The 57671-nt window shown below is 72.6% G+C and carries 50 protein-coding genes and 1 pseudogene (1 of these 51 running past the window's edge); 43 read left to right on the top strand and 8 right to left on the bottom strand.

Annotation, left to right across the window (positions count from 1 at the left end; all coding sequences use genetic code 11):
- Positions 1-241 carry the 5' end (the start) of a bifunctional DNA primase/polymerase gene (locus ABZW10_RS25025; protein ID WP_355369645.1) on the bottom strand. The gene continues 440 nt to the left of window position 1, outside the view, so only the first 241 of its 681 coding nucleotides appear in the window; it begins with the start codon at positions 239-241; its stop codon lies off the left edge, out of view.
- Positions 242-818: 577 nt separating this feature from the next.
- Between ABZW10_RS25025 and ABZW10_RS25020 the strand changes: the two genes are divergently transcribed.
- From ABZW10_RS25020 to ftsH, 7 genes are all read left to right on the top strand, one after another.
- The gene (locus ABZW10_RS25020; RefSeq protein WP_355369643.1) at positions 819-2273 is read left to right on the top strand and encodes a hypothetical protein; all 1455 of its coding nucleotides are present in this window, start codon (positions 819-821) and stop codon (positions 2271-2273) included.
- A gap of 224 nt (positions 2274-2497) precedes the next feature.
- Positions 2498-3877 carry an ammonium transporter gene (locus ABZW10_RS25015; RefSeq protein WP_355369641.1) on the top strand — a complete coding sequence of 460 codons (1380 nt, stop codon included), beginning with the start codon at positions 2498-2500 and terminating at the stop codon, positions 3875-3877.
- Entirely contained in the window at positions 3874-4212 is a 339-nt protein-coding gene (locus ABZW10_RS25010) for a P-II family nitrogen regulator (RefSeq protein ID WP_355369639.1), read from the top strand. Before ABZW10_RS25015 ends, ABZW10_RS25010 begins: the two co-directional genes overlap by 4 nt.
- A gap of 12 nt (positions 4213-4224) precedes the next feature.
- Positions 4225-6753, top strand: a complete 2529-nt coding sequence (locus ABZW10_RS25005) for a [protein-PII] uridylyltransferase (protein WP_355369637.1) — start codon at positions 4225-4227, stop codon at positions 6751-6753.
- A 156-nt stretch (positions 6754-6909) separates the two neighbouring features.
- Complete coding sequence (gene ffh / locus ABZW10_RS25000; RefSeq protein WP_355369721.1) at positions 6910-8475, top strand: signal recognition particle protein; 1566 nt, start codon at positions 6910-6912, stop codon at positions 8473-8475.
- A gap of 127 nt (positions 8476-8602) precedes the next feature.
- Positions 8603-9142, top strand: a complete 540-nt coding sequence (locus tag ABZW10_RS24995; protein ID WP_355369635.1) for a GNAT family protein — start codon at positions 8603-8605, stop codon at positions 9140-9142.
- A gap of 67 nt (positions 9143-9209) precedes the next feature.
- Positions 9210-11129, top strand: coding sequence for an ATP-dependent zinc metalloprotease FtsH (gene ftsH, locus ABZW10_RS24990; RefSeq protein WP_355369633.1), 1920 nt, complete (start codon positions 9210-9212; stop codon positions 11127-11129).
- A gap of 165 nt (positions 11130-11294) precedes the next feature.
- Here ftsH and ABZW10_RS24985 read toward each other — a convergent pair whose 3' ends face one another.
- On the bottom strand, positions 11295-12131 hold the full coding sequence (locus ABZW10_RS24985) for an SAM-dependent methyltransferase (protein ID WP_355369631.1): 837 nt from the start codon (positions 12129-12131) through the stop codon (positions 11295-11297).
- 198 nt (positions 12132-12329) lie between these two features.
- Here ABZW10_RS24985 and proS point away from each other — a divergent pair, with 198 nt between their 5' ends.
- The 18 genes from proS (at position 12330) to ABZW10_RS24895 (ending at position 28902) form a co-directional block, all read left to right on the top strand.
- Positions 12330-13742 (top strand): proline--tRNA ligase, encoded by a 1413-nt coding sequence (gene proS, locus ABZW10_RS24980; protein WP_355369629.1) that lies wholly within the window; start codon positions 12330-12332, stop codon positions 13740-13742.
- A gap of 448 nt (positions 13743-14190) precedes the next feature.
- Positions 14191-14769 (top strand): hypothetical protein, encoded by a 579-nt coding sequence (locus ABZW10_RS24975; protein WP_355369627.1) that lies wholly within the window; start codon positions 14191-14193, stop codon positions 14767-14769.
- A 418-nt stretch (positions 14770-15187) separates the two neighbouring features.
- On the top strand, positions 15188-15616 hold the full coding sequence (rpsP, locus tag ABZW10_RS24970; RefSeq protein ID WP_344337896.1) for a 30S ribosomal protein S16: 429 nt from the start codon (positions 15188-15190) through the stop codon (positions 15614-15616).
- A gap of 2 nt (positions 15617-15618) precedes the next feature.
- Positions 15619-15858, top strand: a complete 240-nt coding sequence (locus tag ABZW10_RS24965) for an RNA-binding protein (protein ID WP_030056773.1) — start codon at positions 15619-15621, stop codon at positions 15856-15858.
- Positions 15859-16031: 173 nt separating this feature from the next.
- Positions 16032-16679 carry a ribosome maturation factor RimM gene (gene rimM / locus ABZW10_RS24960; RefSeq protein WP_355369625.1) on the top strand — a complete coding sequence of 216 codons (648 nt, stop codon included), beginning with the start codon at positions 16032-16034 and terminating at the stop codon, positions 16677-16679.
- A 74-nt stretch (positions 16680-16753) separates the two neighbouring features.
- On the top strand, positions 16754-17572 hold the full coding sequence (gene trmD, locus ABZW10_RS24955) for a tRNA (guanosine(37)-N1)-methyltransferase TrmD (RefSeq protein WP_355369719.1): 819 nt from the start codon (positions 16754-16756) through the stop codon (positions 17570-17572).
- Between the two features lie 154 nt (positions 17573-17726).
- The gene (gene rplS / locus ABZW10_RS24950; protein WP_063347674.1) at positions 17727-18077 is read left to right on the top strand and encodes a 50S ribosomal protein L19; all 351 of its coding nucleotides are present in this window, start codon (positions 17727-17729) and stop codon (positions 18075-18077) included.
- A gap of 77 nt (positions 18078-18154) precedes the next feature.
- Positions 18155-19072: a signal peptidase I gene (gene lepB, locus ABZW10_RS24945; protein WP_355369623.1), complete on the top strand. Its 918-nt coding sequence runs from the start codon at positions 18155-18157 to the stop codon at positions 19070-19072.
- A gap of 94 nt (positions 19073-19166) precedes the next feature.
- A complete protein-coding gene (gene lepB / locus ABZW10_RS24940; protein ID WP_355369621.1) occupies positions 19167-20054 on the top strand; it encodes a signal peptidase I in 888 nt (295 codons plus the stop codon).
- Positions 20055-20302: 248 nt separating this feature from the next.
- On the top strand, positions 20303-21307 hold the full coding sequence (gene lepB / locus ABZW10_RS24935) for a signal peptidase I (protein WP_355369619.1): 1005 nt from the start codon (positions 20303-20305) through the stop codon (positions 21305-21307).
- Positions 21308-21455: 148 nt separating this feature from the next.
- Positions 21456-22205, top strand: a complete 750-nt coding sequence (gene lepB / locus ABZW10_RS24930) for a signal peptidase I (RefSeq protein ID WP_355369617.1) — start codon at positions 21456-21458, stop codon at positions 22203-22205.
- Positions 22206-22323: 118 nt separating this feature from the next.
- Entirely contained in the window at positions 22324-22797 is a 474-nt protein-coding gene (locus ABZW10_RS24925) for an NUDIX domain-containing protein (RefSeq protein ID WP_355369615.1), read from the top strand.
- A 55-nt stretch (positions 22798-22852) separates the two neighbouring features.
- Positions 22853-23179, top strand: a complete 327-nt coding sequence (locus ABZW10_RS24920) for a DUF2469 domain-containing protein (RefSeq protein WP_030056781.1) — start codon at positions 22853-22855, stop codon at positions 23177-23179.
- Between the two features lie 279 nt (positions 23180-23458).
- Positions 23459-23917, top strand: coding sequence for a YraN family protein (locus tag ABZW10_RS24915; RefSeq protein ID WP_355369717.1), 459 nt, complete (start codon positions 23459-23461; stop codon positions 23915-23917).
- A gap of 1 nt (position 23918) precedes the next feature.
- Positions 23919-25646: a YifB family Mg chelatase-like AAA ATPase gene (locus tag ABZW10_RS24910; RefSeq protein ID WP_355369613.1), complete on the top strand. Its 1728-nt coding sequence runs from the start codon at positions 23919-23921 to the stop codon at positions 25644-25646.
- Between the two features lie 80 nt (positions 25647-25726).
- Entirely contained in the window at positions 25727-26893 is a 1167-nt protein-coding gene (gene dprA / locus ABZW10_RS24905) for a DNA-processing protein DprA (RefSeq protein ID WP_355369715.1), read from the top strand.
- A gap of 369 nt (positions 26894-27262) precedes the next feature.
- Positions 27263-28168, top strand: coding sequence for an RNA polymerase sigma factor WhiG (gene whiG / locus ABZW10_RS24900; protein ID WP_355369713.1), 906 nt, complete (start codon positions 27263-27265; stop codon positions 28166-28168).
- 161 nt (positions 28169-28329) lie between these two features.
- Positions 28330-28902 (top strand): helix-turn-helix domain-containing protein, encoded by a 573-nt coding sequence (locus tag ABZW10_RS24895; protein ID WP_355369711.1) that lies wholly within the window; start codon positions 28330-28332, stop codon positions 28900-28902.
- An 88-nt stretch (positions 28903-28990) separates the two neighbouring features.
- Here ABZW10_RS24895 and ABZW10_RS24890 read toward each other — a convergent pair.
- Positions 28991-29692, bottom strand: a pseudogene (locus ABZW10_RS24890) (M23 family metallopeptidase); the annotation flags it as partial.
- Positions 29693-30208: 516 nt separating this feature from the next.
- On the opposite strand from ABZW10_RS24890, the gene rpsB reads away from it, so the two are divergent.
- The 6 genes from rpsB to rlmN all read left to right on the top strand — a co-directional run bounded on the left by rpsB (position 30209) and on the right by rlmN (position 36315).
- A complete protein-coding gene (gene rpsB, locus ABZW10_RS24885) occupies positions 30209-31093 on the top strand; it encodes a 30S ribosomal protein S2 (protein WP_355369611.1) in 885 nt (294 codons plus the stop codon).
- A 129-nt stretch (positions 31094-31222) separates the two neighbouring features.
- Positions 31223-32062, top strand: coding sequence for a translation elongation factor Ts (gene tsf / locus ABZW10_RS24880; protein WP_355369609.1), 840 nt, complete (start codon positions 31223-31225; stop codon positions 32060-32062).
- Positions 32063-32323: 261 nt separating this feature from the next.
- A complete protein-coding gene (gene pyrH / locus ABZW10_RS24875) occupies positions 32324-33088 on the top strand; it encodes a UMP kinase (protein ID WP_355369607.1) in 765 nt (254 codons plus the stop codon).
- Between the two features lie 97 nt (positions 33089-33185).
- The gene (frr, locus tag ABZW10_RS24870; RefSeq protein ID WP_355369605.1) at positions 33186-33743 is read left to right on the top strand and encodes a ribosome recycling factor; all 558 of its coding nucleotides are present in this window, start codon (positions 33186-33188) and stop codon (positions 33741-33743) included.
- 251 nt (positions 33744-33994) lie between these two features.
- Positions 33995-35137 (top strand): phosphatidate cytidylyltransferase, encoded by a 1143-nt coding sequence (locus ABZW10_RS24865; protein ID WP_355369603.1) that lies wholly within the window; start codon positions 33995-33997, stop codon positions 35135-35137.
- Between the two features lie 77 nt (positions 35138-35214).
- The gene (rlmN, locus tag ABZW10_RS24860) at positions 35215-36315 is read left to right on the top strand and encodes a 23S rRNA (adenine(2503)-C(2))-methyltransferase RlmN (protein ID WP_355369601.1); all 1101 of its coding nucleotides are present in this window, start codon (positions 35215-35217) and stop codon (positions 36313-36315) included.
- Positions 36316-36361: 46 nt separating this feature from the next.
- Here the strand turns inward: rlmN and ABZW10_RS24855 are convergent, their stop codons facing one another.
- From ABZW10_RS24855 to ABZW10_RS24840, 4 genes are all read right to left on the bottom strand, one after another.
- Entirely contained in the window at positions 36362-37513 is a 1152-nt protein-coding gene (locus tag ABZW10_RS24855; protein ID WP_355369599.1) for a hypothetical protein, read from the bottom strand.
- A 10-nt stretch (positions 37514-37523) separates the two neighbouring features.
- Positions 37524-38288, bottom strand: coding sequence for an ABC transporter ATP-binding protein (locus tag ABZW10_RS24850; protein WP_355369597.1), 765 nt, complete (start codon positions 38286-38288; stop codon positions 37524-37526).
- Between the two features lie 238 nt (positions 38289-38526).
- Positions 38527-39921: an aspartate aminotransferase family protein gene (locus ABZW10_RS24845; protein WP_355369595.1), complete on the bottom strand. Its 1395-nt coding sequence runs from the start codon at positions 39919-39921 to the stop codon at positions 38527-38529.
- A complete protein-coding gene (locus ABZW10_RS24840; protein WP_030306695.1) occupies positions 39918-40391 on the bottom strand; it encodes an Lrp/AsnC family transcriptional regulator in 474 nt (157 codons plus the stop codon). Before ABZW10_RS24840 ends, ABZW10_RS24845 begins: the two co-directional genes overlap by 4 nt.
- A gap of 253 nt (positions 40392-40644) precedes the next feature.
- Here ABZW10_RS24840 and ABZW10_RS24835 point away from each other — a divergent pair, with 253 nt between their 5' ends.
- The 3 genes from ABZW10_RS24835 to ABZW10_RS24825 all read left to right on the top strand — a co-directional run bounded on the left by ABZW10_RS24835 (position 40645) and on the right by ABZW10_RS24825 (position 44952).
- The gene (locus tag ABZW10_RS24835; RefSeq protein WP_355369593.1) at positions 40645-42138 is read left to right on the top strand and encodes a gamma-aminobutyraldehyde dehydrogenase; all 1494 of its coding nucleotides are present in this window, start codon (positions 40645-40647) and stop codon (positions 42136-42138) included.
- Positions 42139-42318: 180 nt separating this feature from the next.
- Positions 42319-43677, top strand: coding sequence for an aspartate aminotransferase family protein (locus ABZW10_RS24830; protein WP_355369591.1), 1359 nt, complete (start codon positions 42319-42321; stop codon positions 43675-43677).
- A 132-nt stretch (positions 43678-43809) separates the two neighbouring features.
- Positions 43810-44952, top strand: a complete 1143-nt coding sequence (locus tag ABZW10_RS24825) for a spermidine/putrescine ABC transporter substrate-binding protein (RefSeq protein ID WP_355369710.1) — start codon at positions 43810-43812, stop codon at positions 44950-44952.
- Between the two features lie 39 nt (positions 44953-44991).
- On the opposite strand, the gene ABZW10_RS24820 is transcribed toward ABZW10_RS24825, so the two are convergent.
- Positions 44992-46641, bottom strand: a complete 1650-nt coding sequence (locus ABZW10_RS24820) for a PucR family transcriptional regulator (protein WP_355369589.1) — start codon at positions 46639-46641, stop codon at positions 44992-44994.
- A 354-nt stretch (positions 46642-46995) separates the two neighbouring features.
- Here ABZW10_RS24820 and ABZW10_RS24815 point away from each other — a divergent pair, with 354 nt between their 5' ends.
- The 9 genes from ABZW10_RS24815 (at position 46996) to ABZW10_RS24775 (ending at position 57351) form a co-directional block, all read left to right on the top strand.
- Positions 46996-48507, top strand: coding sequence for a gamma-aminobutyraldehyde dehydrogenase (locus ABZW10_RS24815; protein ID WP_355369587.1), 1512 nt, complete (start codon positions 46996-46998; stop codon positions 48505-48507).
- 51 nt (positions 48508-48558) lie between these two features.
- A complete protein-coding gene (locus ABZW10_RS24810) occupies positions 48559-49815 on the top strand; it encodes a spermidine/putrescine ABC transporter substrate-binding protein (protein ID WP_355369585.1) in 1257 nt (418 codons plus the stop codon).
- 39 nt (positions 49816-49854) lie between these two features.
- Positions 49855-50997, top strand: coding sequence for an ABC transporter ATP-binding protein (locus ABZW10_RS24805; protein WP_355369583.1), 1143 nt, complete (start codon positions 49855-49857; stop codon positions 50995-50997).
- Positions 50994-51923, top strand: coding sequence for an ABC transporter permease (locus ABZW10_RS24800; RefSeq protein WP_355369580.1), 930 nt, complete (start codon positions 50994-50996; stop codon positions 51921-51923). The genes ABZW10_RS24805 and ABZW10_RS24800 overlap by 4 nt, the downstream gene beginning before the upstream one ends.
- Positions 51923-52726, top strand: a complete 804-nt coding sequence (locus tag ABZW10_RS24795) for an ABC transporter permease (protein WP_355369578.1) — start codon at positions 51923-51925, stop codon at positions 52724-52726. The genes ABZW10_RS24800 and ABZW10_RS24795 overlap by 1 nt, the downstream gene beginning before the upstream one ends.
- 80 nt (positions 52727-52806) lie before the next feature.
- The gene (locus tag ABZW10_RS24790) at positions 52807-54201 is read left to right on the top strand and encodes an FAD-dependent oxidoreductase (protein WP_355369576.1); all 1395 of its coding nucleotides are present in this window, start codon (positions 52807-52809) and stop codon (positions 54199-54201) included.
- Positions 54202-54353: 152 nt separating this feature from the next.
- The gene (locus tag ABZW10_RS24785) at positions 54354-54785 is read left to right on the top strand and encodes a hypothetical protein (RefSeq protein ID WP_355369574.1); all 432 of its coding nucleotides are present in this window, start codon (positions 54354-54356) and stop codon (positions 54783-54785) included.
- A 43-nt stretch (positions 54786-54828) separates the two neighbouring features.
- On the top strand, positions 54829-55593 hold the full coding sequence (locus ABZW10_RS24780) for a hypothetical protein (RefSeq protein WP_355369572.1): 765 nt from the start codon (positions 54829-54831) through the stop codon (positions 55591-55593).
- A 234-nt stretch (positions 55594-55827) separates the two neighbouring features.
- Complete coding sequence (locus ABZW10_RS24775) at positions 55828-57351, top strand: CoA-acylating methylmalonate-semialdehyde dehydrogenase (protein ID WP_355369570.1); 1524 nt, start codon at positions 55828-55830, stop codon at positions 57349-57351.
- Positions 57352-57671: the final 320 nt, after the last annotated feature.

Raw genomic sequence — 57671 nt, 5'->3', positions numbered from 1 at the left:
GTCCGGCGCCGGGGACGGGGTGCAGGCCGGGGGCGGCGCAGCGCTGCCTGCCGCAGTGGCAGCGCTCCGGGCTGCCGGCCGGGCCCGCCGTGCGGACCGGCTCGCCGACGAGGACGGCCCAGCCCCACCGGCCGGTGTACTCCGCGGCCGCCTGCCGCGCGGTGGCGCGGGTGCGACGGCGCGCGCCCAGCGGCGCCAGCCGCAGGTGCCCCAGGCGAAGTTCGCCGAACAGCTTGTCCATGCCTCCCCCAACGGTTCTTGTTGCCTATGGTTACGGGACGGTGACTGTGTGTTGCTTTTCCTGTGCGTGGTGCGTGGTGCGGTGGCGGCGTGCGGCGCGCGGTGTGCGCCAGTTGCCCTGGTGCGCCTCGTGCGCCGCCTTGTGGTCGGCGGTGCCGATGCCGGATCGTCTGTGCGCGGGAGGGTCGTCGGTCGGTGCGGGTGCGAAATCCGCCTGTGGCGGCGGCGGTTCGCCTGAAAAGCCGGGTGCCGTCGGGGACTTGGCGGCCTGCATATGCCGGGCCGTCGGGACTTCCTAGTGAACCGTCTGCCGACACGGTTCGGTTCACTCCTGGGGGTGGCGAAAGGTGGCGTTTCGCCAGGGCCGCTCCCCGGGGCGGTGCGCGGGGCGTTACGTTCAGCACACGGACCTCGTCGGGGTGTCCGCTTCCGGCCATGGCGGGCCGGGAGTTGGGGAGCTGACGGTCCGTCCGCGGCGGAAGCGCCGCAGTCCGGTACGACACGTCTGGCAAGAGCCCGCAACCGTCGGGCGGTCACGATCGGGGCCCCGGGGGCCCGGGCGGGATGGGGACGGACCCATGGCAGAGAAGCAACCCAACGAGAAGCTGACCACGTGGTTCGCCCGCAGCGGCTGGTCCAAGGGAGAGTTGGCCCGTCAGGTCAACCGTCGGGCCCGGCAGATCGGGGCCCACCACGTCTCCACGGACACCTCGCGGGTGCGGCGATGGCTCGACGGCGAACAGCCGCGCGAGCCCATTCCGAAGATCATGTCCGAGCTGTTCTCCGAGCGGTTCGGCTCGGTGGTCTCCATCGAGGACCTCGGCCTGCGCGCCGCCGTGCCGGTCTCCACCGTCGGCGGCGGCGTCGACCTGCCGTGGAGCGCGCCGCAGACCGTCCAGCTGATCAGCGACTACTCGCGCAGCGACCTCATGCTCAACCGGCGCGGCTTCCTGGGCACCTCGCTCGCCCTGACCGCCGGTGCCGCGCTGATCGAGCCGATGCAGCGCTGGCTGGCGCCCGGCCCGACCGGCGCGCCCACCCCGATCCTGACCGCGGCCAACGGCGGAGAGCCGTTCACCGGCCGGCTCTCCGAGCCCGAGCTGGAACTGCTGGAGCAGACCACCGTCATGTTCCGGCAGTGGGATGCGCAGAACGGCGGCGGGCTGCGCCGCAAGGCCGTGGTCGGCCAGCTCCACGAGGTCACCGACCTGCTCCAGGAGACCTACCCGGAGCAGACCACCAAGCGGCTGTTCCGGCTCACCGCCGAGCTGGCCCACCTGGCCGGCTGGATGTCCTACGACGTCGGCATGCACCCCAGCGCGCAGAAGTACTACGTGCTGGCGCTGCACGCCGCCAAGGAGGCCGGCGACCGCCCGTTCGGCGCGCTGATCCTCACCGACATGAGCCGGCAGATGATCCACCTCAACCGCGGCGAGGACGCGCTGGAGCTGATCCACCTCGCCCAGTACGGCAGCCGGGACACCGCCACCCCGCGCCAGCAGTCCCTGCTGTACGCGATGGAGGCACGCGCGTACGCCACGATCGGCGAGGTGAACCGGTGCGCCCGGGCGATCCGGCTGGCCGAGGACACCTTCACCGACATCCGCGAGGGCGACGCCGACCCGGACTGGCTGAAGTTCTTCTCACCGGCCGAGCTGAACGCGGAGAACGCGCACTCCTTCCGCGACCTCGCCTACCACTCGGACAACTCCGAGCTGTACGCCTCGATGTCGGCGCCGGTGATGGAGCGCGCGGTCGACCTGTTCCGGCAGGACGGCGACCACGTCCGCTCCTACGCCTTCAACCTGGTCGGCATGGCCAGCGTGCACCTGCTGCAGAACGAGCCGGAGGAGGCGGCGGTCTTCGCCGAGCAGGCGGTGGACATCGCCACCAAGGTCCGCTCCGAGCGGCTCAACTCGCGGGTCCGCAAGACCACCGAGGCCGCCGCCTCCCGGTTCAAGGGCGTGGACGCGGTCAGCCGGCTCAAGGAGCGGGTGGTCCAGGACATCCCCGAGTACGTCTCGGTGGTCTGAGCCGCCACCGCGACACCCCCACCGACCGTGCCGGCCGCCGACGGCACGGTCGGTGTTGCGTTCACGTGGGTGTAACCCCGCGGTCGCCCCCGTCACGGTGGTGAAACACCCGGTCGCATCGGTTGAAACCGGCCTTCGGCACGCTCCTGGACAACGCCGACACCCCGGGCGCACGGAACAGCGACCCGGGCGCGGATCGGCCTTCCAGTCAGGAGGAGACGCCGATGCCGGACGCCTTCAGCGCGGGCGACACCGCCTTCGTACTCGTCAGTGCGGCCCTGGTCATGGTGATGACCCCGGGGCTGGCCTTCTTCTACGGGGGGATGGTCCGGGCCAAGAGCACGCTGAACATGCTGGCGATGAGCTTCCTGTCGCTGGGCATCGTCAGCGTGCTGTGGGTCCTCTACGGCTACTCGCTCGCCTTCGGACCCGACGCGGGCGCCGGCCTGATCGGCAACCTGGACTTCCTGGGGATGCACGGCGTCGGGCTCGCCGACCTCACCGGGACGATCCCGGTGACCGCCTTCTCCGCCTTCCAGCTGATGTTCGCGGTCATCACCCCGGCGCTGATCAGCGGGGCGGTCGCGGACCGCGCGAGATTCACGGCCTGGGGCCTGTTCGTGGCGCTCTGGGTGACCGTGGTCTACTTCCCGGTCGCCCACTGGGTGTTCTTCTTCGACGGCGGCCACGGCGGCTGGCTCGGCGACCGCAACGGCGTGATCGACTTCGCCGGCGGGACGGCCGTCCACATCAACGCCGGGGTCGCGGGCCTGGCGCTGTGCCTGGTGCTCGGCAGGCGGATCGGCTTCCGCAAGGACCCGATGCGCCCGCACTCGCTGCCGCTGGTGATGCTCGGCTCCGGGCTGCTCTGGTTCGGCTGGTTCGGCTTCAACGCCGGCTCGGCGCTGGCCGCCAACGGCGTCGCGGCGACGGCCCTGCTCAACACCCAGGTCGCCGCCGGCGCCGGGCTGGTCGGCTGGCTGGTCCACGAGCGGCTGCGGCACGGCGCGTGCACCACGCTGGGCGCCGCCTCCGGCGCGGTGGCCGGGCTGGTGGCCGTCACCCCGGCCTGCGGCTCGGTCTCCCCGCTCGGCGCGGTGGCGATCGGTCTGGTCGCCGGCGCTGTCTGCGCGGCCGCGATCGGCCTCAAGTACCGCTGGGGCTTCGACGACTCGCTCGACGTGGTCGGTGTGCACGCCGTCGGCGGGGCGATCGGCTCGCTGCTGGTCGGCCTGTTCGCCACCGGGACGGTCGGCCAGAGCGCCAAGGGGCTGTTCTACGGCGGCGGGTTCGGGCAGCTGGGCAAGCAGGCGATGGGCGTGGCGGTGGTCGCCGTCTACTCCTTCGTGCTCTCCTGGCTGCTGGCCAAGGCGGTCGACCGGGTGATCGGGTTCCGGGTCGCCGAGGAGGTCGAGCTGGCCGGCATCGACCAGGCCGAGCACGCCGAGTCCGCCTACGACTTCAGCGCGCTGGGCTCGGCCCTCGGCCGGACGGCCGCCCCGGCGGCGGCCCTGGTCGCCGCGGCCTCCGCACCCGCACCCGCACCCGCACCCGCGCCGGCGTCGGCGCACGGCACCGAGAAGACCGAGGTGGACGCCCGATGAAGCTCATCACCGCCGTCATCAAGCCCTACCGCCTGGACGAGGTGAAGGCCGCCCTGCAGGCCTTCGGCGTGCACGGCCTGACCGTCTCCGAGGCCAGCGGCTACGGCCGGCAGCGCGGCCACACCGAGGTCTACCGGGGCGCGGAGTACACCGTGGACCTGGTCCCCAAGGTCAGGGTCGAGGTGCTGGTCGAGGACGAGGACGCCGAGCCGCTGATCGAGGTCCTGGTCAACGCGGCCCGGACCGGCAAGATCGGCGACGGCAAGGTGTGGGCGATCCCGGTCGACACCGCCGTCCGGGTCCGCACCGGCGAGCGCGGCCCAGACGCCCTCTGAGGGCCCGACCGGATGGCCACCGCCCCCGACGCCCCCGGGCCCGGTTCCACCGGTTCCGACGGTCCTGCCGGGCCCGCCGCCGCGCGGGCCCGGCTGCTCGCGGCTCCCGGCCCCGGCGGCCGGGAGCGGCGCACCGCGCTGTCCGCGCTCACCGACGACTGGCTGGCCGCCCTGTTCGCCGGGGCCGGCGCGCCCGCCCGGACCGCCCTGGTCGCGGTCGGCGGCTACGGGCGCGGCGAACTCTCCCCGCGCAGCGACCTCGACGTCCTGCTGCTGCACGAGGGCCGGCTGGACCGCGCCCTGCCCGAGCGCCTCTGGTACCCGGTGTGGGACTCCGGCGTCCAGCTCGACCACGCGGTCCGCACCCCGGCCGAGGCCCGGGCGGTGGCCGCCGCCGACCTGAAGGCGCAGCTCGGCCTGCTGGACGCCCGGCACGTGGCCGGCGACCCGGCGCTCACCGCCGCGCTGCGCTCCGCCGTCCTCGCCGACTGGCGGGCGGCCGCTCCTCGGCGGCTGCCGGAGCTGCGCGAGCTGGGCCGGGAGCGGGCCGAGCGGCACGGCGAGCTGTCCTTCCTGCTGGAGCCCGATCTGAAGGAGGCCCGCGGCGGCCTGCGGGACGTCGTCGCGCTCCGCGCGATCGCCGCGAGCTGGCTGGCCGACACACCCCGGGAGGGGCTGGAGGCCGCCGCGCTCCGGCTGGCGGACGTCCGCGACGCCCTGCACCTGGTGGCCGGCCGGGCCACCGAGCGGCTCGCCCTGCAGGAGCAGGACCGGATCGCCGAGCGGCTGGGCGTGCCGGACGCGGACGCCCTGCTGCGCGGGGTCTACGAGGCGGCGCGGACCGTCGGGTACGCCTCCGACGTCGCCTGGCGGTCGGTGGAGCGGGTGCTCGCCGCCCGCTCGGGCCGGGGCCGCCGTCCGCAACGGCGCTTCCCGTTCACCGGCCCGGTCGGTGGTGCGTTCGGCGGGTCCGGACGGGGCGCGGTGGTCCGGGGCGCGGTGGAGCGCCAGCCGCTCGCCGAGGGCGTGGTCGAGCAGGACGGCGAGGCGGTGCTCGCCCGCGGTGCCCGCCCGGCCGCGGACCCGGTGCTGCCGCTGCGCGCCGCGGCCGCCGCCGCGCAGGCCGGCCTGCCCCTCTCCCACGCGACGGTGCGTCGGCTGGCGGCGGAGTGCCGTCCGCTGCCGGTGCCCTGGCCGGCCGAGGCGCGCGAGCAGTTGGTCACCCTGCTGGGGGCGGGGGAGGCCTGCCTGCCGGTCTGGGAGGCGCTGGAGGCGCGGGGGCTGGTCACCCGGCTGCTGCCGGACTGGGAGCGGGTGCGCTGCCGGCCGCAGCGCAACGCGGTGCACCGCTGGACGGTGGACCGGCACCTGGTGGAGACCGCGGTGCGGGCCGCCGCGATGACCCGCCGGGTCGCCCGGCCGGACCTGCTGCTGGTCGCCGCGCTGCTGCACGACCTCGGCAAGGGCGGCCCGGGCGACCACAGCGAGGCGGGCGAGGTGCTCGTCCGCGCCCTGGCCGCCCGGATGGGCTTCGACCCGGAGTCGGTGGAGACCCTGGCGGTGCTGGTCCGCCACCACCTGACCCTGGTGGACACCGCGACCCGGCGGGACCCGGACGATCCGGCGACCGTGGAGGCCGTCACCAAGGCGGTCGGCTCGGTGCCGCGGCTGGAGCTGCTGCGGGCGCTGACCGAGGCGGACGCGCTGGCCACCGGCCCGGCCGCGTGGAGCGCCTGGCGGGCCGCGCTGGTGGACGGTCTGACCGCCCGGGCCGCTGCCCGGCTGACCGGGGAGCACGGCGGGCGGCCCGGCCCCGTCGAGGCCGAGCCGACCGCCGAGCAGGAGCGGCTGGCGGTGGAGGCTGCCCGCACCGGCGGGCCGGCGCTGTCGCTGTCGGCCTCGCCGTTGCCGGCCGCGCCGATGCGGGCCGGGTCGCTCGCCGAGGCGTTGGCGGGCGTCGACGGCGACGGCACCGGGCCGATGGGCGTGCGGCTGCTGCTGGCCGTCCCGGACCGGCCGGGCCTGCTGGGCACCGTCGCCGGAGTGCTGGCCCTGCACCGGCTGGCGGTCCGCTCGGCGGGGCTGCGCGAGCTGGACCCGATCGGCGCCGGGCCGGTCCTGCTGCTCTCCTGGACGGTGACCGCGCAGTTCGGCGAGCTGCCCGAGGCGGCCAGGCTCCGGACGGACCTGCGCCGAGCGCTGGACGGCTCGCTGGACGTCGCCCGCCGGCTGGCCGAGCGGGACGCGGCGGCCCCGCGCCGGCGCGGCGTCCCCGTTCCGCCGCCGGTGGTCGCGGTGGCGCCGCCGGCGGCCTCGGCGAGCGCGACGGTGCTGGAGGTGCGCGCGCACGACGCCCCGGGGCTGCTGCACCGGATCGGCCGGGCGCTGGACGGAGCCGGGGTGCGGGTGCGGACCGCGCACGTCTCGACGCTCGGCGCGGAGGCCGTGGACGCCTTCTACCTGACCGATGCGGCGGGCCGTCCGCTCGATGCCCGGCGGGCCGGGGAGGTGGCGGCGGCGGTCCGGGCGGCGCTGGGCTGAGGCCCGGCGGAGGCCTGCCCCGGGACCAGGCCGAGGCCCCGGGGAGGCCCGGCGAAGGTTCGGTCGAACCCGGGTGGAGACCGTCCCCGGGGCGGCCGGATACCCTTGGGAGCGACGACCGTACTCAGACCGATGCCGCAGAGGACCCGCGACGACGTGTTCGACACCCTTTCCGATCGCCTCGCAGCGACGTTCAAGAACCTTCGGGGCAAGGGCCGCCTGAGCGAGGCGGACATCGACGCCACCGCCCGCGAGATCCGCATCGCGCTGCTGGAGGCGGACGTCGCGCTGCCGGTCGTCCGGGCCTTCATCAAGCAGGTCAAGGAGCGCGCGCTCGGCGTCGAGGTCTCCGGCGCGCTGAACCCGGCGCAGCAGATCATCAAGATCGTCAACGAGGAGCTCATCGCCATCCTCGGTGGCGAGACCCGCCGGGTGCGGTTCGCCAAGAACGGCCCGACGGTGATCATGCTCGCCGGTCTGCAGGGTGCGGGTAAGACCACCCTCGCCGGCAAGCTCGGCCACTGGCTGAAGACGCAGAAGCACACCCCGCTGCTGGTCGCCTGCGACCTCCAGCGCCCCAACGCCGTCAACCAGCTGCAGGTCGTCGCCGACCGCGCCGGTGTGGCGTTCTACGGCCCCCAGCCGGGCAACGGCGTCGGCGACCCGGTCCAGGTGGCCCGGGACTCGATCGAGTACGCCAAGCAGAAGCAGCACGACGTCGTCATCGTCGACACCGCCGGCCGCCTCGGCATCGACGCCGAGCTGATGCAGCAGGCCGCCGACATCCGGGCCGCCGTCAACCCGGACGAGGTCCTGTTCGTCGTCGACGCGATGATCGGCCAGGACGCGGTCACCACCGCGCAGGCCTTCCTCGAGGGCGTCGACTTCACCGGTGTGGTGCTCTCCAAGCTCGACGGCGACGCCCGCGGCGGTGCCGCGCTCTCGGTCGCGCACGTCACCGGCCGGCAGATCATGTTCGCCTCCAACGGCGAGAAGGTCGACGACTTCGACGCCTTCCACCCGGACCGGATGGCCTCGCGCATCCTGGGCATGGGTGACGTCCTCTCGCTGATCGAGAAGGCCGAGCAGACCTTCTCGCAGGCCGAGGCCGAGAAGATCGCCGCCAAGCTGCGCGGCGGTCCGAAGCAGTTCACGCTGGACGACTTCCTGTCCCAGCTGGAGCAGGTCCAGAAGATGGGCTCGATCTCCAAGCTGCTGGGCATGCTGCCGGGGATGGGCCAGATCCGCGAGCAGATCAACAACATCGACGACAAGGACGTCAACCGCGTCGGCGCGATCATCAAGTCGATGACCCCGACCGAGCGTGCCGAGCCGGAGCTGATCAACGGCTCCCGCCGGGCCCGCATCGCCAAGGGCTCGGGCGTCCAGGTCGGCGAGGTGAAGAACCTGGTCGAGCGGTTCTTCGAGGCCCGCAAGATGATGTCGGCGATGGCCTCCGGCAAGGGCGTCCCCGGTATGCCGGGCATCCCGGGCATGGGCGGCGGCGGCAAGAAGTCCGCCAAGAAGGCCCCGGTCGCCAAGGGCAAGCGCAAGAGCGGCAACCCGCTGAAGCGGGCGCAGGAGGAGGCCGCGGCCGCCGAGCGCCGCGCGCTCGGTGCCGGCGGCGGCCAGGCGCCCGCCGAGGGCGGCGCGTTCGGCCTCGGCGCGGGCAAGGGTCCGGCCGACTTCGAGCTGCCGAAGGAGTTCAAGGACCTGCTGTAGGTCCTCCCTCCTCGGATCTCCCCGGGGCCCACGGGCTCCTGGGACGTGCGATGAACGGCCCGCCGACCGGTTACGACCGGACGGCGGGCCGTTCGCATGCCCGATGGTCATCCGAGATGATGGTCCGATGCGAGTGACGATCAGGGCCCCGCGGGCCGGGGACGAGGTGGCGTACGCCGAGGCGGTCCGACGGTCCGCCGAGCACATCGGCCGGTGGAACCCGGTGGAGCCGGACGCCCTGCCGGACCTGATGGAGCGCCAGGGGCCGGGCCTGCGGACCTTCCTGGTGGTCGACGGGGAGACGGACGGGCTGGTCGGCAAGGTCAACGTGGCCAACATCGTGATGGGCCGGTTCTGCAACGGCGCGCTCGGCTACGACTCGTTCCTGCCGTTCGCCGGCACCGGGCGGATGACCGAGGGCCTGCGGCTGGTGCTGGACCGCTGCTTCGCCGCGCAGTCGGAGGGCGGGCTCGGCCTGCACCGGCTGGAGATCAACGTCCAGCCGGACAACGACCGCTCGATCGCGCTGGCCAAGCGGCTGGGCTTCCGGCACGAGGGGTTCACCCCGCGGATGCTGTTCCTCCAGGGGGCGTGGCGGGACCACGAGCGGTTCGCGCTGACCGCCGAGGAGTGGCCGGGGTCGGCCGGTGCGGAGGGGCAGGGCTGACCGGGCGCGGCGCGGGGCGCGGCGTTGCGGTTGGAGGAGCCGAGCGGATGTCCGTATTGTCCGATGAGTGACTGATCCCGTGCCACCGCGCCAGACCCCCGACCAGCCGTGGCGATCCGAGGGTGCCCCACCCCCGCCGCCCCCGCGGCGCAAGATGCCCGGCGGCTGGCTGGGCCTCGTCCTCACCGCCCTCGTGGTGTTCCTGATCAGCGACGTGCTGCTGTCCTTCTTCGGCCCCGGCGGCGCCACCACGATCTCCTACACCGAGTTCAACAACCAGCTGAACAAGGGCAACATCACCAAGATCTACTCCAAGGGCGACGCGATCGAGGGCACCCTCAAGAACGCCGAGCCGAAGCCGGACGGCGACAAGGGGACCTACACCGACTTCCGCACCCAGCGGCCGGTCTTCGCCGGGGACAACCTCTGGACCACCCTCCAGCAGCAGGGCGTCGAGGTCACCGCCGAGCCGGTCGTCCAGCAGCGCAGCTTCCTCGCCAACCTGCTCATCTCACTGGCCCCGATGCTGCTGCTGATCCTGATCTGGGTACTGCTCGCCCGGCGGATGGCCGGCGGGCTCGGCGCCGGGGCACTCGGCCGCAAGGCCCCGCCCAAGCCGGTCACCGCCGAGTCCGGCCGGCGCACCACCTTCGCCGACGTGGCCGGCATCGACGAGGTCGAGGCCGAGCTCACCGAGGTGGTCGACTTCCTGAAGAACCCGCAGCACTACCGCCGGCTCGGCGCCAAGATGCCTCGCGGCGTGCTGCTCAGCGGCCCGCCCGGCACCGGCAAGACCCTGCTGGCCCGGGCCGTCGCCGGCGAGGCGGACGTGCCGTTCTTCTCCGCCTCCGCCTCCGAGTTCATCGAGATGATCGTCGGCGTCGGCGCCAGCCGGGTGCGCGAACTGTTCGCCGAGGCCCGCAAGGTCGCCCCGGCGATCATCTTCATCGACGAGATCGACACCATCGGCCGCCAGCGCGGCAGCGGCGGCGGCATGGGCGGCCACGACGAGCGCGAGCAGACGCTCAACCAGATCCTCACCGAGATGGACGGCTTCACCGGCTCCGAGGGCGTCATCGTCATCGCCGCCACCAACCGGGCCGACGTGCTCGACCCGGCGCTGCTGCGCCCCGGCCGGTTCGACCGGCGGATCACCGTCAGCCCGCCGGACCGCGACGGCCGCGCGGCCATCCTGCGCATCCACTCCCGGGACGTCCCGCTGGCCGGCGACGCCGATCTGACCCGGCTCGCCAAGGTCACCCCCGGGATGACCGGCGCCGAACTGGCCAACCTGGTCAACGAGGCCGCCCTGCTCGCGGTCAAGCGCCGCCAGGACGCGGTCAACGACCGGGACCTCTCCGACGCGCTGGAGAAGGTCCAGCTCGGCGCCGTCCGGCCGCTGGTGATGCCGCAGGCCGAACGGGAGCGGACCGCGTACCACGAGAGCGGCCACGCCCTGCTCGGCATGCTCCAGCCGGGTGCCGACCCGGTCCGCAAGATCACCATCGTGCCGCGCGGCCGTGCCCTCGGCGTCACCCTCTCCACCCCGGAGGCCGACCGGTACTCCTACACCGAGCCCTACCTGCGCGGCCGGATCATCGGCGCGCTCGGCGGGATGGCCGCCGAGCAGGTGGTCTACGGGGTCATCACCACCGGCGCGGAGAGCGACCTGGAGCAGGTCACCAACATCGCCCGCGGCATGGCCGGGCGGTGGGGCATGAGCGAGCGGGTCGGCCGGCTCACCGCCGTCCCGTCCGACCCGCAGGGCGCGTACGGGCTCTCCGCGGCACCGACCACGCTGGACGCGGTGGACGAGGAGGCCCGGCGGATCGTCGCGGAGTGCTACGAGGAGGCGGTGCGGCTGCTGACCGAGCAGCGGCCCCGGCTGGACGCGCTGGCGGCGGCGCTGCTGGAGGCGGAGACGCTGGACGAGGAGGAGGCCTACCGGGCGGCGGGGGTGCCCCGGAAGGCGCTCGACCAGGCCTGAGGGCCGGCGGGCTCGCGGTGGGGGCTCGCGGTACGGGGTGGGGGTCCGCGACGACGGGCCCCGACGACGGTCGGCGACGAGGGTCTGCGACGAGGGGCGCGTGCCGTGGTGGCGCGCGCCCCTCCGGCGTTCCGTGCTGCGGCCCGAACCGTCGTCCCCCGGGGCTCAGCGGGGCCGTTCGGCGATCAGGTAGCGGAAGACGTTCGTCATCCGCACGGTGCCGTCCGGCCGCAGGTACGGCTGCAGCGCCTCCTCCAGCTCCTTGGCGACCAGCGCCGGCCCGGAGAACTCCGCCGCCGCGTCGTAGAGCCCGGTGGAGAGCAGCCCGCGCAGCGCGCTCTCCGGATCCGCGTAGGCGAACGGGCAGCCGACCCGGCCGCCGCCGGCCGGGCGCAGACCGGTCCCGGCGAGCAGGTCCTCCAGCGCGCCGGGCGGGCTCAGCTCGAACGGGTCGGGCGCGCCGCTGCGCCGGGCCATCCGCCGGGCCACGTCCAGTACGGCCGCGCTCTCGCAGCGCTCCCGAGGCCCCCAGGCGGCCAGCACCACGTGCCCGCCGGGCAGGACCAGCCGGGCCGCCCCGGCCACCGTCCGGCGTGGTTCGGTGCCCGGCGGGGGCTGCTCGAAAACGGTCACCAGCGAATAGGCCGAGCGGGCGACGTCCGCCTCCGTTCGGCCGTCCGTCCCGGGCCGGCCGTCCGCCGCCGTCCGGCCGTCCGGGTCGACCCGCAGGCGGCGCTTCCGGGCCAGCCCGCGCAGCTCGTCGTCGGCCTCCAGCCCGGCCACCTGCGCGCCCCGGCCGGCGGCCAGCAGCAGGGCGAGGCCGGAGCGGCAGCCCAGGCCCAGCAGGCTCGTCGCCGGACCGACCTCCAGGCGGTCGTGGACGGCCTCGTAGAGCGGAACCAGCATCCGCTCCTGGATCTCCGCCCAGTCCCGGGCCCGGGCGGCGGGCCGCCCTGCGCCGGGGGGTGCTGCGGTCGTGCCGGTCACCCGCGCTGAAGCCATCGCGGCCTCCCATCCGGTCCTTCGGTGTGCTGCTCCGACCCCCCTCGACGTCCCGCCCCCACTCCAGCGAACAGCGGCTCGGGCACGGCGTCCAGAGGGGTGCGGGGTGGTGCGCGCGGGTCGGGGGCGTGCGCCCCGGGCGTCCCGTTGCCCGAAACGGATTCGAAGTCGGGGGCCCGCTCCCCGTACGATTCGCCCATGGCTAAGGCACCCGTTCTCACCCCTCAGGCGGAAGACTTCCCGCGCTGGTACCAGGACCTCATCAACAAGGCCGAGCTGGCCGACAACGGTCCGGTGCGCGGCACCATGGTCATCCGACCGTACGGCTACGGCCTGTGGGAGCGGATGCAGCAGGAGATGGACGCCCGGATCAAGAAGGCCGGCGCCCAGAACGCCTACTTCCCGATGTTCATCCCGCAGTCCTACCTGACCAAGGAGGCGGAGCACGTCGAGGGCTTCGCCCCCGAGCTCGCGGTGGTCACGCACGGTGGCGGCAAGCAGCTGGACGAGCCGGTCGTCGTCCGGCCGACCTCCGAGACGATCATCAACGAGTACTTCTCGAAGTGGGTGCAGAGCCACCGCGACCTGCCCCTGCTGATCAACCAGTGGGCCAACGTGGTCCGCTGGGAGCTGCGCCCGCGCGTCTTCCTGCGCACCACCGAGTTCCTCTGGCAGGAGGGCCACACCGCCCACGCCACGTACGAGGACGCCCGTGACTACGCGTCGATGATCCACACCCAGGTCTACGGCGACTTCATGACCAACGTGCTCGGCATCGACGTCGTGCTCGGCCGCAAGACCGCCAAGGAGCGCTTCGCCGGCGCCATCAACACCCTCACCCTCGAAGGCATGATGGGTGACGGCAAGGCGCTGCAGATGGGCACCAGCCACGAGCTGGGCCAGAACTTCGCCAAGGCGTTCAACACCACCTACCAGCTGCAGGGCGCCGAGCGCGAGTTCGTCTGGCAGACCTCCTGGGGCGTCTCGACCCGCATGGTCGGCGGCCTGATCATGTCGCACGGCGACGACAGCGGCCTGCGCGTCCCGCCGCGGCTGGCCGCCGTCCAGGCCGTCGTCCTGGCCATCAAGGGCGACGACGCGGTGATCGCCAAGGTCCGTGAGATCGGCGCGGCGCTGGAGGCCGCCGGCATCCGCGTGGTCGTCGACGACCGCACCGACACCCCGTTCGGCCGCCGGGCCGTCGACTGGGAGCTCAAGGGCGTGCCGCTGCGGATCGAGGTCGGCCCGCGCGACCTGGAGAACGGCACCGCGATGCTGGCGCGCCGGATCCCGGGCGGCAAGGAGCCGGTCTCGATCGACTCCCTGGCGGCGACCCTCCCGGGCATCCTGGAGGAGGACCAGGCCCTGCTGCTGCGTCAGTCGCGTGAGCGCCGCGAGTCCCGCACGGTCGACGTGAAGACCATCGACGAGGCCGTCGAGGCCGCCACCACCGGCTGGGGCCGGATCTCCTGGGCCGAGCTCGGCCCGGAGGGCGAGGCCAAGCTGGCCGAGCAGGGCGTCTCGGTGCGCTGCATCGTCGCCGCCGACGGCTCGGTGCCGCAGACGGACGACCAGGAGGGCAACGTCGCGCTCGTCGCGCGCGCCTACTGACCGTTCGGTCGCCCCTCCGAGCTGCGGACGACCACGAAGGATCTCGCCGTAAAACCGCGTCGGGCGACCCGTTCCGACGGCCGCCGACCTGTTCGGCGAGGAATTCGGATGCCCGGTGACCGGCCTTGTTGCGTGCATGTCTCACATGCCGACATCCCTACTGGTCGGTCAACTGCCGGTATTAACGGAATAGCGGTACGGTGTACGGCCCGTGGCCCTGTCAACTCGACAGGACACGGGCCGTACGTCCTGGGGGCGACAGCCCGCCCCCGGACGGAAATGACGAGCCGCCGCCGAGCCGGCGGCCCCAAACCTGCAGGGGGTTGGTCTTGCGTCAGATCCGGAACGCGCATTTCGCGCGTGGTCGCACATTCCTGAGAGTTTCCTGGGAATTCCAGGGGAAGCGGAACACGCGGAACATCGGCTCCTACTCCATCGTTGGTCTAGCGTGAGCACGACACAGCCCCTCGTTCTCGCGGCCGAACTGGCCGCCGCCTGGAGTGACATCCAGGCCTACCACCAGGACCTCCCCGACCTCGCCTCGCCCGAGGCGCTGATCGGCGAGTCCTCCTCGGCCTGTGGTGCCCGGCTCGGTTTCGAGCGGCTCCTCCACGAGGCTGCCCATGGTCTGGCCGCGGCCCGGGACATCCGGGACACCTCGCGGGCCGGCCGCTACCACAACCGGCGCTTCCTGCTCCTGGCCTCCGAGCTGGGCCTGGCGCACCCGGTCGAGCCGCACGCCAGTAGCGGCTTCTCCCAGGTGACCATGCTCAAGGAGACCCGCGAGCGGTACGCCGAGACCATCGAGCGCCTGGACCGCGCCCTCGGCGCGCACCAGGAAGCGGTGGCCGGTGAGGGGGCCTCGCGCGCCTTCCGCGGTCCGGCGGCCCGGCACGGCTCCTCCGGGGGCGGCGTCCGGGTCAAGGCGGTCTGCGGGTGCGGGCGCAACGTCCGTGTCGTGCCGTCGGTGCTCGCGCAGGCGTCCATCGTCTGCGGTGCCTGCCAGCAGCCGTTCAAGATCGCGTAGTTCGGCCGGTGGCTCGCGGCTCGTAGCCTGCGCTCGAAGTCCGCAGTTCGCAGTCCGTAGTTCGCAGTCCGTAGCTCGGCGCGCGGTCCGTCGGGCGACCCGGGGAGCCTCACGGCTCGGGGAACCGAGGGCGCCAAGATCCACCGCAGGACCACGATGGACCACGATGATCGAGCGATGATTCGCCAGTGAGGTGCACCGGGCAGGTGCGCGCGTTGGGCTGACCGGGAGCGGGGGCTCCCGGTCGACCTGTTTTCGGGGGTCGGCGCCCTGTGTGGCAGAATGGACCGCTGAGTACTCGGCAGCCGGGCAGGACCCCTCTCTCCTTCGGCTGGCGTGTCCCTTGAACGGCCCACCGCGCAACCCCACGCGAGGGCGGGGCCGCTCACCCACGTCAACACCAGGAGATTCCACTCCCGTGGCAGTCAAGATCAAGCTGAAGCGTCTCGGTAAGATTCGCTCCCCGCACTACCGCATCATCGTCGCCGACGCCCGCACCAAGCGTGACGGCCGTGCGATCGAGGAGATCGGCATCTACCAGCCGACCTACAACCCCTCGAAGATCGAGGTCGACGGCGACCGCGCCCAGTACTGGCTGTCCGTCGGCGCCCAGCCGACCGAGCCGGTGCTCGCCATCCTCAAGCTGACCGGCGACTGGCAGAAGTTCAAGGGCCTGCCGGCTCCGGAGCCGCTGAAGGTCGCCGAGCCGAAGGTCGAGGACTTCTCGCACCTGTTCGCCAAGGCCGTCGCCGGCTTCGAGGACGCCACCACCGGTGTCGCCATCACCCCGAAGGCCAAGAAGTCGGACAAGGCCGAGGCTGAGGCCGACGCCGCCGCCGAGGCCTGATCGTGATCGAGGACGCCCTCGACCACCTGGTGAAGGGCATCGTCGAGCACCCCGACGAGGTGCAGGTGCGCTCGCGCAACCTGCGTCGGGGCAACACCATCGAGGTGCGGGTGCACCCCGATGACCTCGGCAAGGTGATCGGCCGGGGTGGCCGCACGGCGCGCGCCCTGCGCACCGTGGTCGGCGCCCTCGGCGGTCGCAACGTCCGGGTCGACCTGGTCGACGTGGACAACATTCGCTGACCCGGCTGCTCGTTCAGCCGTCAGGGTTTCGAGGCCGGCCGGGACGCATGTCGTCCCGGCCGGCCTTCGCCGTTCTCGGCGGCTTCCCCGCGGCGGTTCCGCAGTACTCCTCAGCCCCAAGCACTCACGCAAGCAGCAGCACTCAGCAGCACTCATCCAGGAGAACGATCACCGTGCAGCTCGTCGTCGGCAAGATCGGCCGCGCCCACGGCATCAGGGGGGACGTCAGTGTCGAGGTCCGCACCGACGAGCCGGAGCTCCGGCTCGGCCCCGGTGCCGTCCTGCTCACCGACCCGGCCTCGGCCGGTCCGCTGACCGTCGAGTCCGGCAAGGTGCACAGCGGGCGGCTGCTGCTGCGGTTCGCCGGTGTCAAGGACCGCAACGGCGCCGAGGCGCTGCGCGGCACGATCCTGATCGCCGAGGTCGACCCGGAGGAGCGTCCGGACGACCCGGAGGAGTACTACGACCACCAGCTGATCGGTCTGGACGTGGTCCTGCTCGACGGCACCCTGGTGGGCGAGCTCACCGAGGTGGTCCACCTGCCGTACCAGGACCTGCTCACCGTGAAGAAGCCGGACGGGACGGAGGCGCTGGTGCCCTTCGTCAGCAGGATCGTGCCGACCATCGACCTGGAGAACCAGCGCGCGGTCATCGACCCGCCGCCCGGGCTGATCGACCCGGAGAGCGCCGAGGTCGCGCTCGGCGAGTCCGCGCCGGGTGCGGAGTCCGCGGAGAAGTCGGCGGACTCCGCGAGCTCCGCGAGCTCCGCGAGCTCCGCGAACTCCGCGAACTCCGCGAACTCGGCGGAGGAGTCGCAGTGAGCTCCGAGGAGTCCGTGCAGGCCGTGGGGTCCCCGGAGCCTGCGGAGGCCTCGGCACCGGTCGTGCGGCACGGGATGCGGATCGACGTCGTGTCGATCTTCCCCGAGTACCTGGAACCGTTGAACATCTCGCTGGTCGGCAAAGCGCGCGCCCGCGGCCAGCTCGACGTGCACGTCCACGACCTGCGCGACTGGACGTACGACGTGCACCGGACCGTCGACGACAGCCCGTACGGCGGCGGCCCGGGCATGGTGATGAAGCCCGAGCCGTGGGGCGAGGCCCTCGACGCGGTGCTCGCCCGGGGTCCCGAGGGGGAGCTGCCGACCCTGGTGGTGCCCACCCCCAGCGGCCGGCCGTTCACCCAGGAACTCGCGCAGGAGCTGGCGGGCCGGCCGTGGCTGGCGTTCACCCCGGCCCGGTACGAGGGCATCGACCGGCGGGTGATCGAAGAGGCGGCCACCCGGATGCCGGTGGTCGAGGCGTCGATCGGCGACTACGTGCTGGCCGGCGGCGAGGTCGCGGTGCTGGTCATGGTCGAGGCGATCGCCCGGCTGCTGCCCGGTGTGCTCGGCAACGCCGAGTCCTACCGCGACGACTCCTTCGCGCCCGGCGCGATGGCCGACCTGCTGGAGGGCCCGGTCTACACCAAGCCCGCCGAGTGGCGCGGCCGTACGGTGCCGGACATCCTGCTGAGCGGGAACCACGGCAAGATCGCCCGCTGGCGCCGCGAGCAGGCCTTCGCCCGCACCCTGGCCAACCGGCCGGACCTGGTGGCGCGCTGGCGGCACGCCGACTTCGACAAGAAGGACCGTGCGGCGCTCGATGTGCTCGGCCTTGCCTGGGACGAGGGGCTCGGCCGATTTCGGTCCGCGGCCGGTGGTGTGGAAGAATAGGCCGCTGCTGTCTGTCGCTGGGCTCCTCCCGCAGGGGTCACGTGGTTCGGCGCCCCCGCCACGGGGGGACCGCCGGTAGCCGGTGCGGCCCGCGGCAAACCCCATTTGTGACGACTTCCGTGGGCGGCCCGTGGCGCCTGCGATGGAGAGCAACATGAGCAACAAGCTCGCTGCTGTCGACGCGGCCTCGCTGCGTAGCGACATCCCGGCGTTCCGCGCCGGTGACACCCTGAAGGTGCACGTCCGGGTCATCGAGGGCAACCGCTCCCGTGTCCAGGTCTTCCAGGGCGTCGTCATCCGCCGCCACGGCGCCGGCGTCGGTGAGACCTTCACCGTTCGCAAGGTCAGCTTCAACGTCGGTGTCGAGCGCACCTTCCCGGTGCACACCCCGGTCGTCGAGAAGATCGAGGTCGTGACCCGTGGTGCGGTTCGCCGCGCCAAGCTGTACTACCTGCGTGACCTCCGCGGCAAGGCCGCGAAGATCAAGGAGAAGCGCGACCGCTGATCCACCGGCCCCCGGCACCGCCGGGGGATCGGATCGCTCTGGGGGGCCGGGCTGCCGCACGGTAAGCTCAGCCCCCGATGAGCACGCACGAACCACCCGCGGACCGCGACGGCAGTCCCGCACCCACCGGTGCGGACTCGCCGGCGCGGTCCGCGGTCGTTTCCGCGGCCCCCGCCGAGGAGAGCGGCGCCGACTCGGGGGAGAGCGCTTCCGAGAAGGGCGCCTCCGAGGAGAACGGTTCCGAGGAAGGCGCTTCCGAGGAGAACGGTTCCGAGGAAGGCGCTTCCGAGGAGAGCGACGGTGCGGAGCCTGCGCGTGGGCGCTCGGGCGCGCGTGACCTGCTGCTGCTCGCCGGAATCTGCCTGCTCGTGCTGCTGCTGGTGAACGCCTTCGTGGCGCGGCCGTTCTCGGTGCCCTCCGGGTCGATGGAGAACACCCTGCGACCGGGCGACCGCCTGATCGTGAACCAGCTGTCCTACGCCTTCGGCGGCCACCCGCAGCGCGGTGACGTGGTGGTGTTCGACGGTACGGGCTCCTTTCTGCGCAAGCCGCTGGAACGCGACGGCGTCTGGACCTCGCTGCGCTCCTTCGGCCGTGATGTCGGGCTGGTCCCGACCGGTGACTCGGTCTACGTGAAGCGGGTCATCGGCGTCGGCGGCGACCGTGTGACCAGCGCGGGACCGGGCCGCCCGCTCACCGTCAACGGTGTTCCGGTCGACGAGTCCGGCTACCTGTACCCCGGGGACGAGCCGTCCGCCGTGGCCTTCGACGTGGTGGTGCCGTCCGGCAAGCTCTTCGTGCTGGGCGACCACCGCAGCGCCTCCCGGGACTCCCGCGACCACCTCGGTGACCCCGGCGGCGGGTTCGTCCCCGAGTCCAAGGTGATCGGCCGGGCGGCCTGGGTGGTCTACCCGGTCGGGCACTGGGCCTCGGTCGACCGGCCGACGGCCTTTGCCGCGGCAGGGGGGACCGGTGGCCATGGGGACCAGAGGTAGGGGACGGCTCGCCGACCGCCCGGCCGCCGGAACCGACCCCGGCTCCCCGACCGGCCCCGCGTCCGGCCCTGAAACGGGTGCTGTCACCGGTGCCGTGACCGGGTTGGAGGAGGACGCGGCCCCCGCCGCCCCTGTGGTGCGTGGGCGCGCCGAGCGCCGTCGTACCGCCCGCCGGGCGGCCCGCCGCCGTAGAAGCTCCCGTCTGCGCGAGATCCCGCTGGTCGTCGTGGTGGCCTTGGTCGTGGCGCTGGTGATGAAGACCTTCCTGGTGCAGGTCTTCGTGATCCCCTCCGGCTCGATGGAGCAGACCATCCAGGTCGGGGACCGGGTGCTGGTGGACAAGTTCACCCCCTGGTTCGGCGCCGAGCCGGAGCGCGGCGAGGTGGTGGTGTTCAGGGACCCGGGCGGCTGGCTAGAGAACGAGCGCGGGTCGTCGAAGGACGGGCCGGTTCTGCGTGTGGCCAAGCAGGTGCTGACCTTTGTCGGACTGCTGCCGTCCGACAGTGAGCAGGACCTCATCAAGCGGGTGATCGGGGTCGGCGGGGACACCGTCGAGTGCTGTGACGAGCAGGGCAGGATCAGTCTCAACGGCAGGCCGTTGGACGAGCCCTACCTCGCTCCGGGCAACCCGCCCTCCCGGCAGCCGTTCAAGGTGAAGGTGCCGCAGGGCAGGCTCTGGGTGATGGGCGACCACCGGGACGTGTCCGCCGACTCCCGTTTCCACATGGGCAATCCGGGGCAGGGCACCGTTCCGGTGAGCGGTGTGGTGGGGCGGGCGTTCATGATCGCCTGGCCGGTGGGTCGGGTCCATCAACTTGAGGTGCCGGTTTCACTCTCCTCGGTGGCGCGGGTTCCGGCGGATGGCACGACCGCAACGGACTCGATGGGCGGCGGGCCGGTTCCTGAGGAACCTCCGCTCGTTATGGGTGTGTTGGGCATCCTTCCGCTCATCGGCCGCCGGATGGGGCGGCGCCGGGCGTAGGCCCGGACAGGCCCGTCGTGATCGGGCCGGGCGTGTGGGACCGCGAGCCGGATGCCCGGGAGTGATAGAGAAGTGCTGGGTGCGGCCGACTCGGTGTCGAGGGGTCGCACCCGAAGGCTGTGCCGGTGTCAGGAGGCCCGTCGGGGGCCGGTCCTGGCGGGGGCGCGGTCGGTGGTGGAGCGTGGTGCCCGCTGTGCGGCACTGTGAGCGCGGGCGCACGGGCGTCCGCACAGCAGGGAGGAGACGTTGTGGGGGATTTGGTGATCGGCGCCCGCTCAGGCGCCGGCGAGCCCGAGGGCTCCGGCGGCCCGGCGGCCCGGTCCGCGGAGGCCGCGGCGCCCTCGTCCTCGGCCGAGGACACGGCGGCCCAGTCCGCGGACGGGCACGGCGACGGCACAGGTGACACCCCGCCGCCCCTCCCGGGCGACTCCGGTCCGGCGGACGGTACCGAGGAGCAGCCGCCGCGGAACGAGCGCAAGCAGCGGTCGTTCTGGAAGGAGCTGCCGATCCTCATCGGCATCGCCCTCGTCCTGGCGCTGGTGATCAAGACCTTCTTCGTCCAGGCGTTCTCCATTCCGTCGGAGTCGATGCAGAACACGCTGCAGGTCGGTGACCGGGTCCTGGTGGACAAGCTCACCCCGTGGTTCGGCGCCGAGCCGGAGCGCGGCGAGGTCGTGGTGTTCCACGATCCGGGCGGCTGGCTGGCCGACGAGCCCACCAAGGAGAGCAGCAACGCCTTCGTCCGGGGCGTCCAGAACGTGCTGAGCTTCGTCGGACTGATGCCCTCCGACAACGAGAAGGACCTCATCAAGCGGGTCATCGCGGTCGGCGGGGACACCGTCGAGTGCGAGGGCGAGGGTCCGGTGAAGGTCAACGGCGTCGCGCTCAACGAGCCGTACGTCTACGCCGGCAACACCCCGTGCGGGACGAAGCCGTTCGGTCCGGTGAAGGTCCCCGACGGCCGGATCTGGGTGATGGGCGACCACCGCGCGGACTCGCTCGACTCACGCTTCCACATGGACCAGCCGGGTGGCGGGACCGTCCCGGTGGACGACGTGATCGGGCGCGCCTTCGTGGTGGCCTGGCCGGTCAACCACTGGTCGACGCTGCCGGTGCCGGACACCTTCGACCAGAAGGGCCTGGCGGCGGCCGCGCCGGCGGTGCCGGCCGCAGCCGGTGCCGTGGGCGCCGTCGCCCTGCTGCCGCTGGTCCGCAGGCTGCGGAACCGGCCGGACGGCGACCGGCGGTCCTGATCCCGACCGGGGGCTCCCGGGCCTTGCGCGGGCCGTGGTACCGACGAGTAATCTGCTCGGACGTGCCACGGCCCGCCGGGTTTTCCGCCCGTGGCCCCGGTGCGCCGCCGTGAGCGTTTCCGGGTCGGTCAGGGGTTGGACGGTGTCGATGAGCAGTGTCGCGGAACGGACGACCGGTGATCCCCTGGCCCCGGCCCGCCCCCGGCGCGCCCCAGGGGCCGTGGTCCAGGGCGTGCTGCTCACCGTCGGCCTGGTCCTGCTGATCGGCGGCTTCGCGGTGATCGCCGTGAGCTACCGGCCGTACAACATCCCGACCGGTTCGATGGAGCCGACCCTCAGGGCCGGGGACACCGTCCTGGCGCGGAAGACCGACGGCGCGGACGTCCGGCGCGGTGACGTGGTGGTCTTCCGGGACCAGGCCTGGGGTGGCCCGCTCATGGTCAAGCGCGTGGTCGCGATCGGTGGCGACACCGTCGCCGTCGCCACCGGTGACCAGCGGCTGACCGTCAACGGCAAGCCCGTGGACGAGCCGTACCTCGCGGCGCAGGGTGCCCAGGGAACCGCCTTCAGCGTAGAGGTGCCGACCGGCCGTCTCTTCCTGCTCGGAGACAACCGGCTCGGCTCGCTCGACTCCCGCGTCCACCTGGAGGTCGACGGCGGGACCGTCCCGGCCACCGGGGTGGAGGCCCGGGTCGAGGCCACCGTGCTTCCGCTCGGCCGGGCCGGCCTGCTGGCCGGCACCTCGGCGTTCGAGGTGATCGGTGGGGAGGGCCCGGCAGACCCGGGACCGCTGGAACCCGCGTTCTGGGCGAGCGTTGTAGGCGCGGCGACGATCCTCGTGACCACGGCGGTGAGCGGGGTGGCAGGGCTGGCGCGCCGTCGCCGCCGCACGACCTGACCCCGGCCGGCACGGTTCGCGCCGGGGCCGCTCTGCCCAACCTCGCCCCGGACGACCGCGCCGGGTGGCAGGATCGGGGGAGCGACCGGGGCGGACGAAGGGAACGTGGAGGCTCGTCATGGCGGCACAGCGGCGCAGGGCCTCGCGGATCCTGCTGTTCGACGGGCAGGACCGGGTGCTGCTGTTCCACGGCTCGGACCCGGCGGTCCCCGGCGTCACCTGGTGGTTCACCCCCGGCGGCGGCTTGGAACCGGGGGAGGACTTCCGGGACGCCGCCGAGCGCGAGCTCCTGGAGGAGACCGGACTGCGCGGCGTGGAGCTGGGGCCGGTGGTGGCGTACGGCAAGGCTTCGTTCTCCTATCGGGGACGGCGCTACGAGCAGGAGCAGTGGTTCCACCTGGCCCGCACGACGGACACGGTGCTGGACCACTCGGGCATGGGCGAGGACGAGCACGCCCAACTGCTCGCGGCACGCTGGTGGACGGTCGGGGAATTGCGGGCCACCGCCGAGACCGTCTATCCCGTCGGGCTGGTGGACTTTCTGCAGCGGCTGATGACCGAGGGGCCGCCGGCAGCTCCGGTAAGGCTCTGAGGGTGAGTGCGGTGGTCCACAATGGGTGGACGTGACAAGTTGAGGGGACGCCTGGATGAGTGCCGAAGATCTCGAAAAGTACGAGACCGAGATGGAGCTCAAGCTCTACCGGGAGTACCGGGACGTCGTCGGCCTGTTCAAGTACGTGATCGAGACCGAGCGACGGTTCTACCTCACCAATGACTACGAGCTGCAGGTGCACTCGGTGCAGGGCGAGGTGTTCTTCGAGGTGTCGATGGCGGATGCGTGGGTCTGGGACATGTACCGGCCGGCCCGGTTCGTCCGCAAGGTCCGGGTGCTGACCTTCAAGGACGTGAACATCGAGGAACTCGCGAAGAGCGACCTGGAGCTGCCCTCGGACGAGTCCGGCTTCGGGAACTGACGGTGGACCGCCCGGACCCCGGATGTCCAGGGGAATTCCGGGTATTCCGGGATAATCACTCCCGTAGGTGACAGGAGTTATCCACAGGCCCGAGTTGTCCACAGGAAAGGACAACTCTCTGGTCCGATCCCGGACCGCACGGCAACCTCCCCGGCGGAGGTGGTCACCGTGCAGGAGATCGAGCGCGCCACGCGCAAGAGGACCGCGAAGGCCCGGCAGGACGGGCAGCCGCGCCGGAGGACGACGCGGGCCCCGGCGGGCGGTCCGCCCCCGTCGGCCGTGTCGCCCCCGTCGGCCGCGCCGGGACCGTCGCGGCCGACCAACACCGGCCTCGGCCGCTACGGCGAGCAGGTCGCAGCCCGTCGGCTCACCGAGGACGGGCTGCGCATCCTCGACCGCAACTGGCGCTGCGTCGAGGGCGAGCTGGACATCGTCGCCCTCGACGGCGACACCGTGGCGGTCTGCGAGGTCAAGACCCGCTCCGAGCGGGGCTTCCAGCAGCCCAGCGAGGCCATCGGTCCGACCAAGGCGGACCGCTTGCGCCGACTGGCCGAGCGCTGGATGGCCGAGCGCTGGCCCGGCCACTTCGCCCGGTTGGCAGGTCCCGAGTACCGACCCGGCGCCGACGACCCGCCGTGGGCGCCCGTGCCGCCCGGCGGCGTCCGGATCGACCTGGTCGCCGTCATCAACCGGTCCCGCGGCGCCGCCTCGGTCGACCACCTGCGGGGGGTGGTCTGAGATGGCCTTCGCCCGGACGTGTTCCGTGGCCCTGGTCGGCGTCGACGGGGTGATCGTCGAGGTCCAGGCCGATCTGGAGCCCGGGGTGGCGGCGTTCACCCTGGTCGGCCTGCCCGACAAGGCGCTCTCCGAGGCCCGCGACCGGGTGCGCGCGGCGGTCGTCAACAGCGGCGAGGCCTGGCCGCAGCGGAAGCTGACCGTCGGGCTGAGCCCGGCCTCGGTGCCCAAGAGCGGCAGCGGCTTCGACCTCGCCGTGGCCTGCGCCGTGCTGGCCGCCGCCGAACGGCTCGACCCGGCCGCGATCGCCGACCTGCTGCTGATCGGCGAACTCGGGCTGGACGGGCGGGTGCGCCCGGTGCGCGGGGTGCTCCCGTCGGTGCTGGCCGCCGCGGACGCCGGCTACCGGCGCGTGGTGGTCGCCGACCAGACCGCCGCCGAGGCCGAGCTGGTCCCCGGGGTGACCGTCCTCGGCGTGCGCAGCCTGCGCCAGCTCGTGGCGCTGCTCACCGGAGCCCCCGAACCGGAGGAGCCCGCCGACCGCCCCGGCGGGCACCCCGACCCGTTGATGGCCGGCCTGATGCTCCCCAGCGCCGGGGTGCGGGGCCTGCCCGACGAGGCGGCCGCCCGGATGGACCTCGCCGACGTGGCCGGCCAGTACGAGGCCCGCCGGGCCCTGGAGATCGCCGCCGCCGGCGGTCACCACCTCTACCTCAAGGGGCCGCCCGGCGCGGGCAAGACCATGCTGGCGGAGCGGCTGCCCGCACTGCTCCCGCCGCTCACCCAGAAGGAGGCCCTGGAGGTCACCGCGGTCCACTCGGTGGCGGGGCTGCTGCCGGCCGGGCGGCCGCTGGTCGACCGGGCGCCCTACTGCGCCCCGCACCACTCGACCACCATGCCGGCGATCGTCGGCGGCGGCAGCGGGCTGCCGAGACCGGGTGCGGTCTCGCTGGCCCACCGGGGCGTCCTGTTCCTCGACGAGGCACCGGAATTCCCCGTCCGGGTGCTGGACGCGCTGCGCCAGCCGCTCGAATCGGGTGAGGTGGTGATCGCCCGGTCCGCCGGATCGATGCGGCTGCCGGCCCGGTTCCTGCTCTGCCTGGCCGCCAACCCCTGCCCGTGCGGGCGCCACTCGCGGCGGGGCGAGGGCTGCGAGTGCACGCCCGCCATGGTCGGCCGGTACCAGGGCCGGCTCTCCGGACCGCTGCTCGACCGGGTCGACCTCCAGGTCCAGGTCGCTCCGGTGACCAGGGTCGAGCTGATGCAGCGCGACACCTCGGCGGAGACCACCGAGGTCGTCGCGGCCCGGGTGCTGGCGGCCCGCGAGCGTGCGGCGGCCAGGCTGGCCGGCACACCGTGGCGGACCAACGCCGAGGTCCCCGGCCATGAGCTGCGCACCCGCTGGCAGCTGGCACCGAGCGCGCTGAACGACGCCGCGCGTCAGCTGGAGCGGGGCCTGCTGACCGCCCGGGGCCTGGACCGGGTGCTGCGGGTCGCCTGGACGGTCGCGGACCTGGCCGGCCGGGACCGCCCGGAACAGCGTGACGTTCGGACGGCCCTCGTCCTGCGCACCGGCGTGGATCAGGGGATTCCGCTGACGGAGCGCTTCTTCGGGCGGGCGGACCCCGCCCCGGACCGGACGGGCGGCAAGGCCGAGCGCCGCCCGGCGCGCACCCGTTCCGCCCGGCGCACCGTCGATCCGCAGCCCGAGCCCGAGGAGGCCGCCCCGTGAACCGCACCGCGAACGATCTCGTCCAGGGCCCGCCCGCTGAAACGGGAGCCGCCCCTCGGCCCGGGGCGCCGCCCGAGCCGGTGCCCAGGCCCGAGCCCAAGAACGAGCCCGAATACGAATACGAATACGAGCCCGAGCGTCTGGCCCGCGCGGCGCTCTGCCGGCTCGGCGAACCCGGGGACGCCGCGCTCGGCCGCTGGCTCGCCCGCACCGACGCCCTCGACGTGGTCCGGGCGATCCGGGACGGCAGGGTGCCCGGCCGACCGGGCCCGGACGACGCCCGGCTGGCGGCCTACCGGGCGAGGCTGACCGGCCTCGACCCGGTCGCCGACCTGGAACGGGTGCGGGCGGCCGGTGGACGCTTCATCATTCCGGGCGACACGGAGTGGCCCAGCCAGCTGGACGACCTCGCGGAGACCAGGCCCACCGGCCTCTGGGTGATCGGCACCGGCTCGCTGCGTCTGCTCGCGCTGCGCTCGGTCTCGGTGGTGGGTGCCCGGGCCTGCACGGCGTACGGCGCGCACGTCGCCGGGGACCTCGCCGCCCAGCTCGCCGAACGCGGCTGGGTGGTCGTCTCCGGAGGTGCCTACGGCATCGACGCGGCCGCCCACCGGGGCGCGCTGGCGGTCGGCGGCCCGACCGTCGGTGTCCTCGCCTGCGGGGTGGACGTGGCCTACCCGAGGGGCAACACCGGCCTGATCCGCCGGATCGCCGAACAGGGGCTGCTGCTGAGCGAACTCCCGCCGGGGGAGCACCCGACCAGGTTCCGGTTCGTGCTGCGCAACCGGGTGATCGCGGCGCTGACCCGCGGAACCGTGGTGGTCGAGGCGGCGCTGCGCAGCGGGGCGCTCAGCACTGCCAGACGTGCCCGCGACCTCAACCGGCACACCATGGCCGTGCCCGGCCCGGTGACCTCGGAGCTGTCCGCCGGGGTGCACGCCCTGATCCGCAGCGGCGCCGCCACCGTGGTCACCGACGCCGCCGAGGTCGTCGAGCTGATCGGCGCGATCGGTGACGACCTCGCGCCGCAGCGCAGCGGACCGGTGCTGCCCAGGGATCTCCTGGAGCCGGCGGCGGCCAGGGTCCTGGAGGCGGTGCCCGCCACGTCGGACGGCGCGCCGGTGGAGCAGCTGGCCCGGCAGTCCGGGCTCCCGCCGGACGAGGTGCTCCAGCGGCTCTACGAGCTGGGCTCGCTCGGCCACGTCGAACGGCACGGGGCGCACTGGCGCCTGGTGCGCAGGAGGTGACGGCAGGTCCGGAAGGCCGACAACCGGGGAGCGGACCACACGGACGAGTGGAAGGAGGACGGGGCTTGACGGAGCGGCCCGGCGCGGCGGGGTGCGGCCTCCAGTCCGTCTGCCTCCGGTACCCCGAGGCGGTGACACGAAGCCACCGGATCGGGGGACGACCGAGTGGCGGTAGCACTGTGCAGCGAGTCGGTCACGCTACGCTCGCCATGCCTTCCCTATCAGCACATGACTCGGCAGAACGGCGCAGACCAACGTATGCCCACACACATTCCCGGACACCGAGTGACCGGTGGCGCCCGGTCCTCGGGAGGGCCGCGCACCGAGCGGCGCACCGTGACCGAGTTCCCGCCCAAGGCCGCGGGTGGGATGGGGGCCCTCGCGCGACAGGGCGGCCGTACGGCGCACTCCGGGGCGCACGACGACCGTTCGGACGCGCCCGGCGCTTCCGTCGACCCGGCCGCCCCCGCGCCGCCCGAGGCGCCTGGGCCCCGCCGGGAGGCGGCCGGCCGGGAGCGCACGGCGCTCGAAGAGCTCTGGCGCGCCTACAAGGAGACGGCCGACCAGCGGCTGCGGGAGCAGCTGATCCTGCACTACTCGCCGCTGGTCAAATACGTGGCGGGCCGGGTCGGGGTCGGCCTGCCCTCCAACGTCGAGCAGGCCGACTTCGTCTCCTCCGGGGTCTTCGGGCTGATCGACGCGATCGAGAAGTTCGACATCGAACGCGCCATCAAGTTCGAGACCTACGCCATCAGCCGGATCCGCGGCGCGATCATCGACGAACTGCGGGCACTGGACTGGATCCCGCGCTCGGTGCGGCAGAAGGCGAAGGCGGTCGAGCGGACGTACGCGACGCTGGAGGCCCGGTTGCGGCGGACGCCGAACGAGCCCGAGGTCGCGGCCGAGATGGGTATCGCCATCGAGGACCTGCACGCCATCTTCAGCCAGCTCTCGCTCGCCAACGTGGTGGCGCTCGACGAACTGCTGCACCCCGTCGGCGAGGGCGGCGACCGGCTCAGCCTGATGGACACCCTGGAGGACCACGGCGCCGACGACCCGGTCGAGGTGGCCGAGGACCGCGAACTGCGCCGGCTGCTGGCGCAGGCCGTGAACACGCTCCCCGAGCGGGAGAAGACCGTGGTGACGCTCTACTACTACGAGGGCCTGACCCTGGCCGAGATCGGCCAGGTGCTCGGGGTGACGGAGAGCCGGGTCAGCCAGATCCACACCAAGTCGGTGCTCCAACTGCGCGCCAAGCTGTCGGACATCCGGTAGCGGCGGGGCGGTCGGAACCCGGTGGGGTGCGCCGCGTACGCCCGGCCGGCACTCTGCGCCCCGGTACGCAACCCTCCGCATCGCGCCGATGTGCGGCACCGTACCGGTGGGATGTAGGGCTCCGTACAGTGGAGTGCGTGCCGAAGATCCGAGCGGCCAGTGTGGCCGAGCACCGTCAGATGCAGCGGGCAGCCCTCCTCGACGCTGCCCGCAGTCTCCTCACCGAGGGAGGCATGGAGGCCCTGACCTTCCCCGCGCTCGCGGCGCGCACGGGACTCGCGCGCTCCTCGGTGTACGAGTACTTCCGCTCGCGGGCGGCCGTGGTCGAGGCGCTCTGCGAGACCGACTTCCCGCTCTGGGCCGCCGAGATCGAGGCCGGGATGGCGAGCCGCGACACCGCGGGCGAGCGGATCGAGGCCTATGTGCGGGGCCAGCTCGCGCTGGCCGCCGATCCCCGCCACCGGGCCGTCGCCGCGATCTCCGCGCTGGAACTGGACGACGCGGCCCGCGAGCGCATCAGGGCGGCGCACGGGACGCTGGTCGGGCTCGTGGTCCAGGCACTGGAGGACCTCGGCCACGAACAGCCCCGGCTGGCGGCCGCGCTGCTCCAGGGCATCGTCGAGGCGGCCGTCCGGCAGTCGGAGCAGCGGGCGGCGGGCGGTCGGGCCGAGAGCCCCGAGGTGATCGCCGACGCTGCCGTCTCCCTCGCCCTGCACGGACTAGGCCCGAGCTGACCGGCCGCGCCGGGTCCTCGGAGGGCGGGTCAACGAGCGGCAGCAGCCTGGCCCGGCCGGTCCCGAACAGGGACGGCGGGTCGAGGTAGCGCCGCCCGCGCAGCAGGCCCCAGTGCAGGCAGACACCGTCGGTGCAGTGGCCGGTCCCGTCGGCGAGCCGTCCGATCACCTGGCCCGCTGCCACCGCGGTGCCCACCGGCACGGTCCCGGCGACCGGTAGATAGGTGGTCCGCAGCGGGGGCGCCGGGGGAGCGGCGGCGCTCGCACGGGCGACGATCGTATGGGTGACCGTGACCACCGGCCGCCCGCCCACCGGGCCGGCGAACGTGACCACACCGGGAGCCGCCGCCCTCACCTCCGCCCCGGGGCCGGCAGCCAGGTCGACACCCCGGTGCCCCGCGCCCCACGGCCGTGCCGGCGCCTCGAAGCGGTGCACCACGAAGGCCGGGCGACCACCCGGCCCGTCCGCCGGCCACGCCCGCCCACCGTCGAAGCCGCTGCCTCCACCTCCCCCGCCACCACTGTCGCTACCGGCGGCTCCACCGCCCGCCGCATGACCGAGGGCTCCGGGCCACCCGGACGGAAGCAGCGCGCCCAGCACCACCAGCACGATCACCAGCACCCGCCGACCGGACCGCGGCCCGACCGGCGCACCGCCGCGACCGCCCGCACCGCCCCGACCGCCCGCAGCGCCGCGACCGCCCACCCGGCCCACAAGGCCCACACCGCTCACACCGCCCGCCCCACCCGCCACCACAGCACCGTCCGGAACCCCGTCAGCAGCAGTCATGCCGCCGAGGTTCCCCGGCCCGCACCGGCCCGGCCACCCCCGCCCCGATTTCTGTGGACAACCGGCCCCTGTGGACCGTGGCCGTCCCTCCAACGGGTGTACCCCGCCGGGTTCACGCGGGCCCGGCAGGGCCGCCCGGGCGGCCCGGACCAGGTGAGTCCCCGGTCGCCCGCCCGCTGCGGAGTCGCCCGGCGCGCGGCGCTTCCCGTACACTTCACACGCGACCCGGTCCGCCGGGTCGACTTCGCACGCCCCGCCACCGGTGGACGGAAGCGGCTCCGCCGCCACCTCCGCCAGGTGCGAGTGCCGCTCGGTCCGCCGAGCCCGGCCGGTCCCCGGACCGCCGGGTGGAAGCGGCTCGGCACGTTCGGGGCGTCAGGCGTGGCTGTCACCTGGCCGCCACGGACAAACCGAGCCTGACCCGGCCGTTCGCACGCGCCGAGCGGGAAGCGCCACCGTGCGCCGACCGTGACGCCGCTGCGCCGGAGCCGGGCGTAACACCTGAGGAGCACGGCTATGGCCGTCGTCACGATGCGGGAGCTGCTGGAGAGCGGCGTCCACTTCGGTCACCAGACCCGCCGCTGGAACCCGAAGATGAAGCGCTTCATCATCACCGAGCGCAACGGCATCTACATCATCGACCTCCTGCAGTCGCTGAACTACATCGACCGCGCCTTCGAGTTCATCAAGGAGACCGTTGCCCACGGCGGCAGCGTCCTCTTCGTCGGCACGAAGAAGCAGGCCCAGGAGGCCATCGCCGAGCAGGCCACCCGCGTGGGCATGCCCTACGTGAACCAGCGCTGGCTCGGCGGCATGCTGACCAACTTCTCGACCGTCTACAAGCGCCTGCAGCGCCTCAAGGAGCTGGGCGAGCTGGACTTCTCGGACGTGGCCGGCTCCGGCCTCACCAAGAAGGAGCTCCTGGTCCTCCAGCGCGAGCACGACAAGCTGGAGAAGACCCTCGGCGGTATCCGCGACATGCAGCGCGTTCCCAGCGCCGTCTGGATCGTGGACACCAAGAAGGAGCACATCGCGGTCGGCGAGGCCCGGAAGCTCAACATCCCGGTCGTCGCCATCCTCGACACCAACTGCGACCCCGACGAGGTCGACTACAAGATCCCGGGCAACGACGACGCGATCCGCTCCGTCACCCTGCTGACCCGTGTGATCGCCGACGCCGTCGCCGAGGGCCTCAAGGCCCGCGCGGGTGTCGCCAAGGGCGACGTCAAGGCCGAGCCGGGCGCCGACCAGCCGCTCGCCGACTGGGAGAAGGACCTCCTGGAGGGTGAGAAGAAGGCCGACGAGGCCCCCGCCGCCGAGGCCGCCGCCGCTGAGGCGCCCGCTGCTGAGGCGCCCGCCACCGAGGCTCCGGCCACCGAGGCTCCGGCCGAGCAGGCCTGACGTACCAAGGGTGAGGGGCACCCGCCGGTACGACGCCGGTCGGTGCCCCTCTCTCCCGTGCCTGGGCCGAATCACCGGCCCCGGTGCTACCCCACGCAGACACGCGAGACGCGAGAAGAGATTCACACCATGGCGAACTTCACCGCCGCGGACGTCAAGAAGCTCCGTGAGCTGACCGGCGCCGGCATGATGGACTGCAAGAAGGCCCTGGACGAGGCCGAGGGCAACGTCGAGAAGGCCGTCGAGATCCTTCGCATCAAGGGCCAGAAGGGCGTTGCCAAGCGCGAGGGCCGCGACGCCTCCAACGGTGCCGTCGCCGCGCTCATCGCCGAGGACAAGAAGTCCGGCGTCCTGGTCGAGCTGAACTGCGAGACCGACTTCGTCGCCAAGGGTGACAACTTCGTCCAGGTCGCCGACGCGATCGCCGCCCACGTCGCCGCCACCGCCCCGGCCGACCTGGACGCCGCCCTCGCCTCCGAGATCGAGGCCGGCAAGACCGTCCAGCAGTTCGTCGACGAGGCCAACGCGACCCTCGGCGAGAAGATCGTCTTCCGTCGCTTCGCGCAGTTCGACGGCGACGGCTTCGTCGCGGTCTACCTGCACAAGACCAGCCCCGACCTGCCGCCGGCCGTCGGCGTCCTGGTCGAGCTGGACAAGGAGAACGCCGAGGTCGCCAAGGACGTCGCGCAGCACATCGCCGCCTTCGCGCCGAAGTACCTGTCCCGCGAGGACATCCCGGCCGAGGACATCGAGAACGAGCGCCGCGTCGCCGAGGCCACCGCTCGCGAGGAGGGCAAGCCGGAGGCCGCCCTGCCGAAGATCGTCGAGGGCCGCGTCACCGGCTTCGTCAAGGAGAACTCCGTCCTGGAGCAGGCCTTCGCGAAGGACAACAAGAAGTCCGTCGCCAAGGTTCTCGAGGAGAACGGCGTCGCCCTCAAGCGCTTCGCCCGCTTCCGCGTCGGCGCCTGAGCCACGTTCCACCCGCGCTTCCGGCCGTAGGCTGGAAGCCGCCCCCGCCCGCTGACCAGGGCGGCAGGGAACGCGCCGTACGGGCTCACCCAGCGCCATCCGTCCATGGGCGAGCCGCGTCGGCAGCATGAACGACGAGGAGGCCATTGCCGTGCAGGACACCGAACCGGTTCCCGCGGCAGTGGCCTCCTCTCGTGTACGCGCAGGCCGGGGATCCGCACGTCCGCGCCTGTGAACCAGTAGGTGTAGAAGGAGAAGTCCATGCAGGAGACGCAGGAGACCGCGCAGGACACCCACGACGGCACGCGCCGCCGGGTGCTGCTGAAGCTGTCCGGTGAGGCCTTCGCCGGCGGCGGCGGGCTCGGCGTCGATCCGGACGTCGTGCACGCGATCGCCCGCGAGATCGCCACGGTCGTCCGCGCGGGCACCGAGGTCGCCATCGTGATCGGCGGCGGGAACTTCTTCCGGGGCGCCGAACTCCAGGTCCGCGGAATGGACCGGGCCCGCTCGGACTACATGGGCATGCTCGGCACGGTCATGAACTGCCTGGCGCTCCAGGACTTCCTGGTCAAGGAGGGCATCGAGACCCGGGTCCAGACCGCCATCACGATGGGCCAGGTCGCCGAGCCGTACCTGCCGCTGCGCGCCGTCCGGCACCTGGAGAAGGGCCGTGTGGTGATCTTCGGCGCCGGCATGGGCATGCCCTACTTCTCCACCGACACCACGGCCGTGCAGCGGGCCCTGGAGATCCACGCCGACATCCTGCTGATGGGCAAGAACGGCGTGGACGGCGTCTACGACTCCGACCCGCGGACCAACCCGGACGCGGTGAAGTTCGACGCGCTGGAGTACTCCGAGGTCATCGCGCGCGACCTCAAGGTCGCCGACCTCACCGCGATCACGCTGTGCAAGGACAACAACCTGCCGATGCTGGTCTTCGAGCTGCTCGCGGAGGGCAATATCGCGCGGGCAGTGAAGAGTGAGAAGATCGGCACACTCATCAGCCAGGATTCTGTCCGGGCCTGAGCAGCAACCAGCCGTACGGAACGGCGCGGGGGCCGCGACCGGCCACCGCCAGACACCGGACGGAACAACCGCAGATGAACCGGACAGGGAGATCACAGTGATCGAAGAGACCCTCCTCGAGGCCGAGGAGAAGATGGAGAAGGCCGTCGCCCACGCCAAGGACGACTTCGCGGCCATCCGCACCGGCCGTGCGCACCCGGCGATGTTCGCCAAGATCGTGGCCGAGTACTACGGTGCCAAGACGCCGATCAACCAGCTGGCCTCGTTCTCGGTGCCGGAGCCGCGGATGGCGGTCGTCTCGCCGTTCGACAAGACCGCGCTGAAGGCGATCGAGCAGGCGATCCGCGACTCCGACCTGGGCGTCAACCCGTCGAACGACGGCTCCATCATCCGCGTGGTGCTGCCGGAGCTCACCGAGGAGCGCCGCCGGGAGTTCATCAAGATCGCCCGTACCAAGGGCGAGGACGCCAAGGTCTCGATCCGTTCGGTGCGCCGCAAGGCCAAGGACGCCATCGACAAGCTGGTCAAGGACGGCGAGGTCGGCGAGGACGACGGCCGCCGTTCCGAGAAGGAGCTCGACGACACCACGGCCAAGTACGTGGCCCAGATCGACGAGCTGCTGAAGCACAAGGAATCCGAGCTGCTCGAGGTCTGATGAACGACGCCCCTGACGCCCCTGGCTACTGGGGCCCGTCCGACCAGCAGTACCAGCCGTTCCGGCCGTACCAGCCTGCGCAGGCGCCCGTCGCACCTGCGCAGGCTCGCGGCATACCCGGACACCCGGCGCAGCCCGCCGGTCATCCGGCGCCGTACGGGCCGTACGGCGCCGGCGACCCCGGCCACCGAACGGGTCACTCCCAGCAGCCTCCGGTGTACTGGGACCCGGACGCGGAGGAGACTCAGGTCATGCCTCCCGTACCGGCCGACCCGGGCCCGCAGCCCGTGCCCCCGCCCGGAGCCGACCCCGCCGAGGGGCCGGCCCGGGAGACGGGCCGGCTGAGCGGACCGCTGTTCCGCGACGAGCAGCCCGGAACGGGGGAGCCGGGTGCGTCGGAGACGGTCGTGCTGCGCGCGATCACCGATGACACCCCGCCCCCCGCTCCCGCGGGCGGGCCGTACCCCGGCACGCCGGGCGGACCGGCGGCGGGGCAGCCCTTCCTCGTGCCGTCGTCCCACCCAGGGCAGGAGACACCCGTGGCCCAGGCCGATCCGCAGCCTCAGCCGCCGCAGCGCAAACAGCGCGGTGGCCGCAACCTCCAGGCCGCGATAGGCGTGGGCGTCGGCCTCGGCGCGGTGATCGTCGCCTCGCTGTTCGTCGTCAAGGCCCTGTTCCTGGTCGTGGTGATCGCCGCGGTGTCGGTCGGTGTCTGGGAGCTGACCAGCCGGCTGGCCGAGCGCAAGGAGATCAAGGCGCCGCTGATCCCGCTGGTCGCGGGCGGCATCGCGATGGTCGCCACCGGCTACTGGTCGGGGATCCAGTGGGCGGCGGCCTCGCTCGCGCTCACCGGGCTCGCGGTGATGGTCTGGCGGATGACCGAGCCGCCTGAGAACTACCTGCGGGACATAACGGCGGGCATCTTCACCGCCTTCTACGTCCCGTTCCTCGCCACCTTCGTGGCGATGATGCTGGCGGCCGACGACGGTCCGCAGCGGATCGTGCTCTTCCTCATCGTCACGGTGTGCAGCGACACCGGGGCGTACGCGGTGGGTTACAAGTTCGGCAAGAACAAGCTGGCGCCGACCATCAGCCCGGGCAAGACCCGCGAGGGCCTGGCCGGCGGCATCGGCCTGTCGATGCTGGCGGGCGCGCTGCTGATGGAACTGATCATCGACGGCGGCAGCTGGTGGCAGGGCCTGATCCTGGGCGGCTGCGCGGCGGTCACCGCGACCCTGGGCGACCTGGGCGAGTCGATGATCAAGCGCGACCTGGGCATCAAGGACATGGGCACGCTGCTGCCCGGCCACGGCGGCATCATGGACCGGCTGGACTCGCTGCTGCCGACCGCCCCGGTGGTCTGGCTGTTGCTGGCGGCCTTCGTCGGCAGCTGAGCCGACGGCACCCGCGCACAGGGGCCCCGGACGCACGGCGTCCGGGGCCTCCGCGCGTCTGCGACACTGGAACAACCATGCCTAAGCCCGGAGAACTCACCTTTGTCGCGCCGCGCGGCGCCAAGCCCCCGCGACACCTCGCCGACCTGAGCCCCGCCGAGCGCAAGGAGGCCGTCGCCGAGCTGGGCGAGCAGCCGTTCCGCGCCAAGCAGCTCTCCAACCACTACTTCGGCCGGATGTCGAACGACCCGGCGAGCTGGACGGACATCCCCGCCGCCAGCCGGGAGAAGCTCACCGGGAGCCTGCTGCCCGAGCTGATGTCGGTGGTCCGGCACGTCTCCTGCGACGACGACGCCACCCGCAAGACGCTCTGGAAGCTGTTCGACGGCACGCTCGTCGAGTCGGTGCTGATGCGTTACCCGGACCGGGTCACCATGTGCATCAGCTCGCAGGCCGGCTGCGGCATGAACTGCCCGTTCTGCGCCACCGGCCAGGCGGGACTGACCCGCAACCTGTCCACCGGCGAGATCGTCGAGCAGATCGCCGCCGGGATGCGCGCGCTCAAGTCCGGCGAGATCCCGGGCGGCGAGGCCCGGCTCTCCAATGTGGTCTTCATGGGCATGGGTGAGCCGCTGGCCAACTACAACCGGGTGCTGGCCTCGATCCGTCGGCTGACCGACCCGGCGCCGGACGGCTTCGGGCTCTCCCAGCGCGGCATCACCGTCTCCACCGTCGGCCTGGTCCCGGCCATGCACCGGTTCGCCGACGAGGGGCTCAGCTGCCGCCTGGCACTGTCGCTGCACGCCCCGGACGACGAGCTGCGCGACGAGCTGGTGCCGGTCAACACCCGCTGGAAGGTCGCCGAGGTGCTGGACGCGGCGTGGAACTACGCCGAGAAGTCCGGCCGCCGGATCTCCATCGAGTACGCGCTGATCAAGGACATCAACGACCAGGCGTGGCGGGCGGACCTGCTCGGCCGGCTGATCAGGAACCAGCGGGTGCACGTGAACCTGATCCCGCTGAACCCCACCCCGGGTTCCAAGTGGACGGCCTCCCGGCCGGAGGACGAGCGCGAGTTCGTCCGGCGGCTGCAGGCGCACGGCGTGCCGACCACTGTTCGCGACACCCGGGGGCAGGAGATCGACGGCGCCTGCGGCCAGCTCGCGGCGGCCGGCTGATCGCAGCGACGGCCCGCGGTCCGCGATCTGCGGACCGCCGGCCGGGTCAGCGCAGCCCGGCGGCGGCCAGGGCCGCGGTCGCCCCACCGGTGACCAGCAGCACGGTGCCGGCCATCAGGGTCCGCAGCACGACGGCGCCGAACAGCAGCCGGGGCGCCGCGCCGAGCCGCAGCAGCGCCTCGCCGACGCCCCGGCGGTCGGCGCGCAGCTCGGCCAGCCGGACGGCCACCGCGCCCGCCGTGCATCCCAGTACCAGCCCGGCCTCGATCGCGGGCAGCAGGTCGGCGCTGCCGGGCTCGCCGAGCCAGTAGCGGACAGTGGTGAGCACCAGCGCGAGCGCCAGGGTCAGCACGGCCAGCGGAGCCCCGAGCCGGCGGGCCTGCGCGGTGAGGCCGCGTCCGGCGAGCAGCCGCAGCGGGGTCGGCCGGCCGAGCGCCAGCAGCCGGCCGGCCCAGCCGAGCAGCGGGCCGGTGAGCATGGCGAGGCCGAGCGCGGAGGCCGCCCACCCGCCGAGCGCGGCGGTGCTGGTGGTGCCGAGCCCGGCCGGCAGGTGGACCGGACGGCCGTCGGCCGCGGCGCCGGGGCGCAGTGCGATGAGTTCCAGGGCGAGGCCGATGACGACCAGGCCGAGGGGCAGCGCGAGCCGCCACGGACCGAAGCCGGTCGGCTCGGGGCGGGAGCGACCGGGCAGGGTCTCGGCGTGCGGGACGGCGCCGGCCGCGGCGAGGCCGGCGGTGAGCGGGACGAGCGCGAGCAGGACGACCGGCGCAGCCGCCGGGAGGGCCACACCCATGCCGAGTTCGTCGGCCAGCGCGGGCCCGGCGATGTCGTTGCGCAGGACCAGGAAGAGCAGCAGGGTGAGGCCGGCGCCGGTTCCGCAGGCGAACGCGACCTCACCGGCGATCAGGGCGCGGATCCGGCCGGCGCCGGCTCCGGCGGTGGCGAGGCCGGTGATCCGTTCGGCCCGCCGGGCGGGCAGCGCCCGGGCGGCGACGGCGGCGAACCAGGCGACCGCGGCCAGCGGCGGCAGGCACCAGAGCAGCCGGACGAGGGCGTCGGGGCCGGCGGCCGGGTCGCTCATCGCCCGGCCGAGGGCGCGCAGCAGGAAGGCCGCGACGACCGCGCCGGCCAGGGCGGTCACCAGCCAGCGGCCGAGGTCCAGGGCCCGGTAGCCGCGGACCAGACGGAGATAGAACACCTCGGCCCCCTCAGCGGCCGGCGGCCGGGACGGTGGTGACCCCGGCGGTGCCTGCGGCGGTCCCGGTGACGGCGGTGCGCGGCACGGGCGTGACGGGGCCGGTGAGGCGTCCGTCGACGAGGGCGACGGCGCGGTCCGCGTACCGGACGAGTTCCGGGTCGTGGGTGGCCAGCACGAGGGTGAGCTGGTGGGAGCGGGCCGCGCTGGTCAGTATCCGCAGGACCTGCTCGGCGGTGTCGCGGTGCAGCGGAGCGGTGGGGTCGTCGGCGAAGACGACCGGCGGGAGCGGGGCGAGGGCCCGGGCGACGGCGATCCGCTGGCGCTGGCTCTGCAGCAGCCGGTCGGGCCGGACCTTGGCGAGTTCGCCGATGTCCAGGCGCTCCAGCCACTCGTCGGCGGCGGTGTGGGCGGCCTTGCCACCGGCGCCGGCCAGCAGCAGCGGCAGGGCGACGTTCTCCCGGGCGGTCAGTTCGGGGACCAGGTGCGGCTCGGAGCCGACGAAGCCGAAGCGGTCGCGGCGCAGCCGTTCCCGGCCGGCCCGGCCGAGGGTGTGCACGGGGGCGCTGTTGAACCAGACCTCGCCCTCGTCGACGGGGAGCAGCGCGGAGAGGCAGCCGAGCAGGGTGCTCTTGCCGGAGCCGCGCGGGCCGGTGACGGCGAGGACCTCGCCCTCCCGGACCCCGAGCGAGACGCCGCGCAGCGCGGGGGTGCCGTGATGGGACTTGACGATCCCCCGGGCCCACAGCACGTCATTGTCAGGAGGGGCCGCTGCCATGAGGTTCCGTCCTGGGGGGCCGCAGGGATATGACAGTCGTCAGATTAGAACGATCGGGCCGGGGCGCGGGCGCGGCACACTGCTCCATCCGGGGCAAATCGCCCTTAATCAGGCGTGTTTGATCCGAAGTGCGGTCCGATGAACGCACTGCCCCGCCGTCGTTGGACGGAACGCCGCAGGGCGGCCCCGCCGAAGCGGGACCGCCCTGTGACTGAGGGTGGGGAAGAAAGCCGAAGGGTTAGAGCTTCGCCCACGCGTCGGTGAGGCTGGTCCGCAGGATCTGCTCGATCTCGTCGAAGGTCGACTGGTTCGAGATCAGCGGCGGGGCCAGCTGGATGACCGGGTCGCCACGGTCGTCGGCGCGGCAGTACAGGCCGTTGTCGAAGAGGGCCTTCGACAGGAAGCCGTAGAGGACGCGCTCGACCTCTTCGTCGTTGAACGACTCCTTGGTGACCTTGTCCTTCACGAGCTCGATGCCGTAGAAGTAGCCGTTGCCGCGGACGTCGCCGACGATCGGCAGGTCGCGCAGCTTGCCCAGGGTGTTCAGGAAGGCCGACTCGTTGTCGAGCACGTGCTGGTTCAGGCCCTCGCGCTCGAAGATGTCGAGGTTGGCCAGCGCCACCGCGGAGGAGACCGGGTGGCCACCGAAGGTGTAGCCGTGCAGGAAGGTGTTGTCGCCCTTGTAGAACGGCTCGGCCAGGCGGTCCGAGATGATCGTGGCGCCGATCGGGGAGTAGCCCGAGGTCATGCCCTTGGCGCAGGTGATCATGTCGGGCTGGTAGCCGAACTTGTCGGCGCCGAACATGGTGCCCAGGCGGCCGAAGGCGCAGATGACCTCGTCCGAGACCAGCAGCACGTCGTGGCGGTCGCAGATCTCGCGCAGGCGCTGGAAGTACCCGGGCGGCGGCGGGAAGCAGCCACCGGCGTTCTGCACCGGCTCGACGAAGACGGCCGCGACGGTCTCGGCGCCCTCGTTGAGGATGGCCACCTCGATCTCGTCGGCGCACCAGCGGCCGTAGGCCTCGGGGTCGACCGTGCCGTCGGGGCCCTCGAGGAAGGCCGGGGCGCGGTAGATGTTGGTGTTCGGCGCCTTGTGGGTGCCCGGCACCAGCGGCTCGAACGGCGCCTTCAGGCCCGGCAGGCCGGTGATCGACAGGGCGCCCTGCGGGGTGCCGTGATAGGCGACGGCGCGCGAGATGACCTTGTACTTGGTCGGCTTGCCGGTCAGCTTGAAGTACTGCTTGGCGAGCTTCCAGGCGGTCTCGACGGCCTCGCCGCCACCGGTGGAGAAGAAGACCTTGTTCAGGTCGCCCGGGGCGTAGTTGGCCAGGCGCTCGGCCAGCTCGACGGCCTTCGGGTGGGCGTAGCTCCACACCGGGAAGAAGGCGAGCTCCTTGGCCTGCTTGGCGGCGGCCTCGGCGAGCTCCTCACGGCCGTGGCCGGCCTGGACGACGAACAGGCCGGCGAGGCCGTCGAGGTACTTGCGCCCCTTGTCGTCCCAGACGTAGGTGCCCTCGCCCTTGACGATGGTCGGCACGGGAGAGTTCTCGTACGACGACATGCGGGTGAAGTGCATCCACAGGTGGTCGTAGGCGGTCTTGGAAAGGTCCTTCTGCGCCGGGTCGGCTGTCATCGGGTGCCCCAGGTGTAGGTCTGTTTCCGGAGCTTCAGGTAAACGAAGCTCTCGGTGCTCCGCACGCCGGGAAGCGCGCGGATGCGCTTGTTGATCATTTCGAGCAGGTGCTCGTCGTCCTCGCAGACCAGTTCGGCCAGGAGGTCGAACGAGCCCGCGGTGCAGACGACGTAATCGACCTCGTCGAGGGCGGCCAACGCGTCGGCGACGGGTTCGATGTCGCCCTCGACCCGGATTCCGACCATCGCCTGGCGGGTGAAGCCGACGGTGAGCGGGTCCGTGACGGCGACGATCTGCATCACGCCCTGGTCGAGCAGCTTCTGGACGCGCTGCCGCACGGCTGCCTCGGACAGGCCGACGGCCTTGCCGATGGCGGCGTACGGGCGGCGCCCGTCCTCCTGGAGCTGCTCGATGATCGCCTTGGAGGCGGCGTCGAGGGGAACGCTGGCGTTCCGGTCGCGGTTGGCCACGCCGCCACTGTGCCCGATCGTTCCCGTGTTCGCAAGCGAGGAAACTGCTGATTTCGTCGCGATCTTGGAAAACGCATGCGGATTTCATCGTCCGTGCGCCGTCGGCCTGTCGATACCGGCAGTCGTCGGGCTACCCTGGCTACGGTACGCGCGCGGCCCCGCAGCGCCGTGCGCATTCCGCCAAACCAGTGGACCGCGGCACTTGCGGCGCGGCCACTCGGCGCCCTTCGTCGGCCGGTCCGACCGACGTACCATGGCGCCGGATTCTGCAACGCCGCAGGCCGAGACCGAGGAGAGACCCGTGAGCGACCTTCGCACGCTGCGCAACTACATCAACGGTGAGTTCGTCGATGCGGCCGACGGCCGCACGCTCGACATCGTCGACCCCACCACCGGCGAGGTCTACGCGACGTCCCCGCTGTCCGGTGCCTCCGACGTGGACGCCGCCATGGAGTCCGCCGCGGCCGCGTTCCCGGTCTGGCGGGACACCACCCCGAGCACCCGGCAGAAGGTGCTGCTCAAGATCGCCGACCGGGTCGAGGACCGGGCCGACGAGCTGGTGGACGCCGAGTGTCGCAACACCGGCAAGCCGCGGGCGCTGACCCTCTCCGAGGAGATCGGCCCGATGGTCGACCAGATCCGGTTCTTCGCCGGTGCCGCCCGCCTGCTGGAGGGCAAGGCCGCCGGTGAGTACATGGACGGCATGACCTCGATCGTCCGCCGCGAGCCGGTCGGCGTCTGCGCCCAGGTCGCGCCGTGGAACTACCCGATGATGATGGCCGTCTGGAAGTTCGCCCCGGCCATCGCCGCCGGCAACACCGTGGTGCTGAAGCCCTCCGACACCACCCCGGCCTCCACCGTGCTGCTGGCCGAGATCATCGGCGGCGTGCTCAAGGAGCTGGAGCTGCCGGCCGGCGTCTTCAACGTGATCTGCGGCGACCGCGAGACCGGCCGTCTGATGGTCGAGCACAGCACCCCGGCGATGGCCTCCATCACCGGCTCGGTGCGCGCCGGCATCCAGGTCGCCGAGTCCGCCTCCAAGGACGTCAAGCGCGTCCACCTGGAGCTGGGCGGCAAGGCCCCGGTCGTGGTCTTCGAGGACGCCGACATCGCCGAGGCCGTCGAGGGCATCTCGGTGGCGGGCTTCTTCAACGCCGGCCAGGACTGCACCGCCGCCACCCGCGTGCTGGTGCACGAGTCGATCCACGACGCCTTCGTCGAGGCGCTGGCCAAGGCCGCCGCCGAGACCAAGACCGGTGGCGTGGACGACGAGGACGTGCTGTACGGCCCGCTGAACAACGCCAACCAGCTGAAGCAGGTCTCCGGCTTCATCGAGCGCCTGCCGGAGCACGCCAAGGTCGAGGCCGGCGGTCACCGGGTCGGCGACAAGGGCTACTTCTACGCCCCGACCGTCGTCTCCGGCCTGCAGCAGGACGACGAGATCATCCAGAACGAGGTCTTCGGCCCGGTCATTACCGTGCAGAAGTTCAACGACGAGGAGCAGGCCGTCGGCTACGCCAACGGTGTCGAGTTCGCGCTGGCCTCCTCGGTGTGGACCAAGGACCACGCCCGTGCCATGCGGATGTCGCGCCGCCTGGACTTCGGCTGCGTCTGGATCAACACCCACATCCCGCTGGTCGCCGAGATGCCGCACGGTGGCTTCAAGAAGTCCGGCTACGGCAAGGACCTCTCCTCCTACGGCTTCGAGGACTACACCCGCGTGAAGCACGTCATGACCGCGATCTAGCGGGTCGTGACCGTCGGCGCTGTATGACCGCGATCTGATGAGACATTGATCGCGTGATCGGACATAGGGCCCGGGTCTTCGTGACCCGGGCCCTCTGCCTTTGCACCCTGTCGGTGGGCGGCACGACCGGCTGACAGGATGGACCTCCATTTCGGTCCGACGAGTCCCTAGCCTTGCCGCATGAGCATCCCCACCGCTGACTCAGCCGCCGGCCAGGCCGTCAAGGCCGCCGACCGCGCGCACGTCTTCCACTCGTGGTCCGCCCAGGCGCTGATCGACCCCCTCGCGGTGGCCGGCGCCGAGGGCTCGTACTTCTGGGACTACGACGGCAACCGCTACCTGGACTTCTCCTCCCAGCTGGTCAACACCAACATCGGGCACCAGCACCCGAAGGTGGTCGCGGCGATCCAGGAGCAGGCGGCGAAGCTCTGCACCATCGCCCCCGGCTTCGCGGTCGAGTCGCGCAGCGAGGCCGCCCGGCTGATCGCCGAGCGCACCCCGGGCGACCTTGACAAGATCTTCTTCACCAACGGCGGCGCCGAGGCCAACGAGAACGCCATCCGGCTGGCCCGGCTGCACACCGGCCGGCAGAAGGTGCTCTCCACCTACCGCTCGTACCACGGCGCCACCGCCAACGCGATCGCCCTGACCGGCGACCCGCGCCGGTGGGCCAACGAGACCGGCGTCTCCGGCATCGTGCACTTCTGGGGCCCGTACCCGTACCGCTCCAGCTTCCACGCCGAGAACGAGGCGCAGGAGTGCGAGCGCGCGCTGGCCCACCTGGAGCAGATCCTCGCCTTCGAGGGTCCCGGGACCGTCGCCGCGATCATCCTGGAGACCGTGGTCGGCACCGCGGGCATCCTCGTCCCGCCGCCCGGCTACCTGGCCGGCGTCCGGGAGATCTGCGACCGCTACGGCATCGTCTTCATCCTCGACGAGGTGATGGCCGGCTTCGGCCGCACCGGTGAGTGGTTCGCCGCCGACCACTGGGGCGTCACCCCGGACCTGCTCACCTTCGCCAAGGGCGTCAACTCCGGCTACGTGCCGCTCGGCGGCGTGGCGATCAGCGCCGAGATCGCCGCCACCTTCGCCGAGCGCGCGTTCCCCGGCGGGCTCACCTACTCCGGCCACCCGCTGGCCTGCGCCTCCGCGGTGGCGACCATCAAGACGATGGCCGAGGAGGGCATCGTCGAGAACGCCAAGCACATCGGCGAGACCGTGCTCGGCCCCGGCCTGCGCGAGCTGGCCGAGCGCCACCCGTCCGTCGGCGAGGTGCGCGGCCTCGGCGTCTTCTGGGCACTCGACCTGGTGAAGGACCGGGAGACCCGCGAGCCGCTGGTGCCGTACAACGCGGCCGGCGCCGCCAACGCGCCGATGGCCGAGCTGGCCGCCGCCTGCAAGCAGCGCGGGCTGTGGCCGTTCGTCAACATGAACCGCTTCCACGTCGTCCCGCCGTGCACCGTCACCGAGGAGGAGGCGAAGACCGGCCTCGCCGTCCTCGACGAGGTGCTGTCGCTCACCGACGCGCACACCGTCTGACCCACCGACAGAACGGCCCCGGGCGCCACCCCCCGTGCGTCCGGGGCCGTTCCACGCCCCGGAGGCCCCACCATGCCCAGCACCACCCCGACCCGCCGCCCGAGCGGGGCCCGCCGTCCGACCCGCCGCCGGATGCTCGGCGCCACCGCCGGACTGTTCGGGACCGCGGCCCTGACCGGCTGCGGCATCCCGGCCGCCTACGTGGACGAGGACCGCCGCTCCGCCCCCGACCGCTCGGAGGGCGAGAAGCGGCTGGGCTTCTCCAACTGGACCCAGTACATCGACGTCGACGACGACGGCGGACGCCCGACCCTGGACGACTTCACCGAGCGGACCGGGATCAAGGTCACCTACACCGAGGACATCAACGACAACGACGAGTTCTTCGGCAAGATGGGGCCGGTGCTCACCCAGGGCACCGACCCCGGCCGCGACCTGATGGTGGTCAGCGACTGGATGGTCGGCCGCTACATCGGGCTCGGCTGGGTGCAGGCCGTCGACCGGGCCAACCTGCCCAACGTCACGGCGCAGCTGGACCCGCAGCTGGCCGACCCGGCGGTCGACCCCGGGCGCCGGCACAGCGTGCCCTGGCAGTCCGGGATCACCGGGATCGCCTACAACCGCAAGGAGCTGGGCCGCGAGCTGAAGTCCGTCTCCGACCTGTGGGCGCCCGACCTGAAGGGCCGGGTCACCCTGTTCGCCGGGCTGGACGAGGCGCTCGGCCTGCTGATGCTCTCGCACGGCGCCGACATCACGGCCTTCACCGAGGACGACGCCAACCGGGCGATGGACCTGGTGCAGCGGATGGTCGACAGCCGGCACGTGCGCCGCTTCACCGGCAACGACTACACCAGCGACCTGGCCTCCGGCGCCGCGCTGGCCTGCCAGGCGTACTCGGGCGACGCCGTCCAGCTCACCGCCGAGAACCCGGACATCGCCTTCGTGGTCCCGGAGGAGGGCGGTGAGCTGTGGGCGGAGAGCCTGCTGATCCCCAACCGGGCCGTGCACAAGCGCAACGCCGAGCTGCTGATCGACCACTACTACCGGCCCGAGGTGGCCGCCGAGCTGGCCGCCGCCGTGCAGTACATCTGCCCGGTGCCGGCCGCCCGCGAGGTGCTGGCGGCCAGCGGGGACCGGGAGAAGGCGGAGCTGGCGGAGCACCCGCTGGTCTTCCCGACCGAGGAGATGCGCGCCCGGCTGCACACCATGCGCGACGTCACCTCCGCCGAGCGGCCCGCCCTGCACAAGGTGTGGACCCGGATCACCGGCGTCTAGCTAGGCGTCCGCCGTCGCGGCGCACGGTCACCGGCGCACTCACCGGCGCACGGCGTCCAGCGCGAGCAGGGCGACGTGCAGGGAGAGGCAGGACTCGACCTGGTCGAGGTCGACGCCCAGGATCCGCTCGACCTTGTGCAGCCGGTCGTAGAAGGACGGCCGGGACAGGTGCGCGGCGTCGGCGGCCGCGGACTTGTTCCGGCCCTGCTCCAGGTAGATCCGCAGCATCTGCACCAGCTGGCCGTTGTGCTCGGCGTCGAAGGCGAGCAGCGGGCCCAGCTCCCGTTCCACGTAGGTCTGCAGCCGGGCGTCGTCGCGCAGCAGGTGCAGCAGGCCGCGCAGCCGTACGTCGGGCAGCCGGTAGTACGACGCCGCCCGGCCGCCGGGCCCGTCGTGCAGCGCGGCGTCGGCGACCTGGGTGGCCTCCAGCAGGGTGCGCCGGGCGTCGCGGACCGAGCCGACCGAGGAGCCGACCGCGACCACCGGCGCCGGCGCGGCCGGGTCCCGGGCCGCCTCGGCGGCCAGCCGGCGCAGCGCCGCGGCGAAGGCGTCCAGTGCGGCGTGCTCGTCCTGCTGCGGGCCGAGCGCGATCAGCACGCCGACGCCCTCGTCGTCCAGCGCGCCGACCAGCGCGGAGAGCCGGCAGGTGCGGACGGCGCTCGCCGCGAGTTCGGTGAAGTCTCGCAGCCGGGCCTGTGCCTCCAGCGCGGCGGGAATCGGGCCGCGCCGCTGGCGCAGCACCGCGCCGACCAGCCGCCGTCCCTCCAGCGGGACGCCGAGCGCCTGGGCGCGCAGCGCCACGTCGGAGACGGTCAGCGCATGGGTGAGGATGCCGGAGAGCAGGGTGCGGTGGGTCTGCCGCTCCAGGCTCTCCCGGTCGCGGACCACCAGCCGGTTGAGCGCCAGCGCGGAGGCACCGCGCTCCAGCAGCATGGTGTACGGGTGCGGGCCGCCCTCCGGCAGCGGTCCCGGCTCCTGCACCAGCACCAGCCGCCCCCAGTCCTGGCCGCGGGCGCCGACGGTGGTGACCAGCCAGCCGCTGCGGGGGTCGTGGCCGGTGCGCCCGGTCGGGCGCACGCCCCGCGAGCGGCGCTCCCAGTCCTCCAGCAGCTCGGCCTCGGGCCGCCCGGCGGGGTCGTGGGTGAGCACCTGGTGGGCGAGGTTCTCCAGGACGACCGGCGAGCCCGCGATCCGGGCCACCTGCCGGACCACCTCGGACGGTTCGGCGCCCTCCACGACCAGCTCGTTGAAGACCTGGTGGATCGCCTCCGAGGTGCGCAGCTGCTCCAGCTGGGCGTTGACCACCAGGGCGTGCACCGCCTCGGTGACGGCGACGAAGCGCAGCTCGCGGCGGAGCGCGATCAGCGGCAGTCCGCGCTGCTCGGCGGCGTGCACCAGGGCCCGCGGCAGGGTGTCGAAGTAGCGCCGGCCGTACTCGATGACCAGCCCGGCGGCGCCGATGTCGGCGAGCTCGCGCACGTACCGGGCCAGCCCCTCGCGGTCCTCGGGCAGGGCGATGCCGGTACTCAGCACCAGCTCGCCGCCCTGCAGCATGCCCGCGACGTCGGGCAGCTCGCTGACGTGCACCCAGCGGACCGGACGTTCCAGGTGGTCGGCGCCGGCCACCACCTGGGGCAGGCCGCGGCGCATCACCTCCAGGTCGAGCACATGGGCGACGGTGGGGAGCAACGCGGCCTCCAGGGTTCAGAGTGTCAGGCAATCATCCATCGCGGCGACGATCTGTTGCCCTGCCCGAAGCCTTGCACCTTGTAAGGCGCTTCGCGCCGAGGTTGTCGCAGTGACCCTTGTCACGCCCCCGCGGCAGCGGGCATGGTCAGCGAGTCGGCAATGGTGAGACCTGGACAGCACCGGTGATCAGCCGGTTTGATGCCCCGCACCGGATCCCCGCACCCCGCGCCCCCGCACCCGGCCCGTTCGGTCGGAGGGCGCCGGTGCGGCCCTCGGCCCGCCGACGAGTGCGGCACGGCGGGGCCGGCACGGCCGTCCGTGCGGCACACGAACCACCGGGACTTGGAGGAAGTTATGGACCTGACCGACTTCGGCGCGGGCGCGCAGTACATCGCGGGCCGGCGGAGCCGGGGGAGCGGTGCTCCCTTCCAGGTCGTCAACCCGGCCGACGGCAGCGTCGTCGAGGAGGTCGCCCTGGCCTCCACCGAGCAGGTCGACGAGGCCGTGGCCGCCGCCCGGGCCGCCCTGCCCGGGTGGGCCGGTGCCACCCCCGGTGCCCGCTCCGAGGCCCTGACCCGGCTGGCCGCGATCCTCACCGACGCGGCCGGGGACCTGGCCCGGGTCGAGACCGCGCAGACCGGCAAGCCGATCAAGCTCTCCACCGAGTTCGACGTGCCCGGCACCATCGACAACACCGCCTTCTTCGCCGGGGCCGCCCGCAACCTGGAGGGCAAGGCCGCGGGCGAGTACTCCGGCGACCACACCTCGTACGTGCGGCGCGAGGCGATCGGCGTGGTCGGCTCGATCTCGCCCTGGAACTACCCGCTGCAGATGGCCGCCTGGAAGGTCCTGCCGGCCATCGCGGCGGGCAACACCATCGTCCTCAAGCCGGCCGAGCTGACCCCGCTGACCTCGCTGATGTTCGCCCGGGCCTGCACCCTGGCCGGCATCCCGGACGGCGTGGTCAACGTCGTCACCGGCGCGGGGCGGGTCGCGGGGGAGCACCTGGTCGCGCACCCGGACGTCGCCATGGTCTCCTTCACCGGCTCCACCGCGGTGGGCAAGCGGGTCGCCGAACTCGCCACCGCGACCGTCAAGCGCACCCACCTGGAGCTCGGCGGCAAGGCCCCGTTCGTGGTCTTCGACGACGCCGACCTGGACGCCGCCGTGCACGGCGCGGTCGCCGCCTCGCTGATCAACGGCGGTCAGGACTGCACCGCGGCCACCCGCGCCTACGTCCAGCGGCCGCTCTACGACGCCTTCGTGGCCGGCGTGGCCGAGCTGTACGGCGCGATCCGGCTGGGCGACCCGCTCGACCCGCGGACCGACCTCGGCCCGCTGGTCTCCTTCACCCACCGCGACCGGGTGGCCGGCTTCGTCGAGCGCGCCCGCGGCTACGCGACCGTGGTCACCGGCGGCGCCGCCCCCGCGAAGGGCCACGACGGCAGCGACCTCACCCGCGGCGCCTACTACCGCCCCACCCTGATCACCGGCGCCGCCCAGGACAGCGAGGTCGTCCAGGGCGAGATCTTCGGGCCGGTCCTGGTCGTGCTGCCCTTCGACAGCGACGACGAGGGCCTGCGGCTGGCCAACGACACCCCCTACGGCCTGGCCGCCTCGGCCTGGACCGGCAATGTGCACCGCTCGCTGCGCGCCACCCGCGAGATCGCGGCCGGCTGCGTCTGGGTCAACGACCACATCCCGATCATCAGCGAGATGCCGCACGGCGGCTACAAGTCCTCCGGCTACGGAAAGGACATGTCGCAGTACTCGCTGGACGAGTACACCCAGGTCAAGCACGTCATGTTCGACACCACCGCGGTCGCCCGCAAGGACTGGCACCGCACCGTCTTCGGAGACAGATAACCGGACCGGGTGGTCCCCCACACCCCCTTCGCCCCCCAGGAGGCCCGTCCCATGGCGTTCAACGAGCTCACCGACGGACTGTCGGAACCGGTCCGCAAGGCCTGGGAACGCAGTCTGACCAGTGGCCGGGCCGCCCTCAGCAGGCGTACCGTGCTGCGCGCCGCCGCCCTCACCGCCGGCGCGGGCTCACTGGCCGCCTGCGGCATCCCGCCGGCCAGGACCGTCAACGGGACCGGCGACTCCACCGCGAACGCCGCCAAGGACCTCTCGGAGAGCGAGCGGGAGGTGAACTTCTCCAACTGGCCGCTCTACATCGACGCCGACGAGAACGACAAGGAGAAGCACGGCACCCTGGAGGCCTTCACGGCCGCCACCGGGATCAAGGTCAAGTACACCGAGGACGTCAACGACAACGTCGAGTTCTTCGGCAAGGTCAAGCCGCAGCTCGCGGCCGGCCAGGACACCGGCCGCGACCTGATGGTGCTCACCGACTGGATGGCCGCCCGGATGATCCGCCTCGGCTGGGCGCAGAAGCTCAACCCGGCCAACGTCACCACCGCGATCACCACCGTCGACTCCCGCTTCCGCGCCCCGGACTGGGACCCGGGCCGGCTCTACAGCTACCCGTGGGCCGGCATCCAGGTGGTCGTCGCCTACAACAAGCGGGCCACCAAGGGGAAGGAGGTCACCAGCGTCGCCCAGTTGCTGGAGGACCCCGACCTCAAGGGCCGGGTGACCTTCCTCTCCGAGATGCGCGACAGCATCGGCATCACCCTGCTGGACATGGGCAAGGACCCGGCGAAGTTCACCGCCGACGACTACGGGGCCGCCGTCGCCCGGCTGCAGAAGGCCGTCGACAACAAGCAGATCCGCCGCTTCACCGGCAACGACTACGGCCAGGAGCTCTCCTCCGGCGACATCGCGGCCTGCGTCGCCTGGGGCGGCGACCTGATCCAGCTGCGGGCCGACAACCCCGACATCGAGTTCGCCATCCCCGAGAAGGGCTTCGTGAGCAGCACCGACAACCTGTTGGTCCCGGCCAAGGCCCAGCACAAGACGAACGCCGAGAAGCTGATCGACTTCTACTACCAGCCGAAGATCGCGGCCCGGCTGACCGCGGGCATCGGCTTCGTCTCCGCCGTCGCCGGCATGAAGGAGGAGCTGGCCGCCATCGCCCCGGACAGCGCGGCCAACCCGCTGGTCGTCCCCACCCCCGAGATGGCGGCCAAGGCGCACGTCTTCCGGACCCTCACCGAGACCGAGGAGAGCGACTTCGAGGAGAAGTTCTCCAAGCTCATCGGCGCCTGACCCCCACTGACGGCAGAGAAAACCAGAGAGACACCACCCATGACAGAGCAGCAGAGCTCCGCGGCCGCCGGCGGCGATGTCCGCCTCACCGGCATCGGCAAGACCTACGGCTCCTTCACCGCCGTCCACCCGCTGGACCTGACCGTCCCGCAGGGCTCCTTCTTCGCCCTGCTCGGCGCCTCCGGCTGCGGCAAGACCACCACCCTGCGGATGATCGCCGGCCTGGAGGAGCCCACCAGCGGCACCGTCCTGATCGGCGGCCAGGACGTCACCGCGCTCCCCCCGTACAAGCGGCCGGTGAACACCGTCTTCCAGAGCTACGCGCTCTTCCCGCACCTCGACATCTTCGAGAACGTCGCCTTCGGCCTGCGCCGCCGCGGCAAGAAGGACGTCAAGAAGCAGGTCGACGAGATGCTCGAACTGGTCGAGCTCGGCCAGTACGCCCGGCGCAAGCCGCACCAGCTCTCCGGCGGCCAGCAGCAGCGCGTCGCCGTCGCCCGCGCGCTCATCAACCACCCCCAGGTGCTGCTCCTCGACGAGCCGCTCGGCGCCCTCGACCTCAAGCTCCGCCGCCAGATGCAGCTGGAGCTCAAGCGGATTCAGACCGAGGTCGGCATCACCTTCGTGCACGTCACCCACGACCAGGAGGAGGCCATGACCATGGCCGACACCATCGCGGTGATGAACGGCGGCCGGGTCGAGCAGCTGGGCGCCCCCGCCGAGCTCTACGAGAACCCCGCCACCACCTTCGTGGCCAACTTCCTCGGCCAGTCCAACCTGCTGGCCGCCGAGGTCGCCGGCGGCGCCGGCGAGGACCTGCTGCTAACCGCCGCCGGCGCCCGGCTCACCGTCCCCAAGGCACGCTGCGCCACCGGCGCCACCCGGGTCCACCTCGGCGTGCGGCCGGAGAAGATCACCATCGAGCACGGCTCCACCGAGGTCGCCGACGGCCGCAACCGGCTCGCCGGCACCGTCGTCGACTCCAGCTTCATCGGCGTCTCCACCCAGTACCTGGTGCGCACCGACGGCGGCCAGGAGGTCACCGTCTTCGAGCAGAACATGGAGCGCGACGCCCGGATCGTCCCCGGCGCCCCCGTCGTGCTGCACTGGAACCCGGCCCACTCCTTCGCCCTGGACGCCGCCCAGGCGATCGACGCGGGCACCGGGGAGGCCGCCGCATGACCGCCACCACCCCGGCCGCGCCACCCCAGGTCGTCCCCCTCCCCGCGGCGGAGCCCAAGCCCCGGCGGCGGCTCACCCCGTACTGGCTGCTGCTGCCCGGCATAGCCTGGCTGGTCGTCTTCTTCGCGGTGCCGCTGGTCTACCAGGGCTCCACCTCGCTGCAGACCGGCTCGCTGGAGGACGGCTTCCGCGTCACCTGGCACCTCGCCACCTACTGGGACGCCCTGGTCGAGTACAAGTGGCACTTCGTGCGCTCGTTCGGCTACGCCGCCACCGCCACCGTGCTCTGCCTCGCCATCGGCTACCCGCTCGCCTACACCATCGCCTTCAAGGTGAGCCGGCGCTGGCGCAACGTCATGCTGATCCTGGTCATCGCGCCGTTCTTCACCAGCTTCCTGATCCGCACCCTCGCCTGGAAGACCATCCTCTCGGACGGCGGCCCGGTGGTCGGCGCGCTCGACGCCCTGCACGTCCTCGACGTCACCTCCGCCCTCGGCCTCACCGAGGGGGACCGGGTGCTCGCCACCCCGCTCGCCGTGGTCTGCGGCCTCACCTACAACTTCCTGCCGTTCATGATCCTGCCGCTGTACACCTCGCTGGAGCGGATCGACCCGCGCCTGCACGAGGCCGCCGGCGACCTCTACGCCCGCCCGTTCACCACCTTCCGCAAGGTGACCTTCCCGATCTCGCTGCCCGGCGTGGTCGCCGGCACCCTGCTCACCTTCATCCCCGCCTCCGGCGACTACATCAACGCCCAGCTGCTGGGCTCGCCGAGCGAGCAGATGGTCGGCAACGGCATCCAGAAGCAGTTCCTGAACGTGCTCGACTACCCCACCGCGGCCGCGCTGAGCTTCATCCTGATGGCCCTGATCCTGGGCATCGTGACGGTCTACATGCGCAAGGCCGGGACGGAGGAACTGGTCTGATGTCCCGAGTGATCGCCTGGATCCGCCGCAACCTGGTGGTGCTGGCCGGCCTGCTGGCCCTCGCCTACCTGGTGCTGCCCAACCTCGTCGTGCTGGCCTTCTCGTTCAACAAGCCGGTCGGCAAGTTCAACTACGAGTGGAACGAGTTCTCCACCGACGCCTGGACCGATCCCTGCGGCGTGGCCGACATGTGCCAGTCGCTCTCGCTCAGCCTGCGGATCGCGGTCTCCGCCACCATCGGCGCCACCGTGCTCGGCACCATGGTCGCCTTCGCCCTGGCCCGCTACCGCTTCCGCGGCAAGGCCGCCACCAGTGCGATGATCTTCCTGCCGATGGCGATGCCCGAGGTCGTGATGGCCGCCTCGCTGGGCACCCTCTTCCTCAACATGCGCATCCCGTTCGGCTTCACCACCATCCTCATCGCGCACATCATGTTCTGCCTCAGCTTCGTGGTGACGGCGGTCAAGGCCCGCGTGATGAGCATGGACCCGAGGCTCGAACAGGCCGCCCAGGACCTCTACGCCACCCCCGTGCAGACCTTCCTGCGGGTCACCCTGCCGCTCGCCGCCCCCGGCATCGCGGCCGGCGCGCTGCTCAGCTTCGCGCTCTCCTTCGACGACTTCATCATCACCCAGTTCAACTCGGGCCCGACCACGGTCACCTTCCCGATGTTCGTCTGGGGCGCCTCGCAGCGCGGCATCCCGGTCCAGGTCAACGTCATCGGCACCGCGATGTTCATCGCCGCCGTCGCGCTCACCGTCGGCGGCCAGTGGCTCGGGAACCGCCGCAAGGCCACCGCCTGACCCACCCGGCCGCCCGCCCGGCGTACCGTCGGGAGGCGGTCGATCACCATCACCAATGTGTAGAAAGTGGCTGATAATGCATGGATTCCGCCCGCGCACTCAGTGACGCCAGGCCCACCCCCTTCTGGCTGGAGGACCCGGGCCGGCCGGCAGCACTGCCCGCCCTGGTCGGCGACACCACCTGCGACCTGCTGGTCGTCGGCGGTGGCTACTCCGGCCTCTGGACCGCGCTCATCGCCAAGGAGCGCGACCCCGCACTGGACGTCGTCCTGGTCGAGGGCAAGGAGGCGGGGTGGGCCGCGTCGGGGCGCAACGGCGGATTCTGCGCGGCCAGCCTGACCCACGGCTTCGGCAACGGCCTGCAGCGCTGGCCCTCCGAACTCGGACAGCTGGAACGCCTCGGCGCCGCCAACCTGGACGGCATCGAGAGCACCCTGGAGCGCCACGGCATCGACGCCGAGTGGGAGCGCACCGGCGAGATCGACATCGCCACCCAACCGCACCAGCTCGACGAACTGCACGAGGTGGCCGAGGCCGTCGCCCGCTACGGCCTCGACATCACCGTGCTCGACCGCGACGAACTGCGCGCCCAGGTCGACTCGCCGACCTTCCTCGGCGGGATCTGGGACAAGGACGGCGTGGCCATGGTCCACCCCGCCAAGCTCGCCTGGGGCCTCAAGCAGGCCTGCCTGGCCCAGGGCGTGCGGATCTTCGAGCACACCCCGGCCACCGCCCTGCGCGAGCACGGCGCCGGCATGGCCGTGCGCACCCCCTACGGCCGGGTCCTGGCCGGCAAGGTGGCGCTCGGAACCAACGCCTTCCCGTCCCTGCTCAAGCGCGTCCGTCCGTACATCGTCCCGGTGTACGACTACGCGCTGATGACCGAGCCGCTCACCGCCGAGCAGCTCGCGGCCATCGGCTGGCAGGGCCGCCAGGGACTCAGCGACAGCGCCAACAAGTTCCACTACTTCCGGCTCTCCGCCGACAACCGGATCCTCTGGGGCGGCTACGACGCCGTCTACCACTTCGGCGGACACCTCCGGCACGAGTACGACCAGCGGCCGGAGACCTTCCGCACCCTGGCACGGAACTTCTTCCACTGCTTCCCGCAGCTGGAGGGCCTGCGCTTCACCAACGCCTGGGGCGGCGCGATCGACACCTGCAGCAGGTTCTCCGCCTTCTTCGACACCGCCCACCGCGGCAAGGTCGCCTACGCCGCCGGCTTCACCGGCCTCGGCGTCGGCGCCACCCGGTTCGGTGCCGAGGTCATGCTCGACCTGCTCGCGGGGGAGCGCACCGAGCGCACCGAACTGGAGATGGTCCGCCGCAAGCCGCTGCCGTTCCCGCCCGAGCCGGTCCGCTGGGCCGGCATCGGGATCACCACCCGCTCGCTGGAACACTCCGACCGCACCGGCGGGCGGCGCAACCTCTGGCTGCGCACCCTGGACCGGATAGGGCTCGGCTTCGACAGCTGATTCCCGCCACTTCCCGGGCCGCTGCCCCGAACGGGTCGACGGCGGCGCGAAGCGTGTAAGAGAGACCCGCCGTCCCCCTCTCGTTGGTGACGGCGGGTCTCCACGCGTTCCGCCGCCACCGAACGCACCGACGCGCAGAGCGGGGACAGCACATGGAGATCACCGGACTGGACTGGCTGGCCCAGGCCGCACCCGACCCGGCGGCCTTCCGGGAGCAGTGGGAGCGCACCGGCCTCGGGCTGGTGCTGCTCCCGGCCGGGCGGCACTGGGACGTCCTCTCCGTCCCCGCCCGACTCGGCCGGCCGGCCGCCGACCTCCTCGGCGCCGGCGCCTGCGGGCCGGTCCTCGCCGACTTCGGCGACGAGCACGTCGGCTTCCTGGTGCCCGTCGGCACCGCCGCCCGGTGGATCGGCACCGGCGTGCGCTGCGTGGGGGAGGGCACCTGGGTCGTCGTCCCCCACCCCGACCGCCGCGGCGGGGGCGTGCGCTGGCTCGTCCCGCCCGACGGCACCGGACGGCTCAGCGACCCGGTCCTCCTGGAGCTCGCCCTGCACGAGGCCGCCGCCGCACTCGGCGACCGGTGACCGTCCGGCCGCGCCGCCGCGCGCGGCGCGCCAGACTGGAGGGGTGACCACCGCCCCGGACGCCGTCGGCGCGTCCCTCCACCCGGGCCCGGCCCAGCTGCGCCTCGCCGAGCTGGCCCGGCCGGTGTGCGACCGGCACGGGCTCGCCCTGGCCGGCGGCCACGCGCTGCGCGCCCACGGCGTCCCGGCCTGCGACCAGGACGGACTCACCCTGGTGGCCGCCGGTGCCACCGATCTGCCGCAGACCGCCGCCGACCTGGCCGCCGCCTACCGCGCGGCGGGTGGCGGGGTCGCGGAGCGCCCCGGCACGCCCCGGCTGGAGCAGCTCTCGGTGCGGCTCGTCCTGGGCGGACGGGCGCACACCGTCGAGCTGCGCAAGGAGCCGCTGGGCCACCGTCCGGTCCGGATCGGCCTCGGCGGGCCGTCCGACACCCCGCCGACGGTGACCGTCGTCGCCCTGGAGGACGCCGCCGCCCTCACCACCGCGCTGCTCGTCGACCGCGCCCTGCCCCGCGACCTGATCGACGTGCACGCGCTCACCGCCTGCTACCGCGAGGGCGAACTGCTCGCCATGGCCACCGGGCTGGACACCGAGTTCCAGCCCACCGCGCTCGCCGAGCGGCTGGAGACGCTGGCCGAGGCCGCCGACGGCCGGTTCCGGGCACGCGGTCTGCCCGCCGGGGAGGTCGACGAACTGAAGCGGTGGGCACTGGCCTGGGCGCAGGACCTCCGGCTGGACCTGCTGGAGACGCAGGAGGCGGCGGACGGCCTGCACGATCCCTACCTGGAGGACCAGGAGGAGGCCTGAGCGTCCACTCGGCCAACCCGGACGTCCGTCACCCGGAAGGCGGCTCTGTCCGACGACCTGTAAGGCTGAATCCTCGATCCCCGTCAGCCTGTTCGTTGAGACCGCCCGGAGCGGCCAGCAGACTGGAACGTGAGCGCGGTAGCCCCCGTGACCCCGCCGCCCGTTCTCGGACGGGTGGCGCCACACCAGGGACCGGTGGCGTCAGGCCGCCCCGACTTCGGAGGCAGACGGACCTTGAGCAAGCACATCACCCACTGGATCGGCGGCCGGCCGGTCGCCACCGCCGGTGCCGCGCCCCGCCGCGGTGACATCTTCGACCCGGCCACCGGCCGGGTCACGGGCCAGGTCGACTTCGCGGAGGTCGTGGAGGTCGACCAGGCGGTCGCCGCCGCCGCCTCGGCCTTCACCGAGTGGCGCACCACCTCGGTCGCCAAGCGCGCCACGGTGCTCTTCTCCTTCCGCGAGCTGCTCAACGCCCGCAAGGACGAGCTCGCCTCGATCATCGTCGCCGAGCACGGCAAGGTGCACTCGGACGCGCTCGGCGAGATCGCCCGCGGCCTGGAGGTCGTCGAGTACGCCTGCGGCATCCCGCAGCTGCTCAAGGGCGGCTACACCGAGCAGGCCTCGACCGGCGTCGACGTCTACTCGATCCGCCAGCCGCTCGGCCCGGTCGCGATCATCTCGCCCTTCAACTTCCCGGCCATGGTGCCGATGTGGTTCTTCCCGATCGCCATCGCGGCCGGCAACACCGTGGTCGTCAAGCCCTCCGAGAAGGACCCGGCCGCCGCCAACTTCCTCGCCGAGCTGTGGAAGGAGGCCGGTCTGCCCGACGGCGTCTTCAACGTCGTGCACGGTGACAAGGTCGCGGTCGACCGCCTGCTGGAGCACCCCGACATCAAGTCGGTCAGCTTCGTCGGCTCCACCCCGATCGCCCGCTACGTCTACGAGACCGGCACCCGCTACGGCAAGCGCGTGCAGGCCCTCGGCGGGGCCAAGAACCACATGCTGGTCCTGCCCGACGCCGACCTCGACCTCAGCGCCGACGCCGCCGTCAACGCCGGCTTCGGCGCGGCCGGCGAGCGCTGCATGGCCGTCTCGGTCCTGGTCGCCGTCGACCCGATCGGCGACGAGCTGGTGGAGAAGATCAGGCAGCGGATGGCCACCCTCACCGTCGGCCCCGGCTGCAACGGCGAGTCGGAGATGGGCCCGCTGGTCACCGGCCAGCACCGGGACAAGGTCACCTCCTACGTGGAGTCCGGCCTCGCCGACGGCGCCGAGCTGGCCGTCGACGGCCGCAAGCACCCGGTCACCGCCGAGGACCGCGACGGCACGCCGACCGCGGACGGCTTCTGGCTCGGCCCCACGCTGTTCGACCACGTGAAGCCCGGCATGTCCGTCTACACCGACGAGATCTTCGGTCCGGTCCTCTCCGTGGTGCGGGTCGCCTCCTACGAGGAGGGCCTCGCCCTCATCAACGCCAACCCGTACGGCAACGGCACCGCCATCTTCACCAACGACGGCGGTGCGGCCCGGCGCTTCCAGTACGAGGTGGAGGTCGGCATGGTCGGCATCAACGTGCCGATCCCGGTCCCGGTCGCCTACTACTCCTTCGGAGGCTGGAAGGCCTCGCTGTTCGGCGACACCCACGCGTACGGCCAGGACGGCGTGCAGTTCTTCACCCGCGGCAAGGCGGTCACCCAGCGCTGGCTGGACCCGTCGCACGGCGGTATCAACCTCGGCTTCCCGACCAACAACTGAGTCGGGGGCGACGCAGGCCGGTCCGTGGGTGCGCGGGCCGGCCTGCGGCATGCCCGGGAGTTTCCCTGGCGTTTGCCTTCGGACGAGAACCGGCGTAGTGTTCCCTAGTCGCTCGGCAGGGAGCACCGGACACGCATCGGCGCGGACGGTCCCGGAGCGGCCAATCCTCTGGAAATGTCTACGCCTCCCCGGCATGGGGTTTATTCGGCGTGTGCATTTTCGGGAATTGCGGCCGGATTCGCTTTTCGGAGCGGTGATCGGCTAGAGTTTGAAACGTCGGACGGGGCGTCAAGCCGCAGAAGACGCCAGCGAGTTGGATG

This window comes from Kitasatospora sp. NPDC004723 (genome assembly GCF_040609255.1).
Lineage (GTDB): Bacteria > Actinomycetota > Actinomycetes > Streptomycetales > Streptomycetaceae > Kitasatospora.
The sequence above is the reverse complement of the archived record's forward strand: the minus strand, read 5'-3'. Positions and strand labels throughout refer to the sequence as shown.

What these genes read in the sequence shown, in the direction of transcription:
- ABZW10_RS24830 (WP_355369591.1), top strand. Translation starts at nt 42,319, where the DNA reads ATGAGCATCCCCACCGCTGACTCAGCCGCCGGCCAGGCCGTCAAGGCC.
- ABZW10_RS24805 (WP_355369583.1), top strand. Translation starts at nt 49,855, where the DNA reads ATGACAGAGCAGCAGAGCTCCGCGGCCGCCGGCGGCGATGTCCGCCTC.
- ABZW10_RS24985 (WP_355369631.1), bottom strand. Translation starts at nt 12,131, where the DNA reads ATGGCTTCAGCGCGGGTGACCGGCACGACCGCAGCACCCCCCGGCGCA.
- whiG (WP_355369713.1), top strand. Translation starts at nt 27,263, where the DNA reads ATGGGGGCCCTCGCGCGACAGGGCGGCCGTACGGCGCACTCCGGGGCG.
- ABZW10_RS24865 (WP_355369603.1), top strand. Translation starts at nt 33,995, where the DNA reads ATGCCTCCCGTACCGGCCGACCCGGGCCCGCAGCCCGTGCCCCCGCCC.
- lepB (WP_355369623.1), top strand. Translation starts at nt 18,155, where the DNA reads ATGAGCACGCACGAACCACCCGCGGACCGCGACGGCAGTCCCGCACCC.
- ABZW10_RS24825 (WP_355369710.1), top strand. Translation starts at nt 43,810, where the DNA reads ATGCTCGGCGCCACCGCCGGACTGTTCGGGACCGCGGCCCTGACCGGC.
- tsf (WP_355369609.1), top strand. Translation starts at nt 31,223, where the DNA reads ATGGCGAACTTCACCGCCGCGGACGTCAAGAAGCTCCGTGAGCTGACC.
- ABZW10_RS24910 (WP_355369613.1), top strand. Translation starts at nt 23,919, where the DNA reads ATGGCCTTCGCCCGGACGTGTTCCGTGGCCCTGGTCGGCGTCGACGGG.
- ABZW10_RS24790 (WP_355369576.1), top strand. Translation starts at nt 52,807, where the DNA reads ATGGATTCCGCCCGCGCACTCAGTGACGCCAGGCCCACCCCCTTCTGG.
- ABZW10_RS24845 (WP_355369595.1), bottom strand. Translation starts at nt 39,921, where the DNA reads ATGACAGCCGACCCGGCGCAGAAGGACCTTTCCAAGACCGCCTACGAC.
- rpsB (WP_355369611.1), top strand. Translation starts at nt 30,209, where the DNA reads ATGGCCGTCGTCACGATGCGGGAGCTGCTGGAGAGCGGCGTCCACTTC.
- trmD (WP_355369719.1), top strand. Translation starts at nt 16,754, where the DNA reads ATGCGGATCGACGTCGTGTCGATCTTCCCCGAGTACCTGGAACCGTTG.
- ABZW10_RS25010 (WP_355369639.1), top strand. Translation starts at nt 3,874, where the DNA reads ATGAAGCTCATCACCGCCGTCATCAAGCCCTACCGCCTGGACGAGGTG.
- ABZW10_RS25020 (WP_355369643.1), top strand. Translation starts at nt 819, where the DNA reads ATGGCAGAGAAGCAACCCAACGAGAAGCTGACCACGTGGTTCGCCCGC.
- ABZW10_RS24835 (WP_355369593.1), top strand. Translation starts at nt 40,645, where the DNA reads ATGGCGCCGGATTCTGCAACGCCGCAGGCCGAGACCGAGGAGAGACCC.
- ABZW10_RS24920 (WP_030056781.1), top strand. Translation starts at nt 22,853, where the DNA reads ATGAGTGCCGAAGATCTCGAAAAGTACGAGACCGAGATGGAGCTCAAG.
- ABZW10_RS24785 (WP_355369574.1), top strand. Translation starts at nt 54,354, where the DNA reads ATGGAGATCACCGGACTGGACTGGCTGGCCCAGGCCGCACCCGACCCG.
- ABZW10_RS25005 (WP_355369637.1), top strand. Translation starts at nt 4,225, where the DNA reads ATGGCCACCGCCCCCGACGCCCCCGGGCCCGGTTCCACCGGTTCCGAC.
- ABZW10_RS24850 (WP_355369597.1), bottom strand. Translation starts at nt 38,288, where the DNA reads ATGGCAGCGGCCCCTCCTGACAATGACGTGCTGTGGGCCCGGGGGATC.
- rplS (WP_063347674.1), top strand. Translation starts at nt 17,727, where the DNA reads ATGAGCAACAAGCTCGCTGCTGTCGACGCGGCCTCGCTGCGTAGCGAC.
- ABZW10_RS24795 (WP_355369578.1), top strand. Translation starts at nt 51,923, where the DNA reads ATGTCCCGAGTGATCGCCTGGATCCGCCGCAACCTGGTGGTGCTGGCC.
- ABZW10_RS25015 (WP_355369641.1), top strand. Translation starts at nt 2,498, where the DNA reads ATGCCGGACGCCTTCAGCGCGGGCGACACCGCCTTCGTACTCGTCAGT.
- ABZW10_RS24800 (WP_355369580.1), top strand. Translation starts at nt 50,994, where the DNA reads ATGACCGCCACCACCCCGGCCGCGCCACCCCAGGTCGTCCCCCTCCCC.
- ABZW10_RS24995 (WP_355369635.1), top strand. Translation starts at nt 8,603, where the DNA reads ATGCGAGTGACGATCAGGGCCCCGCGGGCCGGGGACGAGGTGGCGTAC.
- lepB (WP_355369617.1), top strand. Translation starts at nt 21,456, where the DNA reads ATGAGCAGTGTCGCGGAACGGACGACCGGTGATCCCCTGGCCCCGGCC.
- ABZW10_RS24815 (WP_355369587.1), top strand. Translation starts at nt 46,996, where the DNA reads ATGGACCTGACCGACTTCGGCGCGGGCGCGCAGTACATCGCGGGCCGG.
- ABZW10_RS24925 (WP_355369615.1), top strand. Translation starts at nt 22,324, where the DNA reads ATGGCGGCACAGCGGCGCAGGGCCTCGCGGATCCTGCTGTTCGACGGG.
- rlmN (WP_355369601.1), top strand. Translation starts at nt 35,215, where the DNA reads ATGCCTAAGCCCGGAGAACTCACCTTTGTCGCGCCGCGCGGCGCCAAG.
- proS (WP_355369629.1), top strand. Translation starts at nt 12,330, where the DNA reads ATGGCTAAGGCACCCGTTCTCACCCCTCAGGCGGAAGACTTCCCGCGC.
- ABZW10_RS24810 (WP_355369585.1), top strand. Translation starts at nt 48,559, where the DNA reads ATGGCGTTCAACGAGCTCACCGACGGACTGTCGGAACCGGTCCGCAAG.
- pyrH (WP_355369607.1), top strand. Translation starts at nt 32,324, where the DNA reads ATGCAGGAGACGCAGGAGACCGCGCAGGACACCCACGACGGCACGCGC.